A 40687-nucleotide genomic window follows, 5' to 3' on the forward strand; every position below is an offset into this window, starting at 1 on the left:
CAAATCTTAAGGAGCTCCGGCCCATGCGCCGTTTCCAGTCGATTGCACGTAGCCCTATCGCTATTGCCCTTTTCATGACGCTCGCCGTTGCTGGTTGTGCGTCCAAGAAGAACCTTCCAAACAATGCCGGTGATCTTGGCCTTGCTGGTGGCGCTGCTACGCCCGGCTCGTCGCAGGATTTCACTGTGAATGTTGGCGACCGCATTCTGTTCGATCTCGATTCTTCGCTGATCCGTGCCGATGCACAGCAGACTTTGTCGAAGCAGGCTCAGTGGCTGCAGCGCTACCCACAGTACTCGATCACTGTTGAAGGTCATGCCGACGAACGCGGTACACGCGAATACAACCTGGCACTCGGCCAGCGTCGTGCAGCTGCAACCCGTGACTTCCTTGCAGCTCGTGGCGTTCCAACCAGCCGTATGCGTACCGTTTCCTACGGTAATGAACGTCCAATCGCTGTTTGCGATAGCGACTCGTGCTGGTCTCAGAACCGTCGTGCCGTTACCGTTCTTAACGGTGCTGGCAGCTAATAAACAGATTGAGGTGTTGAACACCTCATCTCGTTTGATTGCGTTCGCGCCTTCACTGGATATGCGATATCGCAACACTCATACGGAAAAGGCGGCCTTTTGGCCGCTTTTTTCGTTTTGGCAGGCGCATATTAGCCGCTTCGACAAATTTTGGCCGAAGTCGCCTGTGTCATAGGGAAAGCATCTTTGCTTTTTATGGATTTTCTCTAAAAGCTGAGAAGAGCCGTGAGAAATCGGGTGTTCAGATAATATTCAGGCGCGATACCTGAACATCGGGAACATGACGATATTTATCGCGGCCATAATTTCAGGGCACCATCATTTTTCGGAAATGAGCGATAGGGGCAAAAGGGAATGAGGAAACCAATGAGGAAAGTGACACTGGCTTTTGCCATGTTGCCGCTTTTGGCAAGTGCTCCGGTTCTGGCGGCATCTGTTTCTTCGCAGCAGGGGCAAATCCAGCTGGCGCAGGCGGGTAATCCCGGCGGTGACCAGTTCGCGCAGCAGGTATGTAATCTTGCGCACCAGAATGCGCAGTCTTATGCACGCATTCTGCAGTTGCGCGACAAGATGCTTAAAATTCAGCGCGACAATGAAACCCGCTTTCAGGCACTCGAAAAGGGCCGAGGCGGCGCACAGAATCATGTGAGCATCGGCTCAACGGCTATTCTTGACGACGCGATGCGCGATAATGGTGCTGGCGGTCAGGGTGGCTATCAGCAAAGTCCCGGCTTGCAGCAGGAAGTGATCCGCAATCTCACCGGTAAGGTAGAGGATGTGGATGCTCAGATTTCGTTCACCAACGAACAGCTGCAGAAGACGCAGGACGACAACCAGTTCCGCTTTGAAGAGCTGGAAAAGAAAAAGGGCGGCTCGGCACCCGCGCAGGCAAGCGCCGGTCAGGATGCTCCCGTTACGCCGCCGCCGGGCAGCGATCTTTGCGCACAGGGTATGCCAAATCCTACAGCTATTGCCGATACGCTTGGCGCTCGCGCTGAAGCCATGAACTTCCAGGTTCTCGAATTGCAGGACCAGATGCAGAAGATGCAGGAAGAAAATGAACGCCGTTTCCAGGCGCTGGAAAATGGTGGTCGTGCGGATGCCGTTGGTGCGCCGACAGATGGCAACAACGGTACATCGCTGGCTGATGCAGCTCCGGCTGGAAACCCCGATAACGGGGTTTCAGGCGGTGCTTCGTCAGATGGTAATTTCGGTTCTTCTTCTCAAACGGCGGCGAACAATCCATCGGGCGCCGATTCCACTGCTATTGGTTCTGGCGCAGCTCCTCAGGACGGCCCGCAGCGTGGGGAGCCGCCACAGTCGCTCGGCTCCATTCGTTTCGATAACAATGGCAATGTAATCGGCGAAACGATCAATGCTCAGCCGCGCCCGGTTGAACATGGCGCAGCTCTTCCTGCAGGACAGGCTGTCGCTTCTCTGCCGACTGACGACAATCCGAACTCGCTCTATCAGGCTGCCTATCAGTATCTGATGTCGGGCGATTACAAGGCCGCCGAGACTGGTTTCCGTGAGCATATCAAACGCTACCCTGCGGACCCCACGACAGCTGAGGCGCGTTATTGGCTGGGTGAATCGCTTTACGGTCAATCACGTTTCCCAGAAGCTGCGACGGTATTCATCGATACGCAGCGCGATTATCCGGATTCAAAACGTGCGCCGGAGAATATGTTCAAGCTCGGCATGACGCTTGAGAAAATGGATAATCACGATGTTGCATGCGCGACGTTCAAGCAGATTCCGGACCGCTATCCGAATGCAGCGCCGGCAGTTTTGAAGCGGGTCACGGACGAGCGCACGCGTATTAAATGCTGATTTTGGAGACTATGAGTGGGGCTTTCCCCGATCAAAATTTTTGAACCCTTCGGACTTGAGCGTGCAAAAGGAATTGTTGCTGCTGTTTCAGGTGGCAGCGATTCTCTTGCGCTCCTTTTCCTCCTCAAAGATCATCTGGCGACATTGGAAAATCCGCCGCCACTGACAGCTGTTACCATCGACCATCGCCTGCGCGCTGAATCCGCCGATGAAGCGGAAAATGTCGGCAAACTGTGCCATGCCTACGGCATTGCACATCGCGTTTTTGCTTGGGAAGAAGCCAAGCCCAAGACCGGCATTGCGGCAGCAGCGCGGTCGGCGCGCTACCGCTTGCTGGTTCAGGCCGCACAGGAAGTGGGCGCTGATTTTATCGCGACAGGTCATACGCGCGACGATCAGATAGAGACGTTTCTGATGCGTCAGGAGCGAAGCTCTCATTCGGAAGCGCGTGGACTTGCCGCCATGGCTTCCCGTTCGTGGCTGGAGAGTTCTGTTGAACTGATCCGCCCCCTGCTTGATCAGTCGCGCATGACGTTGCGTGATGAACTGACGAAGAAGGGTATCCGCTGGATAGATGATCCAAGCAACGTCAACACCAGCTATGAGCGTCCGCGTGTAAGGCTCACTTCCGCTGCAGAAGCAGATCCGGAAACGATCCTCGCACAGATCGCTTTGGCAGGTGCTGCACGTAAACGCGACAACGCGGCGCTGATGTCAGCGCTGGCTGATCCAGACTGCGTGAAGATGAGCCCTCTCGGCACGATCTCGGTCGACGCGGAAATTTATGCAGCATTGCCAGAAAATGTTCGACGTCTGTTTTCAGGCCTGCTTGCATCTATTGCAGGCGGACGACGTTTTCTCCCCGGCGATGCCGAGCGATCACGCATTGAAAGAGTTTTGTCCGGGAATGAAAAAACTGATCGTATGACGGTTTTTGGAGCACTCGTCGAACTTGGGCGAAGAGGATTGCCGCACCGGTTTCGTCGTGAGAGGCGCAACCTGCCGATTATGCGGATTGAGACAGGTCAGCGGATTATCTGGGACGGGCGGTTTCGTTTCACAAATGAGGGCAACCGCACGCTGGAGATACGGAGCCCGGATCGCCAAGAGCTGGCAGATTTCATAGAGCTTTCCGAACTAGACGTCGATTCCGTTCAAAGAGACGCTTTGCTGGTTTTGCCTGCTATCTATGAAAACGGCAAACTATTGCAACTTCCAGCAGTTAACGGGCAGCAGCTGCCTGCAGGAATCACTGTCGAGAAACACTTCGCAATCTTCGATCATGTGCTTCCGGGCTATGATTTTGGGTTGGCAAATGCCGTTGAAAAGCGGTTTGGCCGTGAATGTCCTAATTTTTATAAACCAGATTGACAAGAATCGAAGGTGAGGGGGCTCTCGCGCCTTGGCAAGGCCTTCCTTCGATCCTATGTTAAGCCGAAACATCGTACCGCCCTTTTCTCGGGTGGCCGTGGTATCGATTGGACCCGATATGAATCCGAACTATCGCAACTTCGCCCTCTGGGCGATCATTGCTCTACTTTTGATAGCGCTGTTCAACCTGTTCCAGAGTCCTGGCCAGCGCACGAATTCCCGTGAAGTTTCTTACTCCCAATTTATCGATGACGTTTCAAACGGACGCGTGAAAGCGGTCACCATCACTGGTGAACGGATCAGCGGTACGTTTGCCGATAACGGATCGACCTTCCAGACCTATTCGCCGGGTGATACCGGACTGGTTTCTCGTCTTGAAGAGAAGGGCGTTGCAATCACCGCTCGTCCTGAAAGCGACGGCTCCAGCTCGCTCCTTGGCATTCTGCTTTCATGGTTGCCGATGATCCTTATTCTCGGCGTGTGGATTTTCTTCATGCGTCAGATGCAGGGTGGCTCGCGCGGTGCGATGGGCTTTGGCAAGTCGAAGGCCAAGCTTCTGACCGAAGCGCATGGTCGTGTGACGTTCCAGGACGTTGCAGGCGTTGAAGAAGCCAAGCAGGATCTCGAAGAAATCGTCGAATTCCTGCGTGATCCGCAGAAGTTCCAGCGTCTGGGCGGTAAGATCCCACGCGGCGTTCTGCTCGTAGGCCCTCCCGGAACCGGTAAGACTTTGCTCGCGCGCTCTGTTGCAGGCGAAGCCAATGTTCCGTTCTTCACGATCTCTGGTTCTGACTTCGTTGAAATGTTTGTTGGTGTTGGTGCAAGCCGCGTCCGTGACATGTTCGAACAGGCCAAGAAGAATGCGCCTTGCATTATCTTCATCGACGAAATCGATGCTGTCGGTCGTCATCGTGGTGCCGGTCTTGGCGGCGGTAACGACGAACGCGAACAGACACTCAACCAGCTCCTCGTCGAGATGGATGGCTTTGAAGCAAACGAATCAATCATTCTGATTGCTGCAACCAACCGTCCTGACGTTCTTGATCCAGCGCTTCTGCGTCCGGGCCGTTTCGACCGTCAGGTTGTGGTTCCGAACCCGGATATCGTTGGTCGTGAACAGATCCTCAAAGTGCATGTGCGCAATGTGCCACTTGCACCCAATGTTGATCTCAAGGTTGTAGCACGCGGTACGCCGGGCTTCTCCGGTGCCGATCTTGCAAACCTCGTCAATGAATCTGCTCTTATGGCTGCGCGTCGCAACAAGCGTCTCGTGACCATGCAGGAATTCGAAGACGCCAAGGACAAGATCATGATGGGTGCGGAACGCCGTTCCGCCATGACGCCGCAGGAAAAGGCCAATACGGCTTATCATGAGGCAGGTCACGCCATCGTTGCGATCAACGTACCGAGCACCGATCCTGTTCATAAGGCGACAATCATTCCGCGCGGTCGTGCGCTGGGTATGGTGATGCAGCTTCCTGAAGGCGACCGTTATTCGGCAACCTATACCTGGATGGTATCGCGCCTTGCGATCCTGATGGGTGGCCGCGTTGCGGAAGAGCTGAAATTCGGCAAGGAAAACATCACGTCCGGTGCATCCTCTGATATTCAGCAGGCAACCAAGCTTGCGCGCTCGATGGTGACGCAGTGGGGTTATTCCGACAAGCTCGGTCGCGTTGCCTATGGCGACAATCAGGAAGAAGTGTTCCTGGGCCATTCGGTTTCGCGCACGCAGAATATCTCGGAAGCAACCGCGCAGATCATTGATGGTGAAGTGCGTCGTCTGGTTGATGAAGCCTATGCCGAAGCAACCCGCATCCTGACTGAAAAGCGCGAGGACTGGATTGCTCTGGCTGAAGGTCTGCTCGAATACGAAACGCTGAGCGGCGATGAAATCAAGGAACTGATTGCTGGCAACAAGCCATCGCGCGATCAGGGCAATGATACGCCGTCACGCGGTTCGGGCGTGCCGAAAGCCGGTAGCCCGCGCAAGCGTAAGGGTGAGGAACCAGGTGGTGAACCTGGCATCGAACCAAACCCGCAGCCGCAATAAGCATCTGCAAAACTTACGAAAAGCCGGGCAGTCTGTCCGGCTTTTCTGCTTTTTTGGCAGACCAGATGAGAAAGGCTCGGTTAATGATTTCGGCGCATCATAGGAAAGATTTGGAGTTTCACGCTTTAAAGTAGTTTGTTTCTCCGAAAGGCGAAATTGCAATGACGGGTGGTTTTGCGGTAATAACGCAGACAATCGATTACCGGGCTAACAATCCCGGATGCCATTGCCGTCTCACGGATTAACAGCGACTGTATTTGATTGGTTCGAGACAGCTCTATGGCGCAACGCAAGGCTAAGAATATGACACGTAAATATTTTGGAACCGACGGCATTCGCGGCAAGGCCAACAGCTTTCCGATGACGCCTGATATTGCCATGAAAGTTGGTATGGCTGTCGGGCATATTTTCCGCCGCAAAGGCCAGGCCTCGCGCGTCGTGATCGGCAAGGATACGCGCCGTTCCGGCTATATGCTGGAAAACGCATTGGTTGCAGGTTTCACTGCCGCCGGTATGGATGTGTTTCTGCTCGGTCCAATTCCAACGCCTGCGGTCGCCATGCTCTGCCGTTCCTTGCGTGCGGATATCGGCGTGATGATCTCGGCTTCGCATAATCCTTTCTATGATAATGGCATCAAGCTGTTTGGCCCTGATGGCTTCAAGCTGTCCGATGAGATAGAGTTGCAGATTGAAAGCCTGATCGACAGCGATCTGTCCGCGCATCTCGCAACCCACGGTGAAGTGGGCAAGGCCAAGCGCGTCGACGGCGATATCTATCGCTATATCGAATTTGCGAAGCGCACGCTGCCGCGCAATATCTCGCTTAATGGTCTTCGCGTTGTGGTCGATTGCGCCAATGGCGCGGGCTACAAGGTTGCGCCTGCAGCACTCTGGGAACTGGGTGCAGAAGTCATCACCATCAATGATGAGCCGAACGGCATCAATATCAATGAGGATTGCGGCTCGACCCATCCGATTGGTCTGATGAAGAAGGTGCATGAAGTGCGCGCCGATGTCGGTATTGCGCTTGATGGCGATGCGGATCGCGTTCTGCTTGTCGATGAAAACGGCACCGTGATCGATGGCGATCAGCTTCTGGCAGTTATTGCCGAATCATGGGCTAAATCGGATCGTCTGCAGGGCGGCGGCATTGTCGCGACGATCATGTCCAATCTCGGCCTTGAGCGCTTCCTGCATGATCACAATATGACGCTGGCCCGTACCAAGGTTGGCGACCGCTACGTGGTTGAACATATGCGCGAGCATGGCTTCAATGTTGGTGGCGAACAGTCCGGTCATATTGTTTTGTCGGATTTTGCAACGACTGGCGACGGTCTGGTATCTGCGCTACAGATTCTTGCTGTTGCTCAGGAAGAGAACAAGCCGCTAAGCGAACTGTGCCGCAAGTTTGAGCCAGTGCCGCAGCTCCTCAAGAATGTTCGTACTGCTGGCGGAAAGCCGCTTGAGAACAAGAAGGTCAAGAGCGCTATCGACGAAGCGACTGATCGTCTGGGTTCGCAGGGACGTCTGGTTATTCGTCCATCCGGAACTGAACCGCTCATCCGGGTCATGGCGGAAGGCGATGACCGCGCACTCGTTGAAAAGGTCGTCAATGACATCATCAACGTGATTTCTTCGGAAAGTGCTGCGGCCTGATAAAACATCGATCTCATTAGAAATGGCGCGGCTTGTCCGCGCTATTTTTTTGTCCGGTGCAGCAGAGGTTGTAGTTTAGCAACTGTTAATAAACGTAGTTAAAAAACAAGGTTAAGTTGTATTTAACTTTTCCTGAATATTCTGCCTTTGAAAACTCGGTTCCGACGCGGTTGTGGCGTGACAGATTGATGGGGCAGATGAATGAACAGTCTTATTAAAACCTTTTGCGCAAGCCTTGCTGTATCGGCTGCCCTGACGGCAATGGCTCCTGCGGCTTTCGCAGCAGATTATATCGAGCCAGTGCCGGAAGTCGTTGTCGCTCCGCCAGCCGTTGGTGGTTGGTATTTGCGTGGCGATATCGGTTATTCTTGGAATCGGTTCAAGCGTGCTGATTATGCGACAATTGATGATTGTGCGACATGTGGTTCTGGAGGTCCAACCTTCGGCAGTAATACACTACATGGCGATCTGAAAGGATCATTCTTGATCGGTGGTGGCGTCGGCTATCAGGTCACAGACTACTTCCGTACCGATGTTACGCTTGATTACATGACGCGTTCCAAGTTTAACGGTAATACGTTTGGCGCAAATTGCGGTGGCGACATCGATTGTGCTTCCGACGAGCGTGGTCATTATTCCGCCCTTTCACTTCTTGCAAATGCCTATGTAGATCTCGGCAATTTCGGCGGTGTAACGCCTTACGTCGGTGCCGGTATTGGTGGCACGCGTGTCAAATGGGCTGATTTGAATGATGTGCGGTATGGCAATATGCAGGAAGGCGCTTCCGATTGGCGCTTTACCTATGCTCTTATGGCAGGTGCATCTGTTGATCTGACACAGAGCCTCAAGCTCGATGCTGGTTACCGCTTCCGTCATATTAATGGTGGTAAGATGTTTGAAGGCAATCAATGGGTTGGCGACGGCTACGACAAGGGCATGAACATCCACGATGTCCGTGTGGGTCTTCGTTACATGTTTGGCGGCTGAAAACGCTTATCATTGAATTCAAAGGCCCGGATTTCCGGGCCTTTTTGCTGCGACAAATAATCTTTCGCGCCGCCTTGTGAAATTTTTGCTTTCCGATATTTTCATCAGCGGGCCACGCCTCCCCAACGAGGCGCGTGCTATCTGAGAGGATAGGAAACAAAATGACGACGATTGCGAAGCCGGCAGTTCGCCCGGCTAACCCTAATTTTTCTTCAGGTCCCTGTGCTAAACGCCCTGGCTGGTCGCTTCAAGCGCTTGCCGATGCTCCGCTTGGCCGTTCGCACCGTGCGAAAATCGGCAAGACCAAGCTGAAAGAAGCCATCGACCTTACCCGCGAAATTCTCGGCGTTCCGGCTGATTACCGCATTGGCATCGTGCCTGCATCCGACACGGGTGCGGTGGAAATGGCCTTGTGGTCACTGCTCGGTGAGCGCGGCGTTGATATGGTCGCGTGGGAAAGCTTCGGCTCCGGCTGGGTCACAGACGTGATCAAGCAGCTCAAGCTGGAAGATACCCGCAGCTTTGTTGCGCCCTATGGCGAACTGGTTGATTTTGCTGAAGTTGATTTCGACCGTGACGTCGTTTTCACCTGGAACGGCACCACATCCGGCGTTCGCGTACCCAATGCCGATTTCATTCCTGCAAATCGTGAAGGCCTGACCATTTGCGATGCGACCTCGGCTGCTTTCGCGCAGCGTCTTGATTTTGCAAAGCTCGATGTTGTCACTTTCTCATGGCAGAAAGTGCTTGGCGGCGAGGGCGCACACGGCATTCTCATTCTTTCCCCACGCGCTGTTGCGCGTCTGGAAAGCTATAAGCCAGCATGGCCGCTGCCAAAGATTTTCCGCCTGACTTCTGGCGGCAAGCTGATCGAAGGCATCTTTGTCGGCGAAACCATCAACACCCCTTCGATGCTCTGCGTTGAAGATTATCTTGATGCACTGAGCTGGGCGCGTTCTGTCGGCGGTCTCGACGGTCTTGTCGGACGTGCGGATGCAAATTTTGCTGTGCTTGATGCTTTCATCGAGCGGACGCCATGGATCGCTAATCTGGCTCAGAAGCCTGAAACGCGCTCCAACACATCTGTTTGCGTGACGATTGTTGATCCGGAAGTGACGGCGCTTTCGGCTGATGCACAGGCAGCTTTTGCCAAGGGCATCGTCTCGGCGCTCGAAAAAGAAGGCGTTGCCTTCGACATCGGTGCGTATCGCGATGCGCCTTCCGGTTTGCGTATCTGGGCGGGTGCTACGGTTGAAGCTTCTGATCTTGAAGCCCTGACTGCATGGCTCGACTGGGCCTTTGCTGCACAGAAAGCTGCCCTGAAAGCCGCTGCATAATCGCAAGCGATGACAGTGCTGTGGCCGGAGTTGGGACGGTCATAGCCTGCTTGCCTTTCATTATCGTACAATTCGAAGGAGGCCCTTATGGCACCTCGCGTACTCGTATCCGATAAATTGTCGCCGACCGCCGTTCAGATTTTCAAAGACCGCGGCGTTGAAGTTGATTACCTGCCAGATCTTGGCAAGGACAAAGAAAAACTGCTCGAAGTCATCGGCCAATATGATGGTCTTGCTATCCGCTCTGCCACCAAGGCAACGGAAAAGCTGATCGCAGCAGCAACGAAGCTCAAGGTCATTGGTCGCGCCGGGATTGGCGTGGACAATGTCGATATTCCGGCAGCATCGCGCCGTGGTATCATTGTGATGAATACGCCTTTCGGCAATTCGATCACCACTGCAGAACATGCAATTGCACTAATGTTTGCAGTTGCGCGTCAGCTTCCCGAAGCTGACGTTTCCACGCGCGCTGGCAAGTGGGAAAAGAACCGCTTCATGGGCGTGGAAATCACAGGCAAGACGCTTGGTGTGGTCGGCTGCGGCAATATTGGTGCTGTGGTTGCAGCGCGCGGTATCGGCCTCAAGATGCATGTTGTTGCGTTTGATCCGTTTCTATCGGAAGCGCGGGCGCAGGAACTTGGCGTCGAAAAGCTGGAGCTTGATGAACTTCTGGCGCGCGCCGATTTCATCACACTGCACACGCCACTGACCGACAAGACACGCGGCATCATCAATGCCGATGCACTGGCTAAGACCAAGCCGGGTGTCCGCATTATCAACTGCGCACGCGGCGGTCTGATCGTTGAAAAGGATCTGGTTGCGGCGCTGAAATCCGGCCATGTTGCCGGTGCTGGTATCGATGTTTTCGAGACTGAGCCCGCAACAGACAACGAATTGTTCAATCTGCCCAACGTGGTCTGCACACCGCATCTTGGTGCTTCGACTTCCGAAGCGCAGGAAAATGTGGCGATCCAGGTGGCCGAGCAAATGTCGGATTATCTGGTCAAGGGTGCTGTTTCCAACGCGATCAACATGCCGTCGATCACGGCTGAGGAAGCGCCGCGTCTCAAGCCTTTCGTTAAGCTCGCAGAAGTTCTGGGCGCTTTTGTCGGTCAGGTGACGGACGAGCCAATTCAGGAAGTCGAAGTGCTTTTTGACGGCTCCACAGCTGGTATGAACACCCGCGCTCTGGTCAGTGCAGCACTAGCCGGTCTGATCCGTCCGCAGGTTGCTGACGTGAACATGGTTTCTGCACCGATCATGGTGAAGGAACGTGGAATCATCGTTTCCGAGATCAAGCGCGACAAGTCGGGTATCTTCGACGGCTATATCAAGCTGACCGTGAAGACCACGGAACGTGAACGCTCGATTGCAGGAACGTGCTTCTCGGACGGTAAGGCCCGTTTCATCCAGATCAAGGGAATCAACCTTGATGCGGAAGTCGGTCCGCACATGCTTTATGTCACCAATGTCGACATTCCAGGCATGATCGGTCTGCTCGGGACGATCTGCGGTAAGCACAATATCAATATCGCAAACTTCGCTCTCGGACGTAATCATCCGGGCGGTGATGCCATCGCGATGCTCTATGTCGATGACAGGATTCCACAAGCAGCACTTGACGAACTCATTGCTCAAGAGGCAATCAAGGCGGCAAGACCTTTGGAATTTAACATCGAGGAAGCTTGAGCGACATGACAGACGGGATTGAACAGGCAGAATGGCGGCGAATGCAAGCGCAGGACATAGCGCGCGTAACTGCCGTGGCCAATGTCGTTCACCCCGACTTCTTCGAGGATGAGGCGGTCTTCCGGGACCGCTTCAAAGTCTATCCGGCCGGTTGTTTTGTGCTGGCCAATGGCAGCGAAATTCTCGGTTACGGCATCAGCCATCCATGGCAACTCGATTCGGTGCCTGCGTTGAATTCGATTCTCGGTGAGCTGCCGAAGGAAACCAGCACCTATTATATTCACGACATCGCACTTCTGCCGGTGGTCCGCTCAGGCGGGCAGGCATCGCGTGTGGTCGAGCTGATGGCCGCTCAGGCAGAGCGGGATGGTTTCGTCACCATGGCTCTTGTTGCCGTTAATGGTTCTCAGGGATTCTGGGAGAAAAAGGGCTTTGTTACCCGTGATGTGACCGCACTCGAAGAAAAGCTTAAAGGCTATTCGGACGAGGCGCTCTATATGGTCCGCGCTGGCTAAAAGGCGTTTTGCCGCGAAATAGCCCCATTCTTGACACCGCTTAGCCATGGTTTTCCACGTTTTGCGAGCCGTTTTCCCACGTTTTCGTGAAAATATTCGCATTTTCTGCATGAAAGAGTCGCGCAAGCGGGATTGAGTCTGTATAGAGACGAGGGATCAGCACCCCGCGTTTCATTGACGGGGTTTGCTTGCGATCCTTGGGCTATATTTACGGCTGAGATGCCGTACCGAGGAGTTTTCTCAATGGCGAATGTAGTTGTCGTCGGGTCGCAATGGGGCGACGAAGGCAAGGGAAAGATCGTGGACTGGTTGTCCGAGCGCGCCGATGTGATCGTGCGCTATCAGGGCGGTCATAACGCGGGTCATACACTTGTCATCGATGGCGTCAGCTACAAGCTTTCGCTTCTGCCATCCGGCCTTGTACGCGGCAAACTGAGCGTGATCGGCAATGGTGTTGTGGTCGACCCGCACCATTTCGTCATGGAAGTCGAAAAGCTGCGCGGCCAGGGCATCGAAATCACCCCTGAAGTTCTGCGTATTGCAGAAAACGCACCGCTTATTCTGTCCGTTCATCGCGAACTGGATGCAATGCGTGAAGGCGCTACCGAAGGCCTCAAGATCGGCACCACCAAGCGCGGTATCGGCCCTGCATATGAAGACAAGGTTGGCCGTCGTGCGATCCGCGTCATCGATCTGACCGAGCCGGACACCTTAGAGCCAAAGGTTGAGCGTCTGCTTGCTCACCACAATCTGCTGCGTCGCGGCATGGGCCTTGAAGAAATCGCGGTTGCGACCATTCTTGAAGAGCTGACCTCGGTTGCAGACAAGATTCTCCCTTATATCGATCAGGTCTGGCGCGTTCTCGACGAACGCCGCAAGGCTGGCGACCGCATCCTTTTCGAAGGTGCGCAGGGCGCACTTCTTGATAACGACCACGGCACCTATCCGTTCGTTACCTCGTCCAACACTGTTGCCGGTCAGGCAGCTGCCGGTTCGGGTCTTGGTCCGACGGCAATCGGATATGTTCTCGGCATTACCAAGGCATACACCACCCGCGTTGGTGAAGGTCCGTTCCCGACCGAACTCAACGATGAAATCGGTGAATTCCTCGGCACCAAGGGCCATGAATTTGGTGTGGTGACGGGTCGTAAGCGTCGTTGCGGCTGGTTCGATGCCGTTATCGTTCGTCAGACGGTTCGCACTTCGGGCATCACCGGTATTGCACTGACCAAGCTTGATGTTCTCGACGGTCTTGAAGAAATCAAGATCTGCGTGGCCTATGAGCTTGATGGCAAGCGCATCGACTATCTGCCATCCTCGATGGGTGCGCAGGCTCGCGTGAAGCCGATCTATGAAACGCTGCCGGGCTGGTCGGAAACGACAGCTGGTGCGCGTTCGTGGAACGATCTTCCAGCGCAGGCTGTCAAATATGTCCGCCACATCGAAGAGCTGATCGGCGCGCCGGTTGCAATGCTTTCGACGAGCCCTGAACGCGAAGACACGATCCTCGTTACCGATCCATTTCAGGATTGATTGATCTGAACTTCGGTTCTGCAAAAATAAAACACCCGGTTTGTCATCATGGCGGACCGGGTATTTTTTTAAGGTTTTTTCGCGATCATTTTGAAAGCGTTCACTTAATCGTTGCCGCAACCTTTGCTTTCCATCGATTATTGTGATTATTGAGACATTTACTGCATTTCGAACTCGCGGAAACTGGGTAAAACGGCATGGCGGATTTTGTAGCGGTTCTGAAAAAGACAATCGATGCGCAGGCAGACAAATCGCCTGAACTGCGGCAGCGTGTCTATGCAAAGGCACGCGCGACGATTGAACAGAAGCTTGTGACGGCGAATGCCTCGCAAGTTGTCGCTGTTCGCCAGCGCAAAATCCTCGAAGACGCTATTGAAGAAGTTGAAGCCTTTTATGCGCCTCCAGCTTCCCAGCCGGCTTTTGAAGAACCCCAGACCGATCCGTTGGAAGATTTTCTGCACGAATCAACGCGTGCGGCAAACACATCTTCTTATGCAGATCGCGAACCGCAGATCGCAACCGAGCCCCGCTACTCGGATGATGACCATGACAAAGAAGATGAAGCATCGCAGGTTCAGCCCGGTCGTCGCGATGACTGGGGAGTGGAACGCGACCAGAATCGCGCAGACGAGAAGGCCTTTGCACGTCGCGGTGAATATACCGAACGCAGCAGCCCGAAGGAAAAGCGTTCCTACAAGGGGCTAATCATCGGTCTTATTGCTGTACTCGCTCTTGGTGGCGCAGGCTATGGTGTTTGGGCAAACAAGGACAAGCTTCAGGAGCTGGCATCAAGCCTTGGTCGCAGCGACGCGCCGGCAAGCGGCGATAGCGGTACAGCACAACAGCCTGACGGGCAAACGCCTCCGGCGGGACAGACTGCAGGCTCCGAACAGCCGCAGACGGGTGAGACACAAACCGGTCAGCAGCCGTCAACGCCTGAAGAACAGAAGATGACGCAGCGTCTGATGCCGGATGGCAGCGAAGTCGATGACGGTCCATCGGGCGGTCAGAACGGTTTGGGTGAAGGCAAGTCGACCGCGGCTTCAACGCCTGGTGCCGAACAAACCAATACCCAGAATCAGCAGCAGCCTCAGCAGGCCGTGGCCGTTGGCCAGCAGGCGCTGCTTTATGAAGAACGTGGCGGCACGGAATCAGGTTCTGTTGAACGCGGCAATGTCGTCTGGTCGGAAATTCAGGAAAGCCCGAGTGAGGGTGAACCTGCAGCCCCAGCTATTCGCGCCAGCGTGACCATGCCTGACAGCAAGGTTGAGCTGAAAATGACGGTCCGCAAAAATACGGATCAGTCGATTCCAGCGAGCCATCTGATCGAAATGGTCTTCACCGTTCCAGATAATTTTGCCGGCGGTGTCGTCGATAATGTGCAGCGTATAACGTTCAAAGATACGGAACAGGCAGCTGGCAATCCGCTGATTGCAGTTCCTTCCAAGATTGCGGATAATTTCTTCATTATCTGGCTTAATGACGCAAAGACTGCACAGGACACCAATCTTTCGCTGATGCGTCGTTTGCAGTGGATCGATATTCCGATTTCCTATCGCAATGGCCGTCGCGCACTGATCAGCCTTGAAAAAGGTGTTCCGGGCGAGAAAGTCTTCAACGACGTTCTGGGCGCAAGCTAAACGAGACGAAATAAAAAAGGCCGCTTTGAGCGGCCTTTTCGTTTCAGCGATATACGCTTGATTATTTCTTTTCAGAGAAAGCCTTGATCGCCTTGGCTACTTCGTTTGCTGCGGTTTCAGCAGTATCGAAGCCGCCGAGTTCAACGGACTTGCGGCCTTCAGGCAGCTGCTTGTAAACGCGGAAGAAAGCTTCAAGGCGCTGCTGCTCGATCTTTGGCAAATCGGCAATTTCCTTGATGTTGTCGTAGGTCGGGTCGATCTTCGAGGTAGGGACAGCGACGATCTTATCGTCGGTCTCGCCGCCATCGATCATTTTAAGAACGCCGATTGGGCGAACCTTGATGATTGCGCCTGGAACGATTGGTTCGCGGGTGTAGACGAGCGCGTCGAGAGGATCGCCGTCGCCTGCAAGCGTGCTGGTGATCGAGCCGTAATTGGCCGGATAGACGACTGGCATCGACTGATAGCGATCCACAATGATGTGGCCGGTCTTGTCGTTGATTTCGTATTTGGTGAAGCTGCCCTGTGGGATTTCAATGGCAGTGAAGAATTCTTTTCCGTCCTGCTCTTTCTGAGGATAGTCCAGATAAGAGACATATTCAGACGCAGATACAGCAGTGGCAGCAGTAAGAGCGAGCGTTGCAGCAAGCAGGAGCTTTTTCATTGGGAGACCTTCAGGCTTCGGTGAAACACGTCACGTTGCCTAAAGCCATTCCATTACAGTTATTTGACGGTTTTTTATCGGTTGGATGACAGGTTGCATCGAATGATGCTTAGGCGGTTCGAAACCCGATCCTGTATGAAAATCAGACTTTGTTTTTCTTGATACATTTCAAAAGCAAACTGCCGCAAAACGGTTTCCCACTTTGCGGCAGTAGAAGGTCTGAAAATTATCAGTTTCAGGCGTGAGCTTCCTCGACATGGTTCAACGCCTTCTGCTGTTTGAAAGCTGCAGCCTTGACGGCAGCCTGTACTTTTTCAAAGGCACGCACTTCGATCTGGCGCACGCGTTCACGGCTGATGCCAAACTCGCCGGAAAGATCTTCCAGCGTCATTGGGTCTTCCGAAAGGCGGCGGGCTTCAAAGATGCGACGTTCACGTTCGTTGAGCGTGTCCATGGCCTGTTCAAGCAGCGAGCGGCGGCTTTCCAGTTCGTCCTGCTCGATCAGAACCTGTTCCTGGCTGCTGCTATCGTCAACGAGCCAATCCTGCCATTCGCCCGATTCACCTTCGCTTGCGCGCAGTGGCGCATTGAGCGAAGCGTCACCCGACAGACGGCGGTTCATGGAAACCACTTCGTCTTCGCTAACCTTCAGCTTGGTCGCAATCTGCTTGACCTGATCGGGGTTGAGATCGCCATCGTCCAGCGCCTGAATCTTGCTCTTCATCTTGCGCAGATTGAAGAACAGGCGCTTCTGGTTGGCAGTCGTACCCATCTTTACAAGGCTCCACGAACGCAGGATATATTCCTGGATCGAAGCCTTGATCCACCACATCGCATATGTGGCCAGGCGGAAGCCGCGTTCCGGCTCGAAGCGCTTGACTGCCTGCATGAGACCGACATTGCCTTCGGAGATGACTTCGCCAATTGGCAAGCCATAACCGCGATAGCCCATTGCAATCTTCGCGACGAGGCGAAGATGGCTGGTCACCAGCTTGTGTGCGGCTTTCGGATCAGTGTGCTCGTGATAGCGCTTCGCCAGCATGTATTCTTCCTGCGGCTGAAGCATTGGAAAGCGGCGAATTTCTTCCAGATAACGGGTTAGGCCACCGTCACCGGATGTGATGCTTGGGAGATTAACCTGGGCCATAGAGCACCCTCCTTTATAATTTCAGGCTCCCTTTTGGCGAACCTGTCACGCTGGCTGCCTCCTGCACTTCCATCGTGAGCTTACATATATAGGTATGATTTTGGCGAAAACACGATCCTTAACCTCATGAAACAATGTGTCACTAGAATGTGAACAGTTGCCCAAGCTTAAAGGGCTGCACCAAATGGGCTGCAACCTTTCAAGACACCGTGTTTCCGCCCTGAAAATGCAATTTTTACAGGTCGTTTCATGCAGTGTGAACCTGCTAGATTTATCAATATTATATAGAGTGCTGGCGGAAATTTTCCAGAAGCTGCTCCATATCTTCGGGCACATCCGCTTCAAAACGCATGATTTCTTCCGTTGTCGGATGGGTGAATGCCAGCAAAAAGGCATGTAGCGCCTGACGATGGAAACCCTGCACCGCGTTTTTCAGTGGCTCAGGTAGCTTGTTTGCCTTGGTCTTGTATGCGCTGCCATAATCCATGTCGCCGACGAGAGGATGGCCGATATGAGCCATGTGGACGCGGATCTGGTGGGTGCGTCCGGTCTCAAGGCGGCATTCGACGAGCGAGGCCAAGGCTGTCGCATCTTCGCGCGGGGCGAATTTTTCAATCGTCGAATAGTGTGTGATGGCATGGCGGGCATCTTCACGTTCTTCGTTGACGACTGCCTGTTTGGTGCGGTCGCGATGCGAGCGGCCAAGATGGGCGTCGATATAGCCCTGCGGACGCTCGGTCATGCCCCAGACAAGCGCGAGATAGGCGCGTTCCAGATCGCCGGTACGGCCATGATCGGCAAACTGCTCGCTTAAATGCCGATGGGAATGGTCGTTCTTGGCAACGACCATGACGCCACTGGTATCCTTGTCGAGACGGTGAACGATGCCCGGACGACGGATTCCTCCGATGCCGGACAAGCTATCGCCACAATGATATATGAGGGCATTGACGAGCGTTCCCGTCCAGTTGCCGTTGCCCGGATGGACAACCAGGCCTGCGGGCTTGTTGATGACGATGAGATCATCGTCCTCATAGAGAATATCCAGCGGGATGTTTTCGCCTTGCGGGTCGGCAGGTTCAGGCTCTGGCAGCACGACGGTAATCTTCATACCTTCGCGCAGCTTTTGCTTTGCACCACTGGCAGGGACATCATCGATGGTCACATGGCCATCAGCAATCAGGGACTGGACGCGACTGCGGGAGAGTTCCGGCCCCAATGCTGCGGCCAGCCACTGGTCTAATCTTTTGCCCGCAGCCTCAAGGTCGGTAATTAGTTCTTTCAATTGTCTCTTCCCTTCGTTATCACGCGCCCACGCGGGTGCATGAACCGGAGTCATTTAATGCAGGATCCACACTATCCCCGATATCAGAATCAGCAGGATTCCGGATATCAGGACTATCAGCAGGGCTATTATCCGGAAGAACAGCAGCCGGAACCCCCGCTTGATCCAGCGATGGAGAAAGTCCGTCGCAAGATGATCCGTCTGCTTGCGGTTTCCATCGGTGTTATGTTGATTGGTCTTATGGCTGTGCTTGTCGCAGTTGTCTACAAGATCAATCGTGCTCCGGACGCAACAGAGACCGAAGCTGCCCGTTCCGACATTCCAGGACAGGCTGCAATTGCACCCCCTCAGCCGGAACCAGTCAAGTTGATCGAATCGCAGATCGAACTTGCACCGGGCACACGCCTGTTGTCGCAGAGCCTTTCTGGTCAGCAGCTTTCGCTGGAAACATTGCTGCCGGATGGCGGCACGGAAATTATCGTTTACGACTATCGCGAATCTCGCATCGTTGGCCGTATTAAACTCGGCAATGTCGAGTAATCGATGAGTTTAAGGGCGGCAGCGATGCCGCCTTTTCCAATTTTAGCATATTATTGTGCTCTTGATTGCACTCGGGCCTGTTCAGGCTTATATCGGCAGTAGCTTTTGCTCCGCGCCCATCGTCTAGCGGTTAGGACGGCGCCCTCTCACGGCGCAAACAGGGGTTCGATTCCCCTTGGGCGTACCAGTCATTTCAACAACCTCAATCAAATCGATCGACTTGCAAATTGATATGACGTCAATTTGTGGCAAACATGCACGCGCACTTTTTGAGATGCCTGATGTCTCTAGCATTCCATCTCAACGTCGCTTAATGAAATAAGTAACTGATAATGTTTGCGACAAATCTACTCCCGATTAAAGACAGGTCGACACAAGTCGAACCGCTAGAATACTGAGAGTGAAAAAATGCGTCTTACGAAATACGCCTTTATCTTAAGCGCCGCTTTGGGAATTTACGCACCCTTGCAGGTTCCGGCACTGGCTCAGGCCGGGTTCGACTGTGGTAAAGCTTCGAGCGCAACGGAAAAAGCAATTTGCTCCAAGCCGGATATTGCCGAAGCGGATCGCGCGATGTCGCTGGCCTATTCTGCACTGCTTGAAAGATCCAGCCCGGCCTTGAAGACAGCGCTTCGCAACGATCAGGCCGCCTTTATCAAGACCCGGTCTGAAGCATTTGAAAGCAATCTGTCCAATCTGGACAACAGACTGACCGGCTTGCATGACCGGACAGAAATGCGCGCAGAGTTCCTGAACTGGGTGTCGGTTGTCGACAACACTTCGCTTGAAGGCAAATGGAGCAATGCCTGGGGCGTCATTAATGTCGAGAAGGACCAATCCGGAAAGCTCACCGTGAGCCTTGATGTTGCCGATCAGGCAAACGGCACCTGGGTATGCAGCTTCAGTGGTGCACTTGAGCAGAAATCAGCCAGTGAGGCTGAATTCAAAGGTGATGGTGGCCCTCTGGTGTTACGTCTCGACGGGGCTACGCTCAATGTTCCGACACCGTTCTGCGATGAGACAACATCAGGTGGCTTTGGCACTGCGGCTGGCACGTACTTCCGGATGGGTGCCCCTTAGCCGCTGATATTGCCGGCGTGCCATTATGTTATGTTCTGCTCAGGAACTTAATCGAGGAACTGGCCGGGCATGAACCAATCGAAATCTGTCAGAAAGCGGAATTGGTGCTTCTCGGCGATCATATCCCTGATTTTTGGGGCCGTGACGGCATTCATTTTCTATTACATCGTCTTCTTCGGCGTGGGTAGCGACGGCTACCTCGTCATTTTCTGTGTTTATACGGCGCCGGTAGGGATCCTTTTTGGTCTTTGGGGCCTGTTTTACTGGCGCAGCTCTGTTGCTTTCCTAGGGCTGGTTCTGAGCCTTTCGCCCCTCGTCTATCTGTGATTACACGATGAAAAGGGTTCCTCAGCAGGCGTGATCGATAAATGGTCTGGGGAGATGTTCCAATGCCAGTTGCGAAAATTTGCAACTGGCGCTCGGGAGGTGCATAATCGCGCTATGAGTGAATCGCACAAAAAACCCGATTATGAGTATGAGCTACGGCAGGCTGGGGTCCGAATTACACGGCCACGCCGCATCATTCTCAATATTTTGACCGAAACGGAAGACCATCCGGATGCGCTTGAGATTTTTCGGCGCGCGGTCGAGATTGATACCAGCATTTCGCTTTCGACTGTCTATCGGACAATGAAGCTGCTGGAAGAGCGCGGCGCAATTCATCGTCATGCTTTTGCTGGCGGGCCGTCGCGCTTTGAACAGGCGAGCGGCGCCCATCATGACCATATCATCGATATGGACAGTGGCGAGGTCGTCGAATTTCGCTCTGACAAGATCGAAAAACTGCAGGAAGAAATCGCCCGCACGCTCGGTTATGAGATCGTTCATCACCGTCTCGAACTTTATTGTAAAAAAATAAAATCCTAACGGAACTAAAATCGCTCATCGGCGTTTTGCATATGAAGACCACAACCCGCCCCGCAAGTGGTCTTCATCGCCCGCTTCAATCTCCCCGTATGAAGTGGGCAGCGAGAATGCCGCGCAGACGCCCCCGTTTATGCAGCTGGCGTTCCGCATATTCAAAGAAAAGCCGTTGTGGTGAGGACCATAACGGCTTCTCTTTTATCCAGCTTTAGAGCGCCATGCGCCCTCTCGGGCGCATAAAGGTCTCTCTAACACTCTAAATTTACAGCATAATTCCTTAAACTGATTCAAGTTTAAGGAATTATGCTGTAGAGCGCGTTTCACCCTTTCCGGGATGCGCGTTAATGCAAAAACTCCACGAGTATGACTCATGGAGTTTTGTTCAAGCTCAAGTGGCAACTGAACTTGTTCCAGGCGTGATACGTCAGCATCTTGAGCCGCCTTGGTATAATTGATGTTTAAAATATGCAGCTCAGGAATCGAACTGTTCGGCTGGCACTGTCAGAGAATAGACGGCACCTGCGCCATCGACGCGGTAATCTGCCTTGCCGCCGACTGCTGCTGGCACGATCCGTTGCAGGACTGCACTGCCAAAGCGCGGGTCATGATTATAAACCTCTGGCATGGCCGGATTGGTTTCTTCCCAATGGATGACGAGTTCTTCATCGCCTTTTTCGGAGCGGTGGATTTTTGCAGAAATCACCACGCGACCGTAAGGGATAGAGAGGCCGCCAAAAGAGGTCGCATTGATAATCAGTTCATGCAGCGCCAAGCCGACATGCAAAGCCGCGCCCGGGAAGAGATAGGGATTATCACTTTCGACAGTCAGGCGGTCATCATTGATGTCGATATATTTCTCGATCTGCGAATGAACGAGGTCGAGAAACAACGCTCCGTGCCAATTGGAATCCGTCACCAGGTCCTGTGAATAGGAGAGGGACTGTATGCGGCCGCGAAATTTGAGAAGGAAATCATCAACAGAATCGGTGAAGCGAGCAGTCTGGCTCGCAATGCTTTGCACGATGGCGAGCAGATTCTTGGAGCGGTGACTGACTTCGCGGAGCAGTGTTTTCAACACCTGCTCACGGCGTTTCATTTCGCTGATCTCAAGTGCGGTCGTAACAAGACCGAGCACATTGCCTTCAGAATCACGATCGCAGTCGATGTGAAATTCTATCCAGCGCAGCTTGTCGCCGTCGTTGATGGCGAGCTCGACATTCTGTGCGGTTCCACTTTCCAACGCTGTGCGTTTGGCGTGATCGAGCCGGGACATAGAGGTTGAGAAAATGAAATCGCAATCCTGACCGCCAACTCTCCATTTTTCCTGCCAGTAGGAGGGAATATTTTCACCCCAGGCATAGAAAAGGTCGGGCGTCTGATACAGAACGCAAACATTGCTGTTACGGACAGCTCTCAGCAGTGCGCGCAAACGTGAAGCATCGGGCTCTGTGTCTTTGAGGGATTGGTGTGATGCTGCCATGAATGCCTCAACTGCCGCCCGTTTTAGAATCAAAATTGACTGGTGATTTATAAAAGCTGGTACTGGAAAAATGAACGACACTCGGCATTGTGTTAGGATGGATGCTGACTGTCATAGTGCTCAAAGGTTTTGATTTGTTATGAAAACCAATAATCGCGCCGTTGTTTGAGGCCATACAACGGCGCGATGGTTCTTTGGACTTATGGAAGGCGATATAGCGCCCCCCGCCTGTAAGCAGATTTCTGTCTATTACGCCTTGCGGATGGCCGATGCGATCAGAGATACGACCAACAGGGCAAGGAATACGAAGAACAGAATCTGAGCGATACCTGCTGAAGCACCGGCGATACCACCGAAGCCCAGAGCACCTGCTACCAGAGCTACGACGAGAAAAACGAGAGCGTAATAAAGCATTTTGAATCTCCTCTTCACTGATTGAAAGAGAAACGTTCGATCTATGCTTTTGGTTCCTCGAAATAGACAATTTACAGGTCCCGCCCCCAAAAAAATCACGCTTTTTCAAACGGATGGTTATTTGCCTCGTGCGCAGCTATGAGAAAGCGAATTCAGGTCTTTCGCTATGCGCTTTAAAGCCAATCCCCCTGAAAAGAGCGGATCTTTACAGGGGGGGCTAACTTACCGGCTACAGCACAAAGGTCGCTCTATGTGCAGAAACTTTACGCAGCAACCTGCGCAGCTTCCTCAAAGAACAGAGCCTGGCTTATGAGCGCTTTGACCATGTCCGGGTTAAATGGCTTCGTCACCAGGAACGTCGGCTCTGGTCGTTCTCCCGTCAGGAGGCGTTCGGGGAAGGCCGTGATGAAGATCACGGGAACGGTATCGTCCTGCAAAATTTCGTTGACTGCATCGATACCCGAACTGCCGTCGGCAAGCTGGATGTCGGCGAGAACCATGCGCGGCTTTTCTTTGCGATAAAGCTCAAGCGCTTCATCTTTGGTGCGTGCAATACCCACGACCTCATGGCCGAGGCTTTCCACCATCTGCTCGATATCCATCGCGATGAGCGGCTCGTCTTCGATAATCATGATGCGGGTTGCAACCTGCTTCGAGATTTCGGTGGAAGCTGCTGCAAGAATTCGCCCGAACTCACCATCTTCGAGTTCGAGAATTTCGGCTGCTTCACGATCGTTGAAACCTTCGACTGCGACGAGGAGAAATGCCTGTCGCGGCAAGGGGGCAATATGTGAGAGATTGCGCGCTGCCTGTTTTTCCCAAGCAAACTCGGAAGCAGGTTCCGGAATTTGAACAGAGGCCGTTTTGTAAAGATTGCAGAAAAGTCGATAAAGCGCGATCCGGTCTGCGGAGGCCTGCGGGAAAATGCTTATATCTGCGATCAGGGCTTCCAATGTGGCTGCTACATATGCATCACCCGAAGCCTGCGACCCGGTGAGGGCGCGCGAAAAACGGCGAAGATAGGGAAGGTGCGGCGCAATACGCGTCGATAACGTCATGATTCTGAGACTCCTCACTGCCGCAATTCTTGTTTTTCTACATACACCGCTGAAACCCGAAAGTTTCTGGAGAATGTTATAGAGCGCGGCATTATGGTACTCAAAACGCCACGGATTTAAAAAAGTTCCATGCAGATGCGATAAATTAGGGAACTTTTTGAGATCGGGTGCATTTAGGCTGTCGAGCAGGGGCTTGGTAACAGTGGAACATGGCTTGATGCCTGGATTTAATTAGAGATGACTGAAAAGAAAAACCTTCATGCGAACGGGGCTGGGTTACGGCTTAACGGGCGCGTCCGGAAGGACATTTTGGGTCCGAACTGCGAAGTGGGTCTCAAACTAAAAGCGCTTTATACTTCGATACAGGACGAGACCATTCCGGATCGTTTTCTGGATTTGCTGGAAAAACTCGATCAGGTTGAACAGGAGAGTATGCGTGAGCAGAACACTGGTTCCGTCGGCTGAGGAGTTGGCGCAGTTCAAGCGCGAACTGCTCGCGTCCTTGCCGAGCTTGCGCGCGTTTGCAGTATCGTTGATCGGTAAGCATGACCGCGCCGACGATCTCGTTCAGGACACAATCATGAAAGCCTGGGCCAAGCAGGATTCTTTCGAGTTGGGCACCAACATGAAGGCTTGGCTGTTTACAATTCTGCGCAATGAATTCTACACGCAGATGCGTAAGCGTGGTCGCGAAGTGCAAGATACGGATGGTATCTTCAGCGAACAGCTTGCAGTGCATCCTTCCCAATATGGCACGCTTGATCTGCAGGATTTCAAGGCAGCTCTTGAACAGTTGCCGGATGACCAGCGCGAAGCCATTATTCTGATTGGCGCATCGGGTTTTGCCTATGAGGAAGCTGCAGAGATTTGCGGATGTGCTGTTGGCACAATCAAGAGCCGTGTGAGCCGCGCCCGTACGCGTCTGCAAGAGATTTTGAAGATTGAAGGCGATGGCGATTATGGTCCGGATGCCGATTCCTCTCGCGTAACTTTGAGAAGTTTTGCCTGACAGTCGTCGTCTGACTTCAACATTTGCCTCCTGCGGCTCATGCGCTGAGCAAATGTTGGAACTAAAAACGGCCTCTAGGCTTTATCGACTTGAAGATTTCGCTTTGCTAATATTTGTTAACTATACCAGCGCCAGAGAACGTTCACGCTCTCTGGCGCTGGTTTGCAGCTTCAAAACGTTGACGTGCGGACCGGATAGGGATGCCTGAAACGCGAGGCCAAAGCTTAAAGCGCATTCCGAAAAGTGCGGCGCGGTTTTCGGAGCAAGATGCGCGTAAAAACAAACGGATCGAGCATTTTCAATGATCCAATCAAAGCAGGAAATGCTCTATTAGATTTATCGTGGACCGACCTTTGCCAGCAGCCTTTTCAAACCGTGTTATTAAGCCGTCATGGCGACCGATTGCTCTTATCGTGTCGCTCAGTCTGGTTTTGCTTTCGGCATTGATAACGCTGTTTCTTTCTTCCGGCGTTAACAGTCAGGTCGTTGATATATCGAAGAATTTCGAGCTGCGTGAGCAAGTCGGACGCGTGACCAGAATTGCTTATAACATCGAGATGAGCCGGCGCGGCTATCTTCTGACGCTCGATGATACCTATCTTGAACTGTATCAGCGCTCTATCGTGAACATCGATCAGACCATGTCCGACCTTGCGGCGCTGACGCAGGACAATCCGCAGCAGGATGCTCGTGTTCGAAAGATAAAAGCGCTGGTCGAGCGCGCGCATGATGACGTGCGTGAAACGATCAATCTTGCCAAGGCCGGTAAGGTGCAGGAGGCGATCAACAAGGTGAGGGGTGATGAGGGCAAAATCCTCATGGACCAGCTCTCCGATACCGTTTCCCAGTTTATTGATATCGAAGAACGTGAACTGGCTGAACGCAACGCGCATATTGATCGGATGCGCTACTGGATGACCGCTGCGTCGATCGTTGCGCTGATCTCGGCTGTCATGCTGGGCTTTTTGCTTTTCACACGCGTTCAGCGTACAGCGCGCGCCCTCATCGAAGGGCAGACTGTGTTGCGCTCGGAGAAGGAGCTTCTTGAAGAGCGTGTGAGAGAACGGACGATGGAACTGGAACAGGAACGCGCAATCGCTGAACACGAGCGCAAGCGCGTCGAGATTTTGTTGCAGGATTCCAATCATCGCATCGGCAATTCGCTGGCAACAGTGTCGTCACTGCTTGGGCTGCAATTGCGCCAGACACAGAGCGAAGAAGCACGCGCTGCGCTGTCTGCCGCACGCGACCGAGTTCAGACCGTTTCGACGGCGCATCGCAGGCTAAGGCTTGGCGAAGATATGGAATCGACCCGTGTCGATGAATTCCTCGAGACTGTTATCGAAGATATTCGCAATGCCATTGGCGAGGACCGCAAGATCAGCTTCCATACGGATTTTGCACCGCTTGATCTCAAGGCGCGAGATGTCACCACCATCGGCATCATTTTGGGCGAGCTTATAACCAATGCCGTCAAGCACGCCTTCAAGGGGCGTTCCGAAGGTGAGATTTCCGTAAGCTTCACGCTGGATGACGATACCGGAACCCCTGCGCTGATCGTAGAGGATAACGGCGTGGGCTGGCAGAAGAACAGCACGGCGGATGTTAAGGAACAGACGGGTCTCGGAACGCTGGTTGTCGAGCAGCTCTGTATGCAGTTTGGCGAAAAGCCGGTCTATGCTTTGGCTGAGAACGGCTCAGGCACGCGCGTGATCGTGCGGCTCGCATCCCTCGCAAATGTGAAATCCGACGACGCAGCAAAGTAAAATTGATTAGCAATGAAGAAGACGGCTATGGCTATTATCGACCATAGCCGTCCGATATTATTTGCGCTTCTTTTTGTCTGAAAGCAGACTAACCAAAGCAATACCTGCAAGTGGTAATGCGACTGCCAAAATCGGCCGTTTCAAAATCGAAGGCACAGTTGCGATGGCTGCAGTGGCCATCAAAGCCGACTTATCTGCTTCGATGCGTTGTTTGCGCTTCTTCTCCTCAGCTGCAGCCTGAATTTTCAGAACTGCGAGAATGAGCAGAGCGAGGATCAGCGACAAGCCCGCCAGAATGAGCGCTGCAATCGGGCCACCGTAATTCTCTGCAAGCGCCAGAAAAGCAGCAACACAAAGAAACACCACCGCGATAAGGCCGAAAACAGCGATTGCCGCACCGAAAATAGCGGCGCGCTTGGCGCGTCCGGTGAGGAGCTTCAGCTCTTCACCGGCAAGGGATGCCACGACTGGCGCGAGAAGTTTCAGCATGGCGCGGATCAGCGGCGCGAGAGGAGCGCAAGAAGATAGCCGACGCCAAGTGCTGTCGCTATCGATGCAATCGGGCGTTCGCGGATGGTTTCAGTAAGCTGAGCTTCGACGTCCTGCGCTTTGTTCTTCAAGTCGCCGACAACATCTTCGCTCTGATGATATGCGCTTTTATAGGTTTCCTTGGCCGTGCGCTTGGCGTCGCGAACCGTCTGCGTGCCGAGATTTGCCAGGGTTGCAGCAATGGCTGCGATATCTTCTTTGAGCTGTTCGACCTGAGCCTGAAGGTCTTCGGTTGTCGAATCGGTCAGTGCTTCTTCGATCTTTTCCTCGATCTTACGCGTATTGGTTGTTCCGCGCGCCATGTCAGGCCTCCTGTTCGATCACTGGTCTGCAACATCTGTTGTTCAGCCAATATAACGTTGGTCAGGCCCAATGGTTGCATGCAAAGAGGCGCAACAGCAACTCAATGCACGACCTTCTATCAGTCATGGTAAATATCGTCAGATGCGCTCACTGAGAGTGGTTCCATTTAATAGGAATCATTGAAACCGCTTTATCTTTTTGTTTCTAAGCATTATCCGACGCAAAACCGCTTCGCACTTTTGCTGGAAATGCTTTAATCAAGCGAAGAGCAGGTAAGCAGCACCGAGGATCGTGATGACTGCAAGACCGTAATGCGCTGGCTTGAGCAGGCGCTGCTGCACAGGCATTGGATCTTCATTGCCTGCCATGGCTGTGCGTGCTGCATTTTCGAGCACCTGAATATCCTTGAGCATCATTGGCATGTCCTCCACAAGCCTCACGCAAACCCGCGCAATTCATGAGAAATGTCAGGTCTGTCCGTCTTATCTATATCACGTCTGATTTGAAGTTTTTATGCAATAGGTATTTCTTACGTGCTCTACCTAGATTTTGGGCTCGTGACTGCGGGAAATTGTCACTAAATTCAAAACATGACTTGCATCATCATGTTAATGAGAGGTAAGAAAAGGCCCAACAAGCGGCGCAACGGTCTGCATGGACCATCTGTTATGCGCGCTCGGACCTGAACAATCAAAAGGCGATCAAAATGACTGGTTTCTGGCGAAAAGGCTTCACGGCTGCGGCGATGGGCGTGGGGCTGCTGGCATTTGCGGGTTCTGCACTTGCGCAAAGCGCGTCTGAACCTGCAACCAATAATCCGGCTGCGACCAGTCCTGCACCAGCAGCGCCCGCTGCAAACGAGCCAACAACGCCAGCACCGACCAATCCGGCACCAGCGCCTGCAGCGCAAGAGCCTGCAACTCCAGCGCCTGCAACCCCGGCGCCAGCTGCCCAGGAACCTGCATCGCAGGCTCCTGCCGCCAATCCGGCGCCTGCGACTGAACCAGCCGCCGCACAGCAGCCAGCGCCTGAAGCAGCGCAGCCAATTGCGCCTGCAGCAGAAGCGCCTGCATTTGTACTGCCACACGATCTGTCGCCTTGGGGCATGTTCATGGCGGCTGACTGGGTGGTCAAGTCGGTCATGATCGGCCTTGCTCTTGCATCGCTTGCAACCTGGACCGTCTGGGTTGCCAAGTCGCTAGAACTGGCTGGCGCACGCAGCCGTGCCAAGCGCGCTTTGAAGATCATCGGACATTCTGCAACGCTGTCAGACGCAGTTCGCTCGCTTGAAGGTGCGAAAGGACCTGCTGCAATCCTCGTGCGTGCGGCGGAGGACGAAGTGCGCCTCTCCGGTCCTGCTCTGGCTCGCGCCGGTGGCGAAGGACTTAAAGAACGTGTTTCTTCGCGTCTGTCGCGAATTGAAGCCAAGGCTGGCCGCCGCCTTTCCAAAGGTACGGGCGTTCTTGCAACCATCGGCTCGGTCGCGCCTTTCGTCGGCCTGTTCGGTACTGTTTGGGGCATCATGAACTCGTTCATCGGCATCAGCCAGGCACAGACCACCAACCTTGCAGTTGTTGCCCCTGGTATCGCTGAGGCGCTGCTGGCAACAGCTATTGGCCTCGTTGCCGCTATCCCGGCTGTTGTGATCTATAACGTGTTTGCCCGCGCCATCACCGGTTATCGCTCGCTGCTGGCTGATGCCGGGGCAGGCGTTGAACGCCTCGTAAGCCGTGATCTCGACTTCAGAACAGCTGGTGTGTCTGAAGGCAAGCTACACGCTGCGGAGTAAGCAATATGGCTGGCAAAATTCGCGAAGGCGGCGGCGACGATCTGGAGCTGAACCATGAAATCAACGTGACGCCGTTTATCGACGTCATGCTGGTTCTGCTGATCATCTTCATGGTTGCCGCACCACTGGCAACGGTTGACATCAATGTGGACTTGCCTGCTTCGAGCGCAACACCTGCACCGCGCCCTGACAAGCCGATTTATGTGACGCTCAAAGAAGATCTCAGCATCAGCGTTGGCAACGACACTGTGGTTCGTGAAGGTCTTGGACCAAAACTCGACGTCGTATCCGAAAAGAACAAGGAAGCACGCGTCTTCCTGCGCGCCGACAAAAATGTCGGCTATGGCGAGTTGATGCGTGTGATGAACCTGTTGCGTGAAGCAGGCTATCTCAAGATTGCGCTGGTAGGCCTTGAAACACTCGGAGCGACGACGCCCGATGGTTCGGCTCCCGCTACGCAAGCGCCCGCTACACAAGCTCCAGCGACGCAGGGAGCGCAGTAAAATGAGCAGGCTTCCGCCCGAACATCCCCCAATAAAGAATGTGGCGTCGGCTGATAGCCATCATCATTCCTTTTGGCATGATGCAGGGCGTTGGCTTGGTGCAGGCATTATCGTGCTCAGCGTTCATGCGGCTGGCGCTTATGCCGTGCATATGACCAGGGACGAAGACCAGCCGGATGGCGCGCAGATCGCCGCGATGGTGATTGAGCTTGCTCCCGAGCCCGAAGCGCCGATGGAAGAGCAGGTATCAGAAGCACCGCAGCAGGAAACCGCTGCCGAGCCTGAAGAGCAGGTCGAGCCTGAGCCTGTACCTGAAGAAATCAAGGAACCGGAACCGGAGCCTGAGCCAGAACCTGTTCAGGAACCTGAAGAAGTTGTTCCGGATGTGGTTGAAGCGCCTAAGCCGGAAGTGGCCGTGCCGCTGCCGATTGAAAAGCCTGAACCAAAGCCTGAAAAGAAAGTTGAAAAGCCTAAGCCTGAAAAGCCTAAGCCGGTGCAGAAGGTTGAAAAACCCAAGCCCAAGAAGGCTGAAAAGGCCAAGGAAACCAGACAGGCCAGCGCTCCGCGTATGGATGCCGATAACGGCGCCAGGGCTGCAGCCAATCGCCGTGGTGAGAATAATGCCTCAGCCGGTGTGAGTTCCGCCAAGTGGACCTCCAAGCTGCAAGCCCATATGGCGCGTAATGTACGGTTCTTGCAGCGTAAGGCGAGCAGAAATTCCAAGGGGCTGGTGCAGGTTACTTTCGTCATCGATCCGTCGGGCAACGTGCTGTCTGCGCGCCTTGCAGGGTCATCGGGCGATCCAACTGTGGATCAGATGGCACTGGAAGCTGCGCGCCGCGCCTCTCCGGTTCCTGCACCTCCTGCAGCAATGGCGAAAGCGCGTATGCCGATTACTCTGCCATTGCTTTTCAAGTAAGCAACGCAATCTCTCAATAAAAACGCCGGTCTGTGTCCAGACCGGCGTTTTACGTTCCAGATGCAGTTGGTTTTATTCAGACGACAGTGCCACCGCCGGTAACAGCCGCGAGGCTTTTCGGGCTGGCAGGAAGCCAAATACCAGACCTGTCGCGAACGCACAGGTAAATGCAAGCAATACAGGACCTGCGCTGAAGGCTACCGATACGCCTGCAAGCGATATGAGGGTTGCTGCACCAACACCCAGTATTACGCCAAACGCACCGCCAATCGCAGAGACTGTAAGAGCCTCGGTGATGAACTGGAGCAGAATGTCGCGCCGGCGCGCGCCTGTGGCCATGCGGACACCGATTTCGCGGGTGCGTTCGGTTACGCTTACAAGCATGATATTCATCACGCCAATGCCGCCGACCAGCAGCGATATTGCTGCCACCGATCCCAGAAACAGTGTGAGCGTACTGCCCATGGCTGCCGCATCGTCACGAATGGACGACATGTTGGTAATCATCGTGTCGCGTTGCTTATGACGCTGGTCAAGAAGCTCCTGAATTTGGTCCTGTGTCGTGTCGATCAGATCGGGATCTTTGACCTGAACCGTGATGGTGCGGACATATTTCTGACCAAAGAGCCGGAGATTGCCGGTTGATAGCGGGACGATAACCACGTCATCCTGATCGGAACCGCCGAAACCTGCTCCTTTTGATTCCAGAGTGCCGATCACCTGAAACGGTATTTTCTGGATCAGGATATATTGGCCGATCGGGTTCGAGCCATCAGGGAACAGGGTTTTGACCACAGTCGAGCCAAGCACGGCAACCGGCGCATAGGTTTCCATGTCATGTTCGGTGATGAAGTCACCCGTTGTAACTTTCCACGACTTTGCTTCAGAGAAAGCTGCAACCGTGCCATTGGCCTGCGATTGATAATCAACATTGCCACGCCGCAAGGTGACGCTGCCGGTCACTTCCGGGACGGCTGTCTTCACATTTGGCAATTGCAGGATTGCATCGGCATCAGCCGGGACAAGTGTTGCGACGGAGCCAGAACCCCGAAAGCCCGGCATCGACGGTCGAATGAGAACAAGGTCGGTGCCCATCGCATTGATGCGATCCAGAATGGAGTTCTGCGCCCCTGTGCCGATTGCAAGCATGGTGACAACCGAACTAACACCGATGATAATGCCAAGCAGTGTCAGGACCGTGCGGAAAATATTGGCGCGCAGCGCACGCATCGCCATTTTGACCGCTTCAGAAATATCGGCGATATGAGCAGCGCCGCTTTGGGTCATCTGTTGCAGCGTTTTAGGCGCATCAGTATCCGGCATTTCACGCTTGGTGGTGTCGGACAGGATTTGACCATCGCGGATTTCAATCAGGCGGTCAGCCCGTTCCGCAACTTCGCGCGCATGGGTGATGACGATGATCGTATGACCCTGCTCATGCATGGAACGCAGAAGCGCCATGACGTCTTCACCGCTCTGGCTATCGAGCGCGCCGGTCGGTTCATCGGCGAGAATGATGCGTCCGCCATTCATCAAGGCGCGCGCAATCGAGACGCGCTGTTGCTGGCCACCAGAAAGCTGATTGGGCCGATGGTCCAGCCGGTCCCCCAGTTTCAGCGATCCCAGAAGCTCGGCTGCGCGTTCGTGACGTTCTGCGGCAGGCATACCCGCATAGATAGCCGGAACCTCGACATTTTCCTGCGCGGTCGATGTTGCTATCAGATTGTAGCTCTGGAAGACGAAGCCGAAAGTGCGGCGGCGTAGTGCTGCCAACTCATCTGCATCAAGCGTTGATACGTCTTCGCCATCGAGCAGATATTGCCCACCGCTGGGGCTGTCCAGACAGCCAAGAATGTTCATCAGTGTTGACTTGCCGGAGCCAGACGCACCCTTGATGGCGACGAATTCACCGGCCCTGATGTCGAGCGTTATCCCGTGCAGCACCTCAACGGCTAAATCGCCATTGTGATAGGTTTTGCGGATGTCCTGCAATCTGATGAGGGGCGCGTCATTCATGGCGGTGCTCATCAGAAGAACATGCCGCCCGGTCTGCGGCCGCGCTGGGTGGAGCCTGCCGTCGCAGATGCGGATGTGACGACCACCTTGTCGCCTTCTTCAAGGCCGCTTTTAACCTCTGCCTGCACGCGATTACGAACGCCAATTTCCACAACGCGTTCTGCGGTTGCGCCGCTCTTATCCACGACCTGAACGGTCGTTTGTGGCTTGCCGGTACCTTCGCGTTTCTGGTTCAGCGCGGCAGTTGGAATAATCAGCACATTGTCTGCGTGGTCGAGAACAAAATAGACCTGTGCGCTCATATTGATCATGAGTTCGCCGGTTGGGTTCGGAACGTCGAACAGCGCGTAATAGAGAACGACGTTGTTGTCGGTCTGCGGGGTAGGCTTGATCTGACGCAGAGTTCCGGTAAAGCGCTTGTCTGGTTGACCGAGCAATGTGAAGTAGACCGGCATATTGGGCTTCAACTTGCTGATATCGGCTTCCGAAACCTGTGCTTCAACGGTCATGACCTTGAGGTCAGCGACTGTGACAACTGTCGGTGCGCTCTGCACTGCGTTGAGCGTTTCGCCTTCCTTGGCGCTCTGATCGACGACGGTGCCGACCATCGGGCTGTAGATCTTGGTGTAGCCGAGATCGACCTTGTCGCTGGCGAGCTGTGCTTCCTGTTGACGGATTTGCGCGCTCAGGGCTTTCACATCGGCTTCCGCCATGGCGAGATCGGCATCGGCCTGATCGATGGTCGATTGCGATGCGTTGCGGGTCGCAAGCAGCGAGCGCTGGCGAGCGGCATTGGACTTTTTCAATGTCAGCTGCGCCTGCTTGCTCAGAAGCTGTGCCTTGAGATTATCGAGCTGTGCACTGGCAATCTCGACCTTCTTTTCAAAGGGTGACGGGTCGATTTCGGCAATCAGATCGCCCTGCTTGACCTCGTCGCCGATCTCAACTTTGACGCTTTTCAGCTGTCCCGAGACCTGCGCGCCAACATTGATGCTGCGCAGCGCACTCAGGGTGCCGACTGCGGTGATCGAGTTTTCGATGTTACCGCGTTCAACGGTTTCAGCCAGATAGGTGCTTTTCTGGCTGCCGGCTTCTCGCCCGCTCAGGAAATACCAGCCCGCGCCCAAGGCAATGGCCGCTATCGGCAGCCAGACCCACAAGCGGTTACGCCCACGCGATGCGCGTTTACCTGATGCGGTCGTCTTTGGACCCGTGGCCTGTGAATCGGTGGATCTAAGCACCCTGCAACCCCTGAGAATTCATTATAAAAAATAGTGTTCTGCGGATATCTATGCCGACCAACTCAGGAATTCATCTTAATTATTTGTCATGCGCCTAATGGTCATAGGCTTGGGCACTGTTAAAAATGGCGCTTTAGAGAGTGCATATAAAAAAGCCGGAACGAGGTTCCGGCTTTTTATCATAATGGTTGGATTGCCTAATCAGGCTGTGCCGGTTGAACCGAAGCCGCCAGCGCCGCGTGCGGTTTCGCTGACCTGTGAGCGCTCTTCGATCTTTGGCTGGACGACTGGCGCGAAGACGGCCTGTGCAATGCGCATACCGCGTTCGATGCGGAAATCGTCGTCACTCAGGTTGATGAGCAGTACCTTCACTTCGCCACGATAATCAGAATCGATTGTGCCCGGCGTGTTGAGGCAGGTGATGCCGTTCTTGAAGGCCAAGCCCGAACGAGGGCGGATCTGCACTTCATAGCCTTCCGGGATTTCAAAGATGAGACCGGTTGGCACCAGAGTGCGGCGACCCGGCAGAAGTACGATCTGGCGGTCTTCGGCGACGGCGGCTCGAAGATCCATGCCAGCCGAACCGGAAGTTTCGTAAGCGGGGAGTTCAAGGCCTTCCGCATGTTCAAGGCGAATGATGCCGAGCGTTGGTGCTGTCATGAGGGGGCCTTTCCTACGTGAAGTTAAATTGGCGACGCTCATACGTGAAAACACATGAAAGGTGTACCGCCTATTTTCAGTTTTGCAATGATAGTGCGGCACAGGATCATGCTTTTTGCTGATGGATCAGTATTTAATGAGCCCGCCATCCACAGCATACTGGCTGCCTGTAACATAGGATGCGTCATCAGAAAGCAGGAAAAGAGCCACGGCTGCCGCTTCATCAGCCGTACCTGCACGCCCGAGCGGCACCTGATCGACGACAAAACGTTCAAATCCGCTTCGCGCTTCATCGGGTAGGAAATGCCGGAAATTCGTTTCTATTGGTCCGGGCACGATCACGTTGGCCCTGATGCCACGGGGTGCGAGCGCGGACGCCCAGGAGCGTGTCATGGCAATGACCGCACCTTTGGTTGCGGCGTAAAGACTGGTGGCTGCAGCACCTTCATAGGTTGAGCTGGACGATGTGACGACGACCGAGCTGCCCTGATTGAGATATGGCGAAAGGCTGGCCAGTTGGAGCATTGGCCCGCGAACATTGGTTGCCATCATGGCATCGAAATCCGCAGCCGTGATTTCTTCAGGCGCTCCCAGCGAAGCAAAGGCTGCATTCAGCCAAAGCCCATCAAGCGGACCAATGGCTTTCACGGCTTCAGCGAGACTGTTTGCTGCATCAGGATCGGCAGCGTCATTGCGAATGACTTCAGCCTTCTCACCGAGCGTCTGGCGGGCTGAGTGAATTCGTTCGTTGTTCATACCGGTCAGAACAACATGACCGCCTTCAGCAATGATCCGGCGGGCACCTGCTAAGCCCATGCCGCTCGTTCCACCTGTGATCAGAATGCGTTTATTGTGAAACCGGCTCATCTGGATATCCTTGCTGTTGCGTGACGGTCGCGCAGCACTCAAATCGTATCGAGCGGCACGGCTGTCGTTTCCTTGATCTCCTCCATGACGAAAGACGCTGATACATCCGATAAGGGGACACTGGCAATCAATCGCTGATAGAGGCGGTCATAGGCTTTGACGTCGGAAACGCGCGCTTTGAGCACATAGTCGAGATCGCCGGTCATGCGGTAGACGCCGACAATTTCCGGAAAGCGCGCCATGGCGCTGCGAAACTTGCCGAGCCATTCGGGGTCGTGGCTCGATGTGCGAACCAGAATGAAGACGGATAGGCCGCAACCGGCCATCTCGGCATCAATCAGAGCGACACGCGCCTTGATGATCCCTGCGTCTTCCATGCGCTTGACCCGTCGCCAGCAGGCATTGCGGGAAAGGTGCACGCGCTCGGAGAGAGAATCAACAGACAAGGTGCCGTCAATCTGCAGCTCATCCAAGATTTTGCGATCAATTTCGTCTAAAGTGAGCTTCATATTGGGATGATTGTCTCATATAATGTCAATTATCAAGGATAAATTGAGATTTCATCTCGTCTGTTTTTGCTAAAATGATTTTCTAGTAAGGCGCTTCTGCGTCGGACAAAAGGGAACAAATTGCTCATTGACGGGAGTATTTCCAATGACCACTCGTATTACGCGCCTCTTTACTGAACATCCTGAGTCAGTTGACGAAACCTATTTTCAGCATATGGCCTTTGCTGGCCGTTTTTCATTCAAGCTTTTTTGTGCAGCCTTCGCCGCACTCACTCATGCAATTTTGCCATTTTTGTTCGAGAAGACTGCGAGCACAATCGTTCGCCAGCTTTATGAGCGGACTCATAACCGGGGCCGGTAAACACCGGATCGAAAATGTGTCGTTGGGCCGCCTATCTCGGACCTGAAACCTATCTGGAAGACATCATATCGTCTCCATGTCATTCGCTCGTGGCGCAAAGCCACGACGCGCATGAAGCGAAAACGCGTACCAATGGCGATGGCTTCGGCGTCGCCTGGTATGGCAATCGAAGCGAGCCGGGGCTTTATCGGGATATTTTGCCCGCCTGGTCCGATCAGAATTTACGCAGCCTTGCACGGCAAATCCGGTCGCGCCTTTTTCTTGCGCATGTCCGCGCCTCAACAGGTGGGCTGACAAGTCGTTCCAACTGCCATCCGTTTGTCTCGGGGCGCTGGAGCTTCATGCATAATGGACAGATCGGGGATTTTGACCGGCTGCGCCGCAGGCTTGAAAGCCACCTGAGCGATGAGATTTATGTTCAGAAGCATGGCGCAACGGATTCCGAGCTGATCTTTCTGCTGATGCTGGAATTTGGTCTCGAAAGTGATCCGGTTCTAGCCATGAAGCGCATGGTCGGGACAATCGTGGAAGAGGCCGTGCGCGCCGGGGTGCCACCATTCTTGCGACTGACGGCTGCTTTTTCGGATGGCAATCAGCTTTATGCAATCCGTTATGCTACCGATGCCTTTGCGCCGACGCTCTATACGGCGACGCTGGGCAGTGTATCCGGCATCTGTGTTGTATCCGAGCCGCTTGACGGTGAGGCTGCCAACTGGATGGCTGTGCCGGCAAACAGTTTTGTCACCGTTTCCCGGCAGGGCCGTATTGCAATTGATGTCTTTGAAGGCCCGGTTTCCATCGTTTCACGACATCCTCTAACATGTTAAAAAATAGCATAATTTACGTTGTCCGTTTCAAATTTAAGGAATTATGTTCCATGTCGAACCTTTATGTTGGGGAAGTACAAACGGTTTACGTGAGCCGATCAAACGTTGCTTGGAATATGGCTACTTGCCCGGCAAGAATATCTCGCTGAGGTAAAATAAGTTTAGCCAAAGGCGTTTCGGCGCTGGGTTTCATGCTGCCAAAGTTTTGCGTCATAAAATCAATTGATTCCAGAATGCCTTCTAATCGCCTTCCGTACACGGGCTCATGATGGGCAAGTCGATTACGGGCTTCATAGATAGCTTCAAGATGAGAGGCGATCATTGCGCGTGTAAGTGTTTTATTGGGAAAAATCTTTTTCAGAGCTCTTTTCCACAGCGTTTGCTCGTAGTTTTCAGAGAATAACCTTTTCCAGAAGTGCATCGTTAAATGCGCAATGATTTGGCCATCTGAGACGGGGTGGATACTAGCTTGACGTTTCTCTGCTAACTTCCGATGCTTTATACCGGCAGGCACTCCGTTGGGGAATGCTATGGTATCCAAAGCTACTTTTTCTGTATTCGTCATTTTAGAGTAAATCGCTCTGCGTGCCTGTTGTTCCGCCTTTTTGATTGCGTAGACTTCGAGCGCGGACCATTTTAGCGACTTCGGCGGATTTCTCAGCCACCCAGTTACTTGAAGTGCATTGTCTAGTTGATGGCAAACTACATTACGCAAACTGACTTCGATTAGTCCTGTGACGGCCATAATCGCTATGCCCAAACTCATCGTTGCCTGATGGAGTTCAATGGCATCTTCAGAGGCGTGTGAACGAGTTATAGTTAGATATGTTCCTAAGCGCGGCGCTGAAAGGAATGTGCTGATTGAAGTTACTTCAGTAGCAGAAAGATATCTTGACATGATCTGTTTCTATCAATATATTTGATTTTGAAGCGTCGGGAAACGGTCGGCAGCACGCAAGTTCGTGACGGACCCCCGGCGCTCTACAAGGTCGCTTAAATAGCGGCCTTTTATATTTTTTATGATTTTCATATGCCCCATCCCTAGAAAACTCAATCAAAACTTAATAAATACGCTTTTCATTTGTCAATATACTGATTTTACTAAAAAATATATTATATATTACTGAAATATAAATCTTATCAGTTTTAAGCGCTACCAATCAATATGCCTGCTGCCAGAACAAGCGCGCCGCCGAAGACAACCTGAAGGGCTGCGCGGAAGAACGGCGTTTCCATATAGCGGTTCTGGATGAAGGCGATGGCCCAGAGCTCGAAGAAAACCAGGATTGCAGCGATGCTCGTTGCGGTCCAGAAATCCTTGATGAGATAGGGCAGGGTGTGGCCAAGGCCGCCCAGTGTCGTCATCACGCCACAGGAAATGCCGCGCTTGATCGGTGAACCACGGCCTGAAAGCTTGCCATCATCATGCACGGCTTCCGTGAAACCCATCGAAATACCCGCACCGACCGAGGCTGAAAGGCCGACGAGGAACGTCTGCCATGTATCCTGAGTGGCGAAAGCTGCCGCGAAGATTGGTGCGAGGGTGGAAACGGAACCGTCCATCAATCCCGCGAGACCCGGCTGCACATAGGTCAGGATGAATTGTTTGCGTTCGGCCGCACGCTCGTCGTCCTGCACATTATTCGGCGTCAGTTCGTTCTCAAGCGACTCAGCCTTGGCCTCGTGCTTTTTTTCCTGCTGTGCCAGGTCGCCCAGAAGCTTGCGGGTCTGTGCATCTGTCACACGTTTTGCGGCCTCAATGTAAAAGCGGTAGGCCTGCTCTTCCATTTGCGCTGCTGCATCGCGCACCTTGTCGATGCCAAGCGGGCGTACCAGCCAGTCCGGCTTGCGTTCGTAATAGCCGCTGACATGTTCGCGACGAATAAGCGGGATGCGGTCGCCAAAGCGTGCGCGGTGCCGCTCAATCAATGCATCGCGATGTTCATGCTCTTCTGCGGCCATCTGCTCGAAGATTTTCGCCGATTGCGGGAACTCGTCGCGCAGCCCATCCGCATAAGCAAGATAGATGCGCGCATCGTCTTCCTCGGACGAAATTGCGAGCGCTAGAATCTCCTGTTCGGAGAGTGAATCAAAGGGGCGGCGACCATTATTGAAGAACCGGCTGAGCATTTCTCAAATCCATAGTTTAGAATAGTTCTAAAATAAGTTTTGTTGGCTTAAAGTCAAGCCTTGCAGCGAAGGCACAATTGGCGCATTAAACCGAAGCCCTTAAACAGGGCTTCATATCAGGATACCCGATCAGAAGAGAACGAATCGATGGCATCGACAAACTCCCCTACAAGCATCAATCCCCGACCGCTAAACCGGCAGGATTTCCGCACCCTTGGCCTTTCGGCATTGGGCGGCGCGCTGGAGTTTTATGATTTCATCATCTTTGTATTTTTCGCGAGCGTTATCGGACATCTGTTTTTTCCGCCGGATATGCCGGACTGGCTGGTGCTGATCCAGACTTTTGGCATTTTCGCAGCCGGCTATCTGGTGCGCCCGATTGGCGGCATCGTGCTGGCGCATTTTGGCGACAAGTTTGGCCGCAAGCGCGTCTTCGCTTTCTCGGTGTTTCTGATGTCGATCTCGACATTGGCCATGGCTTGCCTGCCAACCTATGCAACGCTTGGTGTTGGCGCGCCGATCCTGCTGATCATCTTCCGCATGTTGCAGGGCGCTGCCATCGGTGGTGAAGTCCCCGGTGCATGGACCTTTGTGGCGGAGCATGTTCCCGCCAATCGTGTTGGCATGGCGTGTGGTTTCCTGTGCTCGGGCCTGACGCTCGGCATCATGATCGGCTCGCTGATTGCGACCGCCATCAACTGGATTTTCACGCCGGAAGAACTCGCCGGTTACGCATGGCGCATTCCGTTCTTCATCGGTGGTGTTTTCGGCCTGTTCGCCGTTTACCTGCGCCGCTGGTTGGCTGAAACGCCGATCTTCACCGAGATGAAGAACAGCCATCTTCTTAAGGACAAGCTGCCGCTCGGCACTGTTCTTCGCAACCACATGCATGGCGTTATCATTTCCGTGCTGCTGACATGGATTCTGTCGGCTGGCATCGTCGTCACCACATTGATGACTGCGACCTTCCTGCAGAAGCTTTATGGTTACACGCCTTTGCAGTCGCTTGCCGCCACAAGCTTCGGCACGCTGTTTCTGATGTTCGGAACGGTGAGCGCAGGCGCGATTGTTGATCGCATTGGCAGTGGCCGCTTCTTTGCGGTTGCAGGCATTTTCTTCGGTGTTGCAACTTTCGTGTTCTACACCTATGCGGCGGTTTCCCTGCCTGTTCTGTTCGCGCTTTATGCGGTGATGGGTCTTTCGGTGGGCATGGTTGGCGCGGTCCCTTATGTGATGGTGCGCGCATTCCCGGCACCCGTTCGCTTCTCGGGCCTCTCGTTTTCCTACAATATTTCCTATGCGGTCTTTGGTGGACTGACGCCGGTGATCGTAACCTCGCTTCTGGCGGTTAACCCGATGGCACATGCCTGGTATCTGGTGTTCATCGCGGTTCTGACCTCTGTGCTCGGCCTCTACCTGATGGCCCGCAGCGATCAGGTAGAAGGTGATATCGGTCTGACAGAGCTTTCGACCGGGACTGCCGTTCCACAGCCGAACTGATAAAAAAGGGCCGCGAAAGCGGCCCTTTTTCTTTGTTTTTAAGCATGTCTTTGTCCCAAAAC

Annotated in this window: 39 protein-coding genes, 1 tRNA gene and 1 pseudogene; 25 read left to right on the plus strand and 16 right to left on the minus strand. The window is 53.7% G+C overall.

Annotated features, from left to right (window positions below; all coding sequences use genetic code 11):
• Window positions 1–23 precede the first annotated feature (23 nt).
• From pal to RT142_RS23290, 11 genes are all read left to right on the plus strand, one after another.
• Complete coding sequence (pal, locus tag RT142_RS23240) at window positions 24–530, plus strand: peptidoglycan-associated lipoprotein Pal (RefSeq protein WP_007876572.1); 507 nt, start codon at window positions 24–26, stop codon at window positions 528–530.
• A 354-nt stretch (window positions 531–884) separates the two neighbouring features.
• Window positions 885–2363: a tol-pal system protein YbgF gene (gene ybgF, locus RT142_RS23245; protein WP_079212264.1), complete on the plus strand. Its 1479-nt coding sequence runs from the start codon at window positions 885–887 to the stop codon at window positions 2361–2363.
• Window positions 2364–2378: 15 nt separating this feature from the next.
• On the plus strand, window positions 2379–3734 hold the full coding sequence (gene tilS / locus RT142_RS23250) for a tRNA lysidine(34) synthetase TilS (protein ID WP_079212263.1): 1356 nt from the start codon (window positions 2379–2381) through the stop codon (window positions 3732–3734).
• A gap of 118 nt (window positions 3735–3852) precedes the next feature.
• Complete coding sequence (gene ftsH / locus RT142_RS23255; RefSeq protein ID WP_007876567.1) at window positions 3853–5787, plus strand: ATP-dependent zinc metalloprotease FtsH; 1935 nt, start codon at window positions 3853–3855, stop codon at window positions 5785–5787.
• Window positions 5788–6090: 303 nt separating this feature from the next.
• On the plus strand, window positions 6091–7443 hold the full coding sequence (glmM, locus tag RT142_RS23260) for a phosphoglucosamine mutase (protein WP_193435245.1): 1353 nt from the start codon (window positions 6091–6093) through the stop codon (window positions 7441–7443).
• Between the two features lie 201 nt (window positions 7444–7644).
• On the plus strand, window positions 7645–8430 hold the full coding sequence (locus tag RT142_RS23265) for an outer membrane protein (protein ID WP_079212262.1): 786 nt from the start codon (window positions 7645–7647) through the stop codon (window positions 8428–8430).
• A 161-nt stretch (window positions 8431–8591) separates the two neighbouring features.
• A complete protein-coding gene (locus tag RT142_RS23270) occupies window positions 8592–9767 on the plus strand; it encodes a phosphoserine transaminase (RefSeq protein WP_007876560.1) in 1176 nt (391 codons plus the stop codon).
• A gap of 87 nt (window positions 9768–9854) precedes the next feature.
• The gene (serA, locus tag RT142_RS23275) at window positions 9855–11456 is read left to right on the plus strand and encodes a phosphoglycerate dehydrogenase (RefSeq protein WP_064321036.1); all 1602 of its coding nucleotides are present in this window, start codon (window positions 9855–9857) and stop codon (window positions 11454–11456) included.
• A gap of 5 nt (window positions 11457–11461) precedes the next feature.
• Entirely contained in the window at window positions 11462–11971 is a 510-nt protein-coding gene (locus tag RT142_RS23280; RefSeq protein WP_007876556.1) for a GNAT family N-acetyltransferase, read from the plus strand.
• Window positions 11972–12214: 243 nt separating this feature from the next.
• Window positions 12215–13504, plus strand: a complete 1290-nt coding sequence (locus tag RT142_RS23285; RefSeq protein ID WP_007876553.1) for an adenylosuccinate synthase — start codon at window positions 12215–12217, stop codon at window positions 13502–13504.
• A 197-nt stretch (window positions 13505–13701) separates the two neighbouring features.
• Window positions 13702–15144, plus strand: coding sequence for a transcriptional regulator (locus tag RT142_RS23290; RefSeq protein ID WP_079212258.1), 1443 nt, complete (start codon window positions 13702–13704; stop codon window positions 15142–15144).
• Window positions 15145–15205: 61 nt separating this feature from the next.
• Here RT142_RS23290 and RT142_RS23295 read toward each other — a convergent pair whose 3' ends face one another.
• From RT142_RS23295 to RT142_RS23305, 3 genes are all read right to left on the minus strand, one after another.
• A complete protein-coding gene (locus RT142_RS23295) occupies window positions 15206–15808 on the minus strand; it encodes an inorganic diphosphatase (RefSeq protein ID WP_007876549.1) in 603 nt (200 codons plus the stop codon).
• 235 nt (window positions 15809–16043) lie between these two features.
• Window positions 16044–16955 carry an RNA polymerase sigma factor RpoH gene (gene rpoH, locus RT142_RS23300; protein WP_007876548.1) on the minus strand — a complete coding sequence of 304 codons (912 nt, stop codon included), beginning with the start codon at window positions 16953–16955 and terminating at the stop codon, window positions 16044–16046.
• 280 nt (window positions 16956–17235) lie between these two features.
• The gene (locus tag RT142_RS23305) at window positions 17236–18294 is read right to left on the minus strand and encodes an RluA family pseudouridine synthase (protein ID WP_313031916.1); all 1059 of its coding nucleotides are present in this window, start codon (window positions 18292–18294) and stop codon (window positions 17236–17238) included.
• 3 nt (window positions 18295–18297) lie between these two features.
• On the opposite strand from RT142_RS23305, the gene RT142_RS23310 reads away from it, so the two are divergent.
• The 5 genes from RT142_RS23310 to RT142_RS23330 all read left to right on the plus strand — a co-directional run bounded on the left by RT142_RS23310 (window position 18298) and on the right by RT142_RS23330 (window position 20727).
• Window positions 18298–18780, plus strand: a complete 483-nt coding sequence (locus RT142_RS23310; RefSeq protein WP_007876543.1) for a hypothetical protein — start codon at window positions 18298–18300, stop codon at window positions 18778–18780.
• 112 nt (window positions 18781–18892) lie between these two features.
• Window positions 18893–18967, plus strand: a tRNA-Glu gene (locus RT142_RS23315).
• Window positions 18968–19188: 221 nt separating this feature from the next.
• On the plus strand, window positions 19189–19860 hold the full coding sequence (locus RT142_RS23320) for a lysozyme inhibitor LprI family protein (protein WP_007876542.1): 672 nt from the start codon (window positions 19189–19191) through the stop codon (window positions 19858–19860).
• A 69-nt stretch (window positions 19861–19929) separates the two neighbouring features.
• Window positions 19930–20187: a hypothetical protein gene (locus tag RT142_RS23325; protein ID WP_039860144.1), complete on the plus strand. Its 258-nt coding sequence runs from the start codon at window positions 19930–19932 to the stop codon at window positions 20185–20187.
• Between the two features lie 114 nt (window positions 20188–20301).
• Window positions 20302–20727 carry a transcriptional repressor gene (locus RT142_RS23330; RefSeq protein ID WP_007876540.1) on the plus strand — a complete coding sequence of 142 codons (426 nt, stop codon included), beginning with the start codon at window positions 20302–20304 and terminating at the stop codon, window positions 20725–20727.
• 469 nt (window positions 20728–21196) lie between these two features.
• Here the strand turns inward: RT142_RS23330 and RT142_RS23335 are convergent, their stop codons facing one another.
• From RT142_RS23335 to RT142_RS23345, 3 genes are all read right to left on the minus strand, one after another.
• On the minus strand, window positions 21197–22204 hold the full coding sequence (locus tag RT142_RS23335) for a sensor histidine kinase (RefSeq protein WP_007876539.1): 1008 nt from the start codon (window positions 22202–22204) through the stop codon (window positions 21197–21199).
• A 249-nt stretch (window positions 22205–22453) separates the two neighbouring features.
• Window positions 22454–22618, minus strand: a complete 165-nt coding sequence (locus RT142_RS23340; RefSeq protein WP_007876538.1) for a DUF1328 domain-containing protein — start codon at window positions 22616–22618, stop codon at window positions 22454–22456.
• Between the two features lie 263 nt (window positions 22619–22881).
• Window positions 22882–23676: a response regulator gene (locus RT142_RS23345; protein WP_007876537.1), complete on the minus strand. Its 795-nt coding sequence runs from the start codon at window positions 23674–23676 to the stop codon at window positions 22882–22884.
• A gap of 237 nt (window positions 23677–23913) precedes the next feature.
• Here RT142_RS23345 and RT142_RS23350 point away from each other — a divergent pair, with 237 nt between their 5' ends.
• The 3 genes from RT142_RS23350 to RT142_RS23360 all read left to right on the plus strand — a co-directional run bounded on the left by RT142_RS23350 (window position 23914) and on the right by RT142_RS23360 (window position 26451).
• On the plus strand, window positions 23914–24141 hold the full coding sequence (locus RT142_RS23350) for a NepR family anti-sigma factor (RefSeq protein WP_007876536.1): 228 nt from the start codon (window positions 23914–23916) through the stop codon (window positions 24139–24141).
• Window positions 24113–24685 (plus strand): RNA polymerase sigma factor, encoded by a 573-nt coding sequence (locus RT142_RS23355; protein WP_007876535.1) that lies wholly within the window; start codon window positions 24113–24115, stop codon window positions 24683–24685. The genes RT142_RS23350 and RT142_RS23355 overlap by 29 nt, the downstream gene beginning before the upstream one ends.
• A gap of 353 nt (window positions 24686–25038) precedes the next feature.
• Entirely contained in the window at window positions 25039–26451 is a 1413-nt protein-coding gene (locus RT142_RS23360; RefSeq protein WP_194780472.1) for a sensor histidine kinase, read from the plus strand.
• Between the two features lie 57 nt (window positions 26452–26508).
• Here RT142_RS23360 and RT142_RS23365 read toward each other — a convergent pair whose 3' ends face one another.
• The 3 genes from RT142_RS23365 to RT142_RS23375 form a co-directional block, all read right to left on the minus strand.
• Window positions 26509–26940 (minus strand): phage holin family protein, encoded by a 432-nt coding sequence (locus tag RT142_RS23365; protein WP_007876533.1) that lies wholly within the window; start codon window positions 26938–26940, stop codon window positions 26509–26511.
• 8 nt (window positions 26941–26948) lie between these two features.
• Window positions 26949–27302, minus strand: a complete 354-nt coding sequence (locus RT142_RS23370) for a YqjD family protein (protein ID WP_007876524.1) — start codon at window positions 27300–27302, stop codon at window positions 26949–26951.
• A gap of 258 nt (window positions 27303–27560) precedes the next feature.
• Complete coding sequence (locus tag RT142_RS23375; RefSeq protein WP_167377097.1) at window positions 27561–27719, minus strand: hypothetical protein; 159 nt, start codon at window positions 27717–27719, stop codon at window positions 27561–27563.
• A gap of 659 nt (window positions 27720–28378) precedes the next feature.
• On the opposite strand from RT142_RS23375, the pseudogene exbB reads away from it, so the two are divergent.
• The 3 genes and pseudogenes from exbB to RT142_RS23390 all read left to right on the plus strand — a co-directional run.
• Window positions 28379–29092, plus strand: a pseudogene (exbB, locus tag RT142_RS23380) (tonB-system energizer ExbB); the annotation flags it as partial.
• Window positions 29093–29097: 5 nt separating this feature from the next.
• The gene (gene exbD / locus RT142_RS23385) at window positions 29098–29595 is read left to right on the plus strand and encodes a TonB system transport protein ExbD (protein ID WP_007876518.1); all 498 of its coding nucleotides are present in this window, start codon (window positions 29098–29100) and stop codon (window positions 29593–29595) included.
• A 1-nt stretch (window position 29596) separates the two neighbouring features.
• Window positions 29597–30514: an energy transducer TonB gene (locus tag RT142_RS23390; protein ID WP_064321030.1), complete on the plus strand. Its 918-nt coding sequence runs from the start codon at window positions 29597–29599 to the stop codon at window positions 30512–30514.
• A gap of 72 nt (window positions 30515–30586) precedes the next feature.
• Here RT142_RS23390 and RT142_RS23395 read toward each other — a convergent pair whose 3' ends face one another.
• From RT142_RS23395 to RT142_RS23415, 5 genes are all read right to left on the minus strand, one after another.
• Window positions 30587–32542 carry a MacB family efflux pump subunit gene (locus RT142_RS23395; protein ID WP_064321029.1) on the minus strand — a complete coding sequence of 652 codons (1956 nt, stop codon included), beginning with the start codon at window positions 32540–32542 and terminating at the stop codon, window positions 30587–30589.
• Complete coding sequence (locus tag RT142_RS23400) at window positions 32542–33771, minus strand: efflux RND transporter periplasmic adaptor subunit (protein WP_064321028.1); 1230 nt, start codon at window positions 33769–33771, stop codon at window positions 32542–32544. Before RT142_RS23400 ends, RT142_RS23395 begins: the two co-directional genes overlap by 1 nt.
• Before the next feature lie 201 nt (window positions 33772–33972).
• Entirely contained in the window at window positions 33973–34431 is a 459-nt protein-coding gene (gene dut, locus RT142_RS23405) for a dUTP diphosphatase (RefSeq protein WP_007876514.1), read from the minus strand.
• Window positions 34432–34557: 126 nt separating this feature from the next.
• Window positions 34558–35298, minus strand: coding sequence for an SDR family oxidoreductase (locus RT142_RS23410; protein ID WP_200637460.1), 741 nt, complete (start codon window positions 35296–35298; stop codon window positions 34558–34560).
• Between the two features lie 38 nt (window positions 35299–35336).
• Complete coding sequence (locus RT142_RS23415; RefSeq protein ID WP_200637463.1) at window positions 35337–35807, minus strand: Lrp/AsnC family transcriptional regulator; 471 nt, start codon at window positions 35805–35807, stop codon at window positions 35337–35339.
• A gap of 145 nt (window positions 35808–35952) precedes the next feature.
• Here RT142_RS23415 and RT142_RS23420 point away from each other — a divergent pair, with 145 nt between their 5' ends.
• Together RT142_RS23420 and RT142_RS23425 are read left to right on the plus strand one after the other, a co-directional pair.
• Window positions 35953–36168: a DUF6356 family protein gene (locus RT142_RS23420; protein ID WP_105542613.1), complete on the plus strand. Its 216-nt coding sequence runs from the start codon at window positions 35953–35955 to the stop codon at window positions 36166–36168.
• Window positions 36169–36182: 14 nt separating this feature from the next.
• Window positions 36183–36995, plus strand: coding sequence for a class II glutamine amidotransferase (locus RT142_RS23425; protein WP_112807782.1), 813 nt, complete (start codon window positions 36183–36185; stop codon window positions 36993–36995).
• 85 nt (window positions 36996–37080) lie between these two features.
• Here the strand turns inward: RT142_RS23425 and RT142_RS23430 are convergent, their stop codons facing one another.
• Both RT142_RS23430 and mbfA read right to left on the minus strand, forming a co-directional pair.
• Window positions 37081–37893: an Abi family protein gene (locus tag RT142_RS23430; protein WP_112807779.1), complete on the minus strand. Its 813-nt coding sequence runs from the start codon at window positions 37891–37893 to the stop codon at window positions 37081–37083.
• Between the two features lie 248 nt (window positions 37894–38141).
• The gene (mbfA, locus tag RT142_RS23435) at window positions 38142–39125 is read right to left on the minus strand and encodes an iron exporter MbfA (protein ID WP_113497796.1); all 984 of its coding nucleotides are present in this window, start codon (window positions 39123–39125) and stop codon (window positions 38142–38144) included.
• A 147-nt stretch (window positions 39126–39272) separates the two neighbouring features.
• On the opposite strand from mbfA, the gene RT142_RS23440 reads away from it, so the two are divergent.
• Entirely contained in the window at window positions 39273–40625 is a 1353-nt protein-coding gene (locus RT142_RS23440; protein WP_039860153.1) for an MFS transporter, read from the plus strand.
• The last annotated feature ends 62 nt before the right edge of the window (window positions 40626–40687 follow it).

The sequence above is a fragment of the Brucella sp. genome, assembly GCF_032066345.1.
GTDB classification, from domain to species: Bacteria; Pseudomonadota; Alphaproteobacteria; order Rhizobiales; family Rhizobiaceae; genus Brucella; species Brucella pseudogrignonensis.

What these genes read in the sequence shown, in the direction of transcription:
- RT142_RS23375 (WP_167377097.1), bottom strand. Translation starts at nt 27,719, where the DNA reads ATGATGCTCAAGGATATTCAGGTGCTCGAAAATGCAGCACGCACAGCC.
- RT142_RS23280 (WP_007876556.1), top strand. Translation starts at nt 11,462, where the DNA reads ATGACAGACGGGATTGAACAGGCAGAATGGCGGCGAATGCAAGCGCAG.
- RT142_RS23335 (WP_007876539.1), bottom strand. Translation starts at nt 22,204, where the DNA reads ATGGCAGCATCACACCAATCCCTCAAAGACACAGAGCCCGATGCTTCA.
- RT142_RS23425 (WP_112807782.1), top strand. Translation starts at nt 36,183, where the DNA reads ATGTGTCGTTGGGCCGCCTATCTCGGACCTGAAACCTATCTGGAAGAC.
- RT142_RS23410 (WP_200637460.1), bottom strand. Translation starts at nt 35,298, where the DNA reads ATGAGCCGGTTTCACAATAAACGCATTCTGATCACAGGTGGAACGAGC.
- ybgF (WP_079212264.1), top strand. Translation starts at nt 885, where the DNA reads ATGAGGAAACCAATGAGGAAAGTGACACTGGCTTTTGCCATGTTGCCG.
- serA (WP_064321036.1), top strand. Translation starts at nt 9,855, where the DNA reads ATGGCACCTCGCGTACTCGTATCCGATAAATTGTCGCCGACCGCCGTT.
- RT142_RS23395 (WP_064321029.1), bottom strand. Translation starts at nt 32,542, where the DNA reads ATGAGCACCGCCATGAATGACGCGCCCCTCATCAGATTGCAGGACATC.
- RT142_RS23285 (WP_007876553.1), top strand. Translation starts at nt 12,215, where the DNA reads ATGGCGAATGTAGTTGTCGTCGGGTCGCAATGGGGCGACGAAGGCAAG.
- RT142_RS23325 (WP_039860144.1), top strand. Translation starts at nt 19,930, where the DNA reads ATGAACCAATCGAAATCTGTCAGAAAGCGGAATTGGTGCTTCTCGGCG.
- RT142_RS23365 (WP_007876533.1), bottom strand. Translation starts at nt 26,940, where the DNA reads ATGCTGAAACTTCTCGCGCCAGTCGTGGCATCCCTTGCCGGTGAAGAG.
- RT142_RS23350 (WP_007876536.1), top strand. Translation starts at nt 23,914, where the DNA reads ATGACTGAAAAGAAAAACCTTCATGCGAACGGGGCTGGGTTACGGCTT.
- RT142_RS23430 (WP_112807779.1), bottom strand. Translation starts at nt 37,893, where the DNA reads ATGTCAAGATATCTTTCTGCTACTGAAGTAACTTCAATCAGCACATTC.
- mbfA (WP_113497796.1), bottom strand. Translation starts at nt 39,125, where the DNA reads ATGCTCAGCCGGTTCTTCAATAATGGTCGCCGCCCCTTTGATTCACTC.
- RT142_RS23295 (WP_007876549.1), bottom strand. Translation starts at nt 15,808, where the DNA reads ATGAAAAAGCTCCTGCTTGCTGCAACGCTCGCTCTTACTGCTGCCACT.
- RT142_RS23290 (WP_079212258.1), top strand. Translation starts at nt 13,702, where the DNA reads ATGGCGGATTTTGTAGCGGTTCTGAAAAAGACAATCGATGCGCAGGCA.
- RT142_RS23390 (WP_064321030.1), top strand. Translation starts at nt 29,597, where the DNA reads ATGAGCAGGCTTCCGCCCGAACATCCCCCAATAAAGAATGTGGCGTCG.
- rpoH (WP_007876548.1), bottom strand. Translation starts at nt 16,955, where the DNA reads ATGGCCCAGGTTAATCTCCCAAGCATCACATCCGGTGACGGTGGCCTA.
- RT142_RS23340 (WP_007876538.1), bottom strand. Translation starts at nt 22,618, where the DNA reads ATGCTTTATTACGCTCTCGTTTTTCTCGTCGTAGCTCTGGTAGCAGGT.
- RT142_RS23345 (WP_007876537.1), bottom strand. Translation starts at nt 23,676, where the DNA reads ATGACGTTATCGACGCGTATTGCGCCGCACCTTCCCTATCTTCGCCGT.
- dut (WP_007876514.1), bottom strand. Translation starts at nt 34,431, where the DNA reads ATGACAGCACCAACGCTCGGCATCATTCGCCTTGAACATGCGGAAGGC.
- glmM (WP_193435245.1), top strand. Translation starts at nt 6,091, where the DNA reads ATGACACGTAAATATTTTGGAACCGACGGCATTCGCGGCAAGGCCAAC.
- RT142_RS23305 (WP_313031916.1), bottom strand. Translation starts at nt 18,294, where the DNA reads ATGACTCCGGTTCATGCACCCGCGTGGGCGCGTGATAACGAAGGGAAG.
- RT142_RS23440 (WP_039860153.1), top strand. Translation starts at nt 39,273, where the DNA reads ATGGCATCGACAAACTCCCCTACAAGCATCAATCCCCGACCGCTAAAC.
- pal (WP_007876572.1), top strand. Translation starts at nt 24, where the DNA reads ATGCGCCGTTTCCAGTCGATTGCACGTAGCCCTATCGCTATTGCCCTT.
- RT142_RS23270 (WP_007876560.1), top strand. Translation starts at nt 8,592, where the DNA reads ATGACGACGATTGCGAAGCCGGCAGTTCGCCCGGCTAACCCTAATTTT.
- RT142_RS23320 (WP_007876542.1), top strand. Translation starts at nt 19,189, where the DNA reads ATGCGTCTTACGAAATACGCCTTTATCTTAAGCGCCGCTTTGGGAATT.
- RT142_RS23310 (WP_007876543.1), top strand. Translation starts at nt 18,298, where the DNA reads ATGCAGGATCCACACTATCCCCGATATCAGAATCAGCAGGATTCCGGA.
- RT142_RS23420 (WP_105542613.1), top strand. Translation starts at nt 35,953, where the DNA reads ATGACCACTCGTATTACGCGCCTCTTTACTGAACATCCTGAGTCAGTT.
- RT142_RS23330 (WP_007876540.1), top strand. Translation starts at nt 20,302, where the DNA reads ATGAGTGAATCGCACAAAAAACCCGATTATGAGTATGAGCTACGGCAG.
- RT142_RS23265 (WP_079212262.1), top strand. Translation starts at nt 7,645, where the DNA reads ATGAACAGTCTTATTAAAACCTTTTGCGCAAGCCTTGCTGTATCGGCT.
- RT142_RS23415 (WP_200637463.1), bottom strand. Translation starts at nt 35,807, where the DNA reads ATGAAGCTCACTTTAGACGAAATTGATCGCAAAATCTTGGATGAGCTG.
- ftsH (WP_007876567.1), top strand. Translation starts at nt 3,853, where the DNA reads ATGAATCCGAACTATCGCAACTTCGCCCTCTGGGCGATCATTGCTCTA.
- RT142_RS23370 (WP_007876524.1), bottom strand. Translation starts at nt 27,302, where the DNA reads ATGGCGCGCGGAACAACCAATACGCGTAAGATCGAGGAAAAGATCGAA.
- exbD (WP_007876518.1), top strand. Translation starts at nt 29,098, where the DNA reads ATGGCTGGCAAAATTCGCGAAGGCGGCGGCGACGATCTGGAGCTGAAC.